Consider the following 54,858-nt stretch of genomic DNA (forward strand, 5'->3'; position numbering starts at 1 on the left):
CCCGGGGGGGGGGGGGGGGGGGTGTGGGGGGGGGGGGGGGGGCCCCCCCCGCGGGGGGGGGGGGCCGGGGGGGGGGGGGGGGGGGGGGGGGGGGGGGGGGGGCCCGGGGCGGGGGGGGGGGGGGGGGGGGGGGGGGGGGCCCCCGGCGGGGGGCCCCCCCCCGCCCCGACACCCTGTCGGCAATCGCGCACCCCCACCCGGCGTAGCGTTGCCCCTATGACTGCGTACGGATCCTTTCCCGGCGCGCGGCCGAGGCGGCTGCGCACGACCCCCGCGATGCGGCGCATGGTCGCCGAGACGCGGCTCCACCCCGCCGATCTGATCCTGCCCGCCTTCGTGCGGGAAGGGATCAGCGAGCCCGTGCCCATCTCCGCGATGCCCGGCGTCGTCCAGCACACCCGCGACACCCTGCGGAAGGCGGCCGTCGAGGCGCTTGAGGCCGGGGTGGCCGGGATCATGCTGTTCGGGGTGCCTGAAGACGCGAAGAAGGACGCCGCAGGGACCGCGGGGACGGATCCGGACGGGATTCTGCAGGTCGCGATCCGGGATGTTAAGGCCGAGGTCGGTGACGAGCTCGTGATCATGTCCGATCTCTGTCTGGACGAGTACACCGATCATGGACACTGCGGGGTGCTGGACGCCGAAGGGCGCGTCGACAATGACGCGACGCTCGAGCGGTACGCCGAGATGGCCCAGGTCCAGGCCGACGCCGGTGTCCATGTCGTGGGGCCCAGCGGGATGATGGACGGCCAGGTCGGCGTCGTCCGCGATGCGCTGGACCAGACGGGACACGAGGACGTGTCGATCCTCGCGTACACCGCCAAGTACTCCTCCGCCTTCTACGGGCCGTTCCGGGAGGCCGTCGGGTCCTCGCTGCGCGGTGACCGCAAGACGTATCAGCAGGACCCGGCCAACCTCCGGGAGTCCCTGCGGGAGTTGGCGCTGGACCTGGCCGAGGGCGCCGACATGGTGATGGTCAAGCCCGCGGGTCCGTATCTCGATGTGCTGGCGAAGGTCGCGGACGCCGTGGACGTGCCGGTCGCCGCGTACCAGATCAGCGGTGAGTACGCGATGGTCGAGGCCGCCGCAGAGAAGGGCTGGATCGACCGGGACAAGGCGATTCTGGAGAGCCTGCTCGGCATCAAGCGGGCCGGCGCGAGCATGATCCTGACCTACTGGGCGACCGAGGTCGCCCAGGGCTGCTAGCTCTCGAGAAGCAGTTCCCCGTGTGCTTCGACAACCTGCCGCTGACGTCCTCCTGTGCACGACGGCGGTGACGGGCGGCCCTGCGTGGGCGACCCGGACGGCGAGTTGGGGCGCGGCCTGTTGCCGGCGGACGCGCCGACCGACGCCTGGGGTGTCGGCCGGCGCGATCCGGGCAAGGTGGTGTGGTGCGCGTTCACCTGGCCTTGAGCCGGGGTGCCGGTTCAAGGCCGGGTGACGCTGCGGCCGATGCCTACGACGCGTCGAGCACTGTGCCGGTCAGTGCAGGGCCGTGCGGCTCGCCCTCGTCGTCGGTGGGCTGGAGGCCCACGTACTCCGTCGGCTCCGCCACCTGGTCGCGGACCGTGGGCACGGTCACCTCCGCGCTGGTCTTCCCGGCCGGTACCGACACCCACAGGTTGGCGTGCTCCAGCCGGGACAGGGGGACTTCACCGTTGGGGACCTCGCCGACCATGTCGAGCAGCCACTTCGGGTCGACGTCCTTGGTGGACAGCTCGGGGCGGCCCGGGAGGGGCACGAGTCGCAGCGTCCTCGTGATCTCCACATCGGCGGGCGCGGAGAGGGAGACCTGCCACTTCAGGGGCTGCCCCTCGGTCACCTTGTCGGCGACCGGCTTCACGCTGATCTCGGGCATCGGGTCGTCGTTCTCGGCGGTGACCCCGCCGGCGTGCGAGCCGACGACGGCCCCACGGACCGCCTTCACGAGCACGTCGTGGGACACGTCCCAGGAGTACCGCTTGTCGCCCTTCACCTTCACCGGTACGTCGATGTTGCTGCTGCCGGGCCGGACCGTCACCAGCCGGTCCTTCGCCTTGCCGGTGACCGGGTCCAGGACGTACAGCCGCACCGCGCCGCTGCCCTTGCCGGACATGCGCACGGGCACCCGGTACGTGCGTTCGCCCGAGTCGCCCTCCTTGACCTTCAGGCGGCCGATGTCGACACGGGTCAGCGGTGCTTCCCGCACGGCGGGGGTGCCGGGGCTCCAGGCCCAGGCGTCCATCAGCCACGCCCGTCCGGAGCGTGTGCGCGGGGTCAGCTCCAGGGAGGCGACCCGCCGCAGGTCGAGACCGGCGCGGGTGGCGGCGGTGAGCGGTACGCGCACCTCGCGCGCCCAGTAGGAGGAGGTGCGGTCGCTGCCCGGCAGCCCGTCCACCCGGACGCGACCGAGGTTCGCCCGCTTGCCGGAGGCGTCGGTGACGGACACATCCAGCTGCGTCTCCGTCGAGTTCGGCGGCACGAAGACACGCAGCGCGAGGCTCTTGGCGCCCTTGACGGAGAGCGGCTTCTCGGGGCGCACCTTCACCGCCGAGCCCGGCGCGGACCAGCGCAGCGCCACCGCCCGGCGGCCGGTCTCGCGTTCCGGCTGCCAGCGCGCGAAGTGCGGCGAGGAGCCCCCCGCCTTCGCGTCCAGGCAGGCGGTACGTGGGTCGGGGTCGATCGCGGAGCAGAGCCGTCCGCCGGTCACCTTCACGGAGCCGTCCGGCAGGAACCCGGCACCACGGTTCGCGCCGACCGCGTGGGTCAGCACCCGCGCGGGGTCGGCGGAGGGAGCCCGGCGGCCCGAGCCGTCGAGCAGCTCGCGCACCCGGTCGTCCCCGGCGACGAACAGCCGCGCGGCGGCGGCGATGTAGGTGGCGCCGGCACGGTGCTGCTGGTCGGCGGTCAGGCGGGTCGCGGTGCCCGGCGAGCACACCGGGTCCGGCTGCTCGGGGTCGTGCCAGAAGTCGTCGTCGGCGGGTGCCTGGGCCCGGCCCGGCGTCCACTCGCTGTTGAAGTAGTTGTGGTTGGCGCCGACCATGTAGACCGCGCTGTGCAGGGCCTTGCCCCGGCTGACGCCGCGGGTGCCGTCGGCGTACACCTGGCCCTGGAGGTCGGAGACGTCGCCGTCGCAGCCCGGCAGGATCGTCAGCGACGGCACGTCCGGCACCGGGTTCTGACCGAAGATCGTCGGTCCGATCAGCACGGTCCCGCGGATGTGCCAGCGCACCTTTCCGCGGTAGCCGTCCTGGCCGGGAGGGGGCGGGTAGAGGCTGTCCATGGCGGCTCGGTTGACGCCCTCGCCACCGCGCGAGTGGCCGACGAGCAGAACGCGGGACAGGTCGGCCTTCGGAGCCTTGCGTACGGCCGCCGGCGCCTTGGCCGGCTCGGCGGCCCAGTCGGCCCACCGCGCCAGGTGTGTCCGCACCAGTGAGGAACGCGCCTGCGCTCCGCCGTCCTCGGCGTCCCCGTCCTGGCCATTGATGCCGTTGGCGGAGATCGACACGGTCAGATAGCCCTGGGAGGCCAGCAGCTCCTGGTCGCGCAGATAGCCCCGGTGGCTCGGGATCGGCTTGGCACCCTTCGCGCAGGGCCAGTCGATGTTCGACTCCTCGCCGCCCGGGACGTAGCACGTGGCGTGCCGGCCGTGCAGGAACAGTGCGATCGGACGCTTGCCGGTGGCGCCCTTCGGCGCGACGACGACGCCGCGCATCTCGACGGGTGCCGAGAAGCCGGGCAGGCGGACGGGGTCGAGCGTGTACTCGCCGGTGACCGTACGGTACGTGCCCGGCTTGCCCGGATCGACGGAGCCCGCCGGGAGCCGGGCGGGCGGTTTGGCGGCGGGTGGCGCGGAACGCCGGTCGCGGGCGTCGGACGCCTCATCGGCCCGGTCCAGCCGCCGGCCCGCCGCCAACACCTGAAGGTCTGTCAGATCTGCTGTGCGTGCGTCGTCGAGGGCCAGCCGGAAGGTCCGGCCGTCCTTCGCCTGCTCGGGCACGCCGACCAGCTTGCCGTCGGCGTGGAACTCCACGCGCGCGTCGCCCGCCGGCACCGGCCTCGGGGAACGCCACTCCAGCGCGTTCTCGCCGTCGGTGTTCGTGATCCGCCAGCCGGGCGGTAAACCGCCATCGTCGTTCGCCGCCGTGGCGGTCCTGACATCAGGTGGCTGCGGCCGGGCCTGCGCCACTGCCGGCGACACCCCCGCCACCGTGAGCACCGCTATCGCGGTGGCCCATATCTTCCGGGCACGTATCAACGGTCCCCTCCTCAATCCCGTGGGTCGGGCGCCCGGTCCGCTCGGGTGCCTCTCGATCTCGGAGGACGGGGGGAAGATTCTTCGGGTTGCCTGTGGGTCCGCGTGAACATGGCGGCCGCGGGCCCGGGGGAACGCCCCGGGGCCGCGGCCCGTTCACGAGCCCATCAGGGCGGTCAGCAGTAGAGATTCCCGCCCGGGGCGACGCCCAGGATCTGGGTGAACTGCTGGTAGCTGTTGACGCGGCTCTGGACCTGCGCCGGGTTCTTGCCGTCGCACTCCAGCGAGCCGTTGATGGAGCGGATGGTCTGGCCGAAGCCCGCCTGGTTGACCATGGCGTTGTGGGGGGTCATCGTGCCCGGGCCGTTCTGGGTGTTCCAGTACCAGAGGCCGGTCTTCCAGGCCACCGCCGCGTCGTTCTGCACAAGCCAGGGGTTGTTGAGCAGATCGATGCCGAGCGCGTCGCCCGCGGCCTTGTAGTTGAAGTTCCAGCTGAGCTGGATCGGACCGCGGCCGTAGTACGCCGCCTGGCCGGCCGGGCAGCCGTAGGACTGGCTCCAGTCGCAGTAGTGCGGGTAGTTGGCCTGGTTCTGCTCGACGACGTAGACCAGTCCGCCGGTCTCGTGGCTGACGTTCGCGAGGAAGGCCGCGGCCTCCTGCTTCTTGACGGTGTCGCTGCCGGTGTTCGCGAAGCCCGGGTACGCGCTCAGCGCGGCCTTCAGCCCGCTGTAGGTGTAGAACGAATTCCGGCTCGGGAACATCTGGTTGAACTGCGCCTCGCTCACGACGAAGCCGGAGGGGGACGGGTCCCCGCCGCCGCTACAGGTGTACGGGTCCCAGAACCAGGTGCTGATGGTGGGGTCGTAGCCCGGGTTGTCGTGCTCGGCTATGTAGTACTTGCCGTCGGTGTATTTGACAACGTTGCCAGTGACGTACGACGTACCGGCGGACCAGTTCGGCGCGGAGGTGCAGGCGTCCGCGGTGGCGGCGGATGCGGCGGGCATGAAGACCGCCGCCAGTCCGCTTCCCGCCAGGATCGCGATCAGCAACGCCACGATGCGGTGTCTCAGCACTCGATCACTCCTTTGCGCGCAACGGCCTTGCCCGGAACGGGACTTGCGGTCCGGGCAGGCCGCGGTGGGGGGTTGTGTCGCACACTCAAGCGCGTTGACGTGATCGAGTCAAGGTATAGACCAATGTGAATCAGGGTCAGCCGAAAACTGTTCCTCCGGTCAGTCCCACCAGAAGGTCCAGTGCTGCTTGCCCAGCAGCGCCCGTTCCGCGTACTCGCGGATCGTGTCGTACCCCTGCCGGACGTTGTCCGGGCAGAACGCGTGGTGCTCGGCCGCGACCGCGAGAGCCTCCGTCATCGTGCGGGGCGGGGCCGCGACCGAGACGTCCAGGCGGTCGAAGTGGAGCGCCACAACGCGTATGCCGAAGCGGTCCTCCCAGGAGCGCAGGACGGTGGACAGCAGGCCGGTGTCCGCGTGGTTGCACGGGCCGAGCCAGCCCAGCGCGGCGGGAATGTCCGCGCTGCGGCGGACGGGAATCAGCCCCGCCCGGGCGGCCTTCAGCCGCCCGGCGTCCAGCAGTTCGGCGGCGACGCGAGCGGCCGTGGCGTCCGCTTCGGCCAGCGGCTCGCCCGCCGGGGCGAGACCCGGCCACTCGGGCGTGAAGGGGGCGATGGTGTCCGCGTCGCCCTGGTCCGCGTCCTCCGCCTGGACGGAGGACCAGAGCGATATCAGGACCTCTTCCAGGTCATGGTCGTCGGGGTGTGACACATGCTCGACATCGAGATCCTCGTCCCAGGTGAGGGAACGGCTCTCGTCGTTCACGAGCAGCACCGGGTGCATGCCGCACGCCTCCCGGGCGGGCAAGAGGCGTGCCCAACTGTCGTGCTGCGCCGGGTCGTTCGCGTACCAGAGGGACGGCTGGACGCGCATGGCACCGGACGGCAGATCCAGGCCGAGTGCGCTCGGGTTGATCACCATGCAACCGACCTTAGGGGCCGCCACTGACAATCGGCTCAGAGTATGGTGGCGGTGAAGACGGGGCCAGTTCGCCCTGGGTGAGTCCGGCGAACTCCCGGGACATCGCCAACTGCGCGCCTACGAGCTTCATCGCCGAGGCGTTCCTCCGCTGCCGCTTTCTGGGGTGCATACACGTCCAACTCCCCGCCCACGTACGCACGTCACGCCCTGCGGGCCCGTACGAATTTCTTGTACGGGTTCGCTGTCACTCCCTGAGCAGGTCGGCGATGCGGGACAGGCCGTCGGCCTCGTAGCCCTCGGTCATCGCGCGGTCCAGGATCGCCTGGAAGGGCTCGAAAAGATCAGTTCTGACGCCCTGGTCGCGGAAGGCGGCGAGGAAGTTCGGGAAGGCGGCGTGGTTCACGGCGAGGCTGGAGACGTCCGTGAGGTGCCGGCCCGAGTCGATCGATTTGGCCCACTGGGGCGCGCCGGCGAGCATCGCGCCGATCCAGGGGACCAGGAGCTCGGCGAACTCGGTGGCGGGGATGTCCTCCGTACGCACCAGGGCGTAGGCCTGCATCACGCCGAGGACCATGCCGTACATGCCGGTCAGCAGCGCCAGGTCGTAGAGCGCGGCGAGGCCGGGGTCGGTGCCGACGTACTTTGTGCCGCCGAGGGCGGACAGCGTCTCGCAGTGGGCGTCGAACGTACCCTGCGGGCCGCTGTAGAAGACGTACGCGTGCGGGCCCGCGATCATCTGCGGTACGGCCATGATGCCGCCGTCGAGGTACTCGGCCCCGTGCTTCGCCGCCCAGACCGCCAACTCCCGTGCCTGGGCCGGGGTTCCGTTGGTGACGTTGACCAGCGTCCTGCCCGAGACCTCCTCGGCGAGCGTGGCGAGGAGCTCCTGGACGTTGTCGTTGGTGAGCAGGCAGACAACGACCAGGGGGCTCGCGGCCACGGCTTCGGCCGGGGTACCGGCGGGGAGCGCGCCCTGGGCGACCAGCGGACCGGTCCTGGCGGCGGATCTGTTCCAGACGGTGACGGGGTGCCCGGCCTTCAGGAAAGCGGCGGCGAGGGCAGAGCCCATCGTTCCGAGGCCGAGAACGGATACGGCGGACTTGGGCGCGGACATGGAAGGGCTCCTCGGGAGGGACGTAAGGGATCTCCTCCGATCCTCATGCCGCGCCGGAATGCCCACAAGTACCGACTATTTGGTCAGCTACTGACCTGAAGGTGAGTACGAGGCCGCCAGGCCTGGGCACACTCGCATCCGGCTGGGCGGGGCCGAAGTCATCGACTAGTGGTGATCTGCGCTCCGGCGGCGCACTCTGGAAGAGGTACCGGAGGTGATCCGCCATGCAGACACTCGTCGGATGGCACGTAGAGATGGAATTCAGCGAGGAAGGCGACCGGACCAGGTCGGCCGCCATGGTGAGACTGGGCGACGGCACGGAAATACGCGGCCACGGTAATGCCCAGCGTCACCCGTCCGATTCGGAACAGCTGCGGGTCGGCGAGGAGATCGCCGGCGCACGAGCGCTCATGGACATGGCCTCGCAGCTGCTGCAGAAGGCCCACGTGGAGATCGACGAGGCCTCGGGCAGAAAGTCGCACGCACTGATGTGACGGGATGCGGTGCGGCCCCCGCCGGGGTTTCCGGCGGGGGACGCACGCGTGCGCCCTACGCGTATACGCGGCCTGGGCGCCTGGCACGCCCTACGCGCCTTAGTAGGTGAGTGCGTCCTCCATGCTGCGCTGCCAGTAGCTGACAGCGGTGGTGGAGTCGGCGTATGTGCCCGTCGGCAGAGCGAGTCCGACGGGGGTACCGGTCGAGCCCGAGCCGCCGCGCGGCGCGAAGTGGACGGTCAGACGCTTGGCCGTGTAGCCGTCCTTGCCGCTGCCGTCGGCGCTCGACAGCAGGATGGAGGCGTAGGCGGACTCACCGGGGGCGATGGTGGTGACCGCCTGCGGCCGGCTGTCCTCCATCACCTGCGTGACGGCCTGGGCGTCGTCGAAGCGGAGCAGCGGTGCATGGTAGGCGTTGCACGCCTTGGAGCCGGTGTTGGTCACGGTGAGCAGCAGGTGGTTGATGGGGCGGGTCACCTTGCTGACGGTGACCTTGGTGTTCGCGCCGCTGCAGGCGTCGGTGACGGGGCCGGGGTCACTGATGCCCTTCCCCTTGTCCTTGCTCTTGTCCCTGCCCTTGTCCTTGCCGTCGCCGGCCGCCGAGCCGCCGCTGCTGCCGCCGTTGCCCTTGTCGCTGCCCGCGGGGGTGGATGTGGGGTCGGCATCGGGCTTGCTCCGGTCGGCGGTGGGACTCACGGACGCACCCGGGTTCTTTGCGTCGTCGTCGGACTGGCACGCCGTCAGCGAGAGGGCGGCCAGCAGAGCGGTGGCGGCGACGGCGGTGGTGCGGAAGCGGGCGTTGCGCATGGTGTTCGGTTCTCCCCGTGTGGTTCGTCTGTGGTTCGTCCGTGGATCAGAAGTGGCAGATGAGGGCCGTGACGACCGCAGTCGCTGTGATCAGTACAAGCACGGCCATGACATCGACGAGGCTGTTGCGGATGCGGGTTCGCATGGGCTGCTTCCGGCTGCTTCCCGGTGGGCTGTGCGGTGCGACCACAGACTGCGCGGCGGCTGATTCCGGCCGCAACAGCCCCTGAACCATTGGGGATGCTGGAACGCTTGCGCGTACGGTGACCTGGGGGGATATCCCGTCCCTGGAACGGCGTTCCGGGACAGCCGGCAGGGCTTACGAGGGGGAACACAGCACGTGGCGAGGCTGGAGGCCGAGGAGTTCGCGGCCCTGCTCAGGGAACTCAAGGACCGCTCGGGACGCAGCTACGGAGTCCTCGCGGGCAAGCTGCATGTGAGTACGTCCACGCTCCACCGGTACTGCAACGGCGATGCCGTCCCAACCGAGTACGCCCCCGTGGAGCGGCTCGCCCGGCTGTGCGCGGCGACGCCGGACGAGCTCGTGGAGCTGCATCGGCGATGGATCCTGGCGGACGGCGCGCGGCGGCGCGCGCGGGCCGAGGGCGCGGTGGTGCCGTACCCCGTGCCGGAGGTGCGTGAGCCGGACGCGGTGCCCGAGGCTGAGCCGGACCCCGTGCCGGAGGCTGAGGCAGCCGAGCCTCGCGCCCGCCACCCCAAGAGGCTGCGGATCGCGCTCGCCGCAGGCGCCGTTGTCGCCCTCGCCGTGCCGGCCGCCTTCGTCGCGAGCCACGCGGCCACGCAGGACCAGGACGGCAAGGGGCAGTCCCACGCCGTCGCCGGGGCCAGCGCCCCGCCCGGCACCGCCGCGCCCCGGTCCGCGTCACCCAGCGCCTCGCCGAGCGGCAGCCCCGCCCCCAGCACCTCGCCCAGCGGGAGCCCGGCGGCGACACGGTCGAAGGGCGTGGCCTCCACGGCTCCGGCTCAGGCCGGCGGCGTACCGCTGCGGGTGGGCGTCAGCTCGTACAACTGGGATGAGCCCTGCGGTCAGTACTACCTACTCGACCAGGCTCCCGACGCGGTCCCACCGCCGCCCGCGCCGCAGGACAACCGGAGCTGGGCCCGTGCGCTGGGCGGGGTGGACGGCGGCCACATGCTGCTTCAGCTGACCGCGACGGGCAAGACAGCGGACTCGGTGGTGCTGAACGCCGTGCATGTACGGGTCGTTGCGCGCAGCGCACCCCTCGACTGGAAGGCGTACTCGATGTCCTACGGCTGCGGTGGCGGCATCACCCCGCAGACCTTCGACATCGACCTGGATGCAGGGCAGCCGTTGGTGAAGCCCGTGGCGGGGCAGGACGGCGACACCGTCGTGCCCGCCAAGGACTTCCCGTACAAGGTCGCGTCCAACGATCCGCAGGTGCTCAACCTCGACCTCCACACCGAGGGACACGATGTCAGCTGGTACCTGGAGCTCGACTGGAGCAGCGGGGACCGGCGGGGGACGGTACGTGTCGACGACGACGGGAAGCCGTTCCGTACGAGCGCGATCAAGGGGCGGACCGAGTACGGGTACTGGCCGGACAAGAGCGCGTGGGTCGCGCAGCCCGCGCCCTGAGGGTCTCTGTCGTAGGAGACCCTCAGGGGACTGACGGTCAGAGGCGCTCGGGGGTGCGGATGCCGAGGAGCGCCATGCCCTGGTGGAGCGTGCGGGCAGTGATGTCGCACAGGAACAGACGGTTCTCGACCTGGGCCGGGGTCTCGGCCTTCAGGACCGGGCACTCGGCGTAGAACGTCGTGTAGAGGGACGCGAGCTGGTACAGGTACGCGGCCAGTTTGTGCGGCTCGTACGTCGACGCGACCTCCGCAAGCGTCTCGCCGAACTGGTCGATGTGCAGGCCCAATGCGCGCTCCGCCGGGGCCAGTTCGAGCTCCGGGTGCGCGGCCGGCTGGGCCTCGCCCCGCAGCCGCAGGATCGACTGGATACGGGCGTACGCGTACTGCAGGTACACCGACGTGTCGCCGTTCAGCGACACCATCTGGTCCAGGTCGAACTTGTAGTCCCGGGCGGCGGAGGTCGACAGGTCGGCGTACTTCACTGCGCCGATGCCGATCTGCGCCCCGTTCTCGATGATCTCCTCTTCGGTGAGGGCGATCTTCTCGTTGTTCTTCTCCCGTACGACCGCCGTCGCCCGCTCCACCGCCTCGTCCAGCAGGTCCACCAGCCGTACCGTCTCGCCCTCACGGGTCTTGAACGGCTTGCCGTCCTTGCCGAGCACCGTGCCGAACGCCAGCTGGACGGCCTTGACCTCGTCGTTCAGCCAGCCCGCCCGGCGCGCGGTCTCGAAGACCATCTTGAAGTGCAGGGACTGCCGGGCGTCCACGACGTAGATGAGCGTATTCGCCTTGAGGTTCTGCACCCGGTCGCGGATGGCGGAGAGGTCGGTGGCCGCGTAGCCGTAACCGCCGTTGCTCTTCCTGACGATGAGCGGGGTCGGGTTCCCGTCCGGTCCCTTCACGTCGTCGAAGAACACGCACAGCGCACCCTCCGAGCGGACCGCCACGCCCGACTCCTCCAGGAGTCGGCAGGTCTCGTCGAGCATGTCGTTGTAGCCGGACTCGCCGACGATGTCGGGGTCGCGGATCTCCATGTCGAGCTTGTTGAAGACCGAGTAGAAGTAGATCTTCGACTCGTCGACGAACCGCTGCCAGTGGGCACGCGTCTCGGGGTCCCCGGCCTGCAGGTCCACCACCCGGTTACGGGCGCGGTCCTTGAACGCCTCGTCGGAGTCGAAGAGCGCGCGCGAAGCCTTGTAGATGCGGTTCAGGGAGGACATCGCCTCCTCGCCGGTGACCTCCTCGGCGCCCTCGTGGTCCAGCTCGTGCGGGTGCTCGATCAGGTACTGGATGAGCATGCCGTACTGGGTGCCCCAGTCGCCGATGTGGTGGCGCCTGATCACCTTCTCGCCCGCGAACTCCAGGATCTGGACCATCGCGTCGCCGATCACCGCGGAGCGCAGGTGGCCGACGTGCATCTCCTTGGCCACGTTCGGCTGGGCGTAGTCGATGACCGTGGTGCCCGGGTTCTGCGCGTACGGAACGCCGAGCCGGTCGTCGGTGGCGCGCGCGGCGAGGGTCTTCACGATCGCCTCGTCGGTGAGCGTGATGTTGAGGAAGCCGGGGCCCGAGACCTCGATCTCCTCGATCAGGTCACCGGAGGGCAGGCCCGCGACGACCTTGGCCGCCAGCTCGCGCGGGTTGCCCTTCAGCTTCTTGGCGAGCGCCAGGATGCCGTTGGCCTGGAAGTCGGCCCGGTCGCTACGTCGCAGCAGGGGATCGGCGGAACCGGCCTCCGGCAGAGCTGCCGAGAGGGCGTCCGCGAGGCGCTGCTGCACGGTCGAAGCGAGGGAAGGGACCGAGGCCATGAGCTTCCGTTCTTGTCGAGTCTCGTCGAGAGGTCTATTTCGGTTGTCAAGTGTCCCACGGGGCGGCAGCCTCTCTCTCCCGAGTTTCTGTCCGGTTTCCGTCCGGGACGAGCAACCTCCGAGTGGGGCGTTCCGTCTGGGACAATGGCGTACGACGCCTGTCGAGAACCCCAAGAGAACCCCAAGCATTCAAGGACGTGCCGATCGTGGCTCAGAGCAGCACCGAGACCGACTGGGTCTCCCGTTTCGCGGACGAGGTCATCGCCGAGTCGGAGCGACGTGCGCCTGGCAAACCGGTCGTCGTCGCGTCCGGTCTGTCGCCGTCCGGCCCGATTCACCTGGGCAATCTCCGTGAGGTGATGACCCCGCACCTGGTCGCGGACGAGATCCGGCGGCGCGGGTACGAGGTCCGGCATCTGATCTCCTGGGACGACTACGACCGGTACCGCAAGGTGCCGGCCGGGGTCCCCGGCGTGGACGACTCGTGGGGCGAGCACATCGGCAAGCCGCTCACCTCGGTGCCCGCGCCGGCCGGGTCGGCGTATTCGAACTGGGCCGAGCACTTCAAGGCCGCGATGGTCGAGGCGTTGGCCGAGCTGGGTGTCGAGTACGACGGCATCAGCCAGACCGAGCAGTACACCTCCGGCGTCTACCGCGAGCAGGTCCTGCACGCGATGAAGAACCGGGGCAAGATCGACGCGATCCTCGACCAGTACCGGACCAAGAAGGCTCCCGCGAAGAAGTCGCAGAAGCCGGTGGACGAGGCGGAGCTGGAGGCGGCGGAGGGTTCCGGCGCGGCCGCCGAGGACGACGGCAGCGGCGGTGTCGGCGGCTACTTCCCGTACAAGCCGTACTGCGGCCAGTGCGAGAAGGACCTGACCACCGTCACTTCGTACGACGACGAGACGACCGAGCTCGTGTACACCTGCACGGCCTGCGGCTTCGGCGAGACCGTGCGGCTGAGCGAGTTCAACCGCGGCAAGCTGGTCTGGAAGGTCGACTGGCCGATGCGCTGGGCGTACGAGGGCGTGATCTTCGAGCCGAGCGGTGTCGACCACTCCTCGCCGGGATCCTCGTTCGTCGTCGGCGGGCAGATCGTGCGCGAGATCTTCGACGGCGTCCAGCCGATCGGTCCGATGTACGCGTTCGTGGGAATCTCCGGGATGGCGAAGATGTCGTCGTCCCGGGGCGGTGTGCCGACGCCGGCCGATGCGCTGAAGATCATGGAGGCGCCGCTGCTGCGCTGGCTGTACGCGCGCCGCAAGCCGAACCAGTCCTTCAAGATCGCCTTCGACCAGGAGATCCAGCGGCTGTACGACGAGTGGGACAAGCTGGAGGCCAAGGTCGCGGACGGGACCGCGCTGCCGGCGGACGCCGCGGCGCACTCGCGGGCCGCGCGGACGGCCGCGGGTGAGCTGCCGCGTACGCCGCGCCCCCTGCCGTACCGGACGCTCGCCTCTGTCGTCGACATCACGGCGGGGCACGACGAGCAGACGATCCGGATCCTGAGCGACCTGGACCCGGCGAACCCGCTGTCCTCGCTGGACGAGGCCCGGCCGCGGCTGGACCGCGCCGAGAACTGGATCACCACCCAGGTCCCGGCCGACCAGCGCACCCTGGTCCGCGAGGAGCCGGACACGGAGCTGCTCGGCTCGCTGGACGACCAGGGGCGCGAGTCGCTGCGGCTGCTCCTGGAGGGGCTGGACACGCACTGGTCGCTGGACGGTCTGACGACGCTGGTCTACGGCGTGCCGAAGGTGCTGGCGGGCCTGGAGCCCGACGCCAAGCCCACGCCGGAGCTGAAGGCCGCGCAGCGGTCCTTCTTCGCGCTGCTCTACCACCTGCTGGTCGGCAAGGACACCGGGCCGCGACTGCCGACGCTGCTGCTGGCGGTGGGGGCGGAGCGGGTGCGCAAGCTGCTCGGCGCGTAGCTGCTGCCGTGGCTGCCGCTGTGGCTGCCGCTGTACGGAGGGCCCTCGTCCGGGGATCGGACGAGGGCCCTCCGGCGTTGCCGCGAGCTTTGGTTACGCGATGTGTTCCGCGTCCGCGTCCAGTTCCGTCTGGTAGCGGTAGCGGAAGTCCCGCAGATAGCCCCTGAGCGAGCTCTCGCTCAGCGGGCCGCCGGTGCGGCCGGTGATGCCGTAGAGGTCCATCAGGTAGAGGCCGAACTGCCGGGCGTTCGGGAAGTCGCCGTGCTCACTGACGTACTTGCGGAAGGCGTTGAAGTACGCCTCCTCGCGTGTGAGGTCGTCGGGCAGACCGGACACCGGAAGTTCCTCGGCCTCCTCCGGGTCGGCGTACGCCTCGGCCGGCGGCTCCTGCCCGGCGGCCGGGCCGGGCTCGGCGTACTGGGCCTGGGTCCGGTCGTCCGTGCGCTGGCCGGGGACGACGCCGCCGAGGGGGCGGGTGCGGCCGGGGCCTGCCGGGACGCGCACCGGGGTGGGCTCCAGTCCCTCGACGTACGTCGGGTTGAACGCACTCTCGTACGCGTCCTGCGGCACCTGCGGAGCCGCGAACCAGGGGCTCTCGTGGTTCTCCTGCGGGTACTGCTGCTCCGCGTACTGCTGGTCTCCCTGGCCCTGGCCCTGGACCTGACCCTGGCCACCCGGGATCTGGCCCTGGCCGTCGTACTGCTCGTACTGCTCGTACTCCTCGTGCTCCTGGGGCCACTCCTGCCCGCCGGGCTCCTGGCCCTGGGCCTGCGCCCGCGGCAGCTGGGGCTGGGGCTGCGGTGCCGGTGCCGGTGCCGGCGGGAGCAGCGCCGGCTCGATGCCCGCCGCGGCCAGCCCAGCGGGAGCCGTCTCCGCCAGGGGTACGCCGTACTTCGCGAGGCGCAGCGGCATCAGCGACTCCACCGGTGCCTTGCGGCGCCACGCCCGTCCGAAGCGGGCCTGAAGGCGGGCCTGGTAGATCAGCCGGTCCTGCTCGAGCTTGATGACCTGCTCGTAACTGCGCAGCTCCCACAGCTTCATCCGGCGCCACAGTTTGAATGTGGGTATCGGGGACAGCAGCCAGCGGGTGAGACGTACACCCTCCATGTGCTTGTCGGCCGTGATGTCCGCGATCCGGCCCACCGCGTGCCGCGCCGCCTCGACCGAGACGACGAACAGGACCGGAATCACCGCGTGCATGCCGACGCCGAGCGGGTCGGGCCAGGACGCCGCGCCGTTGAAGGCGATGGTGGCGACGGTGAGCAGCCAGGCCGTCTGACGCAGCAGCGGGAAGGGGATGCGCAGCCAGGTCAGCAGCAGATCCAGGGCGAGGAGGACGCAGATACCCGCGTCGATGCCGATCGGGAAGACGAGAGAGAAGTTGCCGAAGCCCTTCCTCACGGCGAGCTCGCGTACGGCGGCGTACGACCCCGCGAAGCCGATCGCGGCGATGATCACCGCGCCTGCGACGACGAGCCCGATGAGTATGCGGTGCGTGCGTGTCAGCTGCATCGCGGCCACCCGCGATCCCCTCCCGTTTTCGAATCCAGCGGGCACAGCCTGGCACATGCTTGCGGAGCCCGTCCCTCCGGGGAGCGACGGGCCCTGTCAACCGGCCCGGTGCGGAACCTGCCCGGTGCGGAACCTACTTGGCGGTACCTACTTGTTGGCGGCGGTGACCGAGGCCACAGCCTCCTTCGCAGCCGTCACGGCGTCCTTCATCAGGTCGGAGGCGGACGGGCTCTTTGCGCCCGCGTAGCCGGTGCCGTTGTAGGTGAGCGTGATCACGACATTGCCGGTGCGCGCCACGATCGTCGCGTAGGTGAAGTCCTCGCCGGTCTTCTTCAGCTCGTAGCCGACGGCCGTCGCCGCTTCGCCGACGCCGGTCGCGGGCGAGCTCCGCACGCTCTTGGCGCCCTCCGCGGACTTCGCCTTGGAGATCTCCTTGGCGTAGCTGTCCTCGGCGCGCTTCTCGCCGCTGACACCGAGGGACGACTCGGATGCGTACCGGAGGAAGGAGACATCGAGCCAGCGGTACTGCGAGCCCTTGACGCCGTTGTCCTCCAGACCGTTCCAGGAGCAGCTGCCGCGGTTGGCGGTGTCCGTGGAGTTGCCGGCGGTGCCCGACTTGACCTTGGTCTCCGGCACCAGCCGCTCGATCGTCTTCGCGGAGATCGTCTTGCAGGGCTCGGGAAGCTTGGAGTACTTCGCGGGTGCGACGGTCGCAGGCTTCTGCTTCTGCGCATCCGGGGAGGAGGCGGAGGAGGACGAGTCCTTCTTGCTGTCGCTGGCGGAGTCCGACGAGCAGCCGGCGACGACAAGCATCACCGGGACGGCTGCGCAGGCGAGTATGCGGGTGAGTCGCGGGGCTGAACGGTGCATGGTTCCTTCAGTCGATTGTCGTACGGTCCGGTTGTCGTGCGGTCCGGTCGGCGAGGACACGGTACGCGGACATGGCCCGTCCACGGGCGTGTCTCCGGATACGTACGTGCGTCTGCGGACCCGCTCAGTCGGTGAACTGCTCGACGAGTCCGCGGGCCAGACCCTGTGCCTTTTCCTGCAGTTCCTTGCTGTCCGGAACCCCTGTCGTCACGGCCGGCTGCTCGGCGTACACGATGGTCACGATGACGTTCGATGTGCGGAAGACCACGCTCACGGTGCGGCGCTGGGCGGTGGAAACGGCCCCGGCCCCGGTGAGGACGTCGTCGAGGAAGGCGGCGTCGCCGAGGTTCTCGAGCACGCGCGGCTCAAGTCCGTCGGCGGTGCCGGTGCCCGATGGCGTTCCTGTGCCCGCCGGTGTGGATGGTGTCGCCGGCGGAGTCGCGGGTGCCCTGGACGGCGTAGGTGCCGTAGGTGCCGCCGGTGTCGTGGACTTTGTGGGGGACGCGGTGGGGGCCGTGGACTCCTGCCCTTTCTCGTCACGGGGGTCGACGGCGACCGGCAGCGAGGCCCCGGCCTGCTTCTCCGCGAAGACCTCCTGCGCCCGGTCCTCGTCGCTCACCGCCCCGTCGTAGGAGACGACTCGCTCGAAGTCGACCGTGAGGTGGTGGGAGGCGTACGGGGCGTCGGCCTTCCAGCTGCAGCCGACGCGGCGGTCGGTGTCGTAGGTGACGGCGGCCGTACCGCGGTACACGTTCTGCTGCTGTTCCTCGGGCAGCTCGGCGGCACCGGGCAGCAGGTCCTTGAGGGTGGAGCGCTCGACGGAGCGGCAGGGCTCGCGGAGGGTGCGGTACTTGCCCGGGGGTGCGGCGGAGGACTTGGCCCCGCCCGCCTTGGAGTCGGTGGCGGAGCCGTCGGTGCCGGTGCCGGCGGTGCAGCCGGCGACGAGCGCAACGAGGAGCGCCGCCAGGCCGGGTACGTACGCCTTTCGTTGCACGGTCCCAGGCTCCCTTCGGGAAGAAAAACGGTTGCCGCCCGATGGCGGCCGCTGGACACAATGTCTATCGCACACGCTGCCGTGGATGCCGGTCCGTTGAGTCTTTTGCGGTCCTTGGTGCCGGATTTTGCGTTTTAGACTTTTACGGGGGAATCGAGGGGTTATGTCGTATGTAGAGGTACCGGGCGCGAATGTCCCGATCCGGATGTGGACCGACCCGTCGAAGGTCGAGGGCGGCGCGATGCAGCAGCTGCAGAACGTTGCAACCCTGCCCTGGATCAAGGGTCTGGCCGTGATGCCGGACGTCCACTACGGCAAGGGCGCGACGGTCGGCTCGGTGATCGCGATGCACGGGGCGGTCTGCCCGGCGGCAGTCGGAGTCGATATCGGCTGCGGTATGTCGGCCGTGAAGACATCGCTCACCGCGAACGACCTGCCGGGTGACCTTTCCCGGCTCCGCGCCAAGATCGAGCAGGCGATTCCGGTCGGCCGGGGGATGCACGACGACCCGGTGGATCCGGGCCGGATACACGGTTTCCCGACGGGCGGATGGGACGACTTCTGGAGCCGGTTCGATGGGGTGGCCGATGCGGTCAAGTTCCGTCAGGCTCGTGCGACGAAGCAGATGGGAACGCTGGGATCCGGGAACCATTTTGTCGAGTTCTGTCTCGACGAATCGGGTTCCGTCTGGCTGATGCTGCACTCCGGATCCCGGAACATCGGCAAGGAACTGGCCGACTTCCATATCGGCGAGGCGCAGAAGCTGCCGCACAACCAGGGTCTGGTAGACCGCGACCTGGCGGTTTTCATCTCGGACACCCCGCAGATGGCGGCGTACCGGAATGACCTCTTCTGGGCGCAGGAGTACGCGAAGTACAACCGCGCGATCATGATGGGGCTCTTCCAGGAAGTGGTCCGCAAGGAGTTCAAGAAGGCGAAGGTGACCTTCGAGCCGGTGATCTCCTGCCAGCAGGAGGATGCCGAAGGTCAGATGAGGACCGTCGAGTACCGCCCTGGTGTGATCAGCTGCCATCACAACTATGTCAGTGAAGAGCGGTATGAGGGCATGGATCTGCTGGTTACCCGGAAGGGTGCGATCAGTGCGGGCTCGGGGGAGTGGGGGATCATCCCGGGCTCGATGGGCACCGGCTCGTACATCGTCCGCGGCCTCGGAAACCCGAAGTCGTTCAACTCGGCGTCGCATGGGGCCGGCCGGAAGATGAGCCGGAACGCGGCGAAGCGGCGGTTCTCGACGAAGGACCTGGAGGAGCAGACGCGGGGTGTGGAGTGCCGTAAGGACTCCGGCGTCGTGGATGAGATCCCGGGTGCGTACAAGCCGATCGAGAAGGTGATGGAGCAGCAGCGGGACCTGGTGCAGGTCGTCGCGAAGCTCAAGCAGGTCATTTGTGTGAAGGGCTGAGGAACAGCACACCACCTGATCGACAAGCCCCAGACTGATAGCAGTCCGGGCCTTCCGCTCGTTGGGGTGTCTGTAAGCCGCCACCTGACCATGCAGGACATCAAGGCCGCCCCGGCTCCGGACCTGGTCGGGCGGGACTTCACCGCCGCACGGCCCGGCACGAAGCTGGTCGGGGACATCACGCATCTGGCGACGGTCGAGGGCTGGTGGTTCCTGGCCACGGTGATCGACCTGGCGACCCGCGAAGTCATCGGGTACGCGATGGCCGAGCACCACCGCGCCGAGCTGGTCACCGACGCCCTGCGCATGGCCGCCGGCCGGGGCGCGCTCCAGGCCGGCTGCATCATGCACACCGCCGCGGCAGCGAGTATACGAGCGGTGAATTCCGTGCTCTGGTAAGGGAGTTGGATCTGAGGCAGAGCATGGGAAGAACTGTCATATGCTACGATAACGCCGCAGCGGAGAGCTTCTTCGGACTGCTGAAAGCGGAGATCGGCACCACCCTCTGGGAGAGCCGCGACGCGGCCCGCGCAGACGTCTTCCGCTTCATCGAGGTCGAGTACAACCGCACCACGTTCCGCAGACACCCCGAGTTCGGGTACCTCACCCCCCTCGAAACCCGGACCAGGCTGCAGCACGACTTCACCCCCCCCGCAGCGTAAGAACACGCTGTCCAAGATCAGGGGGGAACTTCACGGCCTGTGATCGGGTGGGCCCCTGCTGAGGGCGCGTGAGTGTCGAGACCATCGCCTGGTCGAGACGGAAAGTGAGTCGACGCCAGCATGACAGCCGAAGTGAGAGGGGAACCCGTCGGCGGATTTCCCGGCCGGGCGCGAGAAGTCGCGATCCTGCGCGCGGTGCTGGCGGGCGAAGGTGGCACCGGGTGCGTCGCGGTCACCGGTGAACCGGGGATCGGCAAGAGCCGGCTGCTGACGGAGCTGGGGAAGCTCGCGAACACAGCAGGATGGACGGTCCGCAGCGCACGCGCGGCGGAGTTCGAGTCCCACATCCCGTTCGGTGTGTTCGTCAACGCGCTCGACGACCAGCTCGCCGAGCTGGGCCCGGAGCGTCTCGCCGCCCTCGGGCAACAGCAGCTCGCACTTCTCGCGTCCGTGTTCCCGGCGATTCCCGCCGCCGGCCCCGCCGACCTGGTCGACGCGGAGCGGTACCGGCTGCACCGGGCGGTTCGGGCGTTGCTGGAGCTGGTCGCCGAGCCGTCCGGGCTGGTGCTCGTCTTCGACGATCTGCACTGGGCGGACGAGGGTTCGGTCGAGCTGCTCGACCACCTGTTGCGCCACCCGCCCCAGGCGCGGCTGGTCTTGGCATTGGCGGGCAGGCCCCGGCAGACGTCGCTGCGGCTGTGGCACGCGCTCTCCCGCGCCGCGACCGACGGAGGGGCCGAGCTGCTGGAACTCGCACCACTGAGCCAAGCCGATGCCGGCCACCTCATGCCGGAAGGTCTGGGCCGTTCCCGGCGGGAAGAGCTTTACCAGGCCAGTGGCGGAAACCCGTTCTACCTGGAAGCCCTGGTGCGGGCGGGTGAGCGGGGTATCGCCGTCGGTGATACGGCGCTCCACCCCGACGGTGCGATCCCGGTGGCGGTCCACGCGGTGCTCGCCGCCGAGTTGGCCGCGCTGACCCCGCAAGAGCGCGTCGTCGCGCACGCCGCCGCGGTCGTGGGTGACGACTTCGAGGCTGATTCGCTCGCCGAAACGGCGGCAATGGACGCCGGGTCCGTGCTCGCCGCGCTCGATCGGCTCGCCGAGCGCGACTTGGTGCGGCTGGACGGCGCGACCGGCCGGTTCCGGTACCGGCATCCGCTGGTGCGCAGCGTCGCCTACCAGGACGCCGGTCCGGGCTGGCGGCTTCAGGCACACGGCCGGGCCGCGTCGGCACTCCGGAGCCGGGGCGCGCCGCCGGCCGAGTTCGCCCGGCACGTGGAGCGATCCGCCGTCCGCGGTGACCTCGAGGCGGTCGCGGCGCTCACCGAGGCGGCCGAGGCGACGATGCACACCACGCCGGCGACCGCCGGGCACTTCCTGCGGGCGGCCATCCGGTTGTTCCCCGACTCGGAGTCGGCCACGCCGCAGCGCCTGATCCTGCTCGGCCGGCTGGCACACGCACTCGGTGCCACGGGCGACCTGCGGCAGGCCAGGGAAACCATGCACGAGGTGCTGCGGCTCCTGCCTGCCGAACTCACCCAGATCCGGGCACAGACAGCGCGGGCCTGTGCGACGGTGGAGCAGATTCTCGGGCGCTACACCGAGGCCAGGGCGATGCTACACAGCGAGTGGAGACGCGTCGAAGGTGTTGACGCCCACTCGGCGGCCTTCCTGCTCGTCGCGCTCGTTGCCGGTGAAAGTGTCGAGCGCGAGCACGGACAGGACCGCGTGGCCGAGGCGATCGCCGCCGCGCGGGAAGTCGGGGATCCGATGCTGCTGGCGACGGCGTTGTCGGCTGCAACGCTCATCGACCGGCGGGCGGACCGGCTGGACGAGGCGGCCGCACTCCTGGACGCGCTGCCCGACAGCGACCTGGTCCGCGACATCGATGCGGCGTTCTGGCTGAGCTGGTCGGAAGTCTCCGCCGACCGGCTCATGGCGGCGAGCCGGCACATGAGCCGTGGCCTGCAACTGGCTCGCGCGAGCAGGCAGTCCCACAAGATCGCGCTGCTGACCGCGATCCGCGGCATGGTGCATGCCTACCTCGGCGAGCTGGCGGCGGCGACGACCTGCTTCGACGACAGCCTGGAGTCGGCGGAACTGACCGGCAGTGAGGAGCTGCGCGTCATGGCGTTGACCTTCGGGTGCTGGATCACCACCTGGCGCGGCGACCTGGCCGAGGCCATCCGCCTGGGTAAGGAGGCCATCATCGTCGACGACCAGGCGACGGCCATGAGTTCCTGGCGCAGTGGCCAGGCCGAGGCAATGCTGGCGCAGGCGATGTTGCACTCGGGTGATCCGCACGCTTGCATCGAGCTGCTGCTCACCAGTGGCGGTGGGACCGAGCTGCCCGCGGTGGGCCTGCGCACCAGGCCATTGGTGTACCTGATGCTCACGGAGGCGGAGGTCGCAGCCGGCCGGGTTGCCGCGGCCGTGGCATGGGCCGACCGAGCGGAGGACGCGGCCGGCCAGCTCGAGCTTCCGCTGCGCACCGCCATGGCACAGCAGGCCCGCGCGATCGCCACGCTGCCAACGGATCCGGCGGCAGCCGCACCGCTCGCTGTCGCCGCTGCCGGCACGTTCGGCCGGATCGGAGCGGCCGTGGAGGCCGGGCGGGCGCACTTGCTCGCCGCGACGGCGTTCGGCGGCAGCGGGGCGATCGACCAGGCCCGTGCGCACCTCGTGTCCGCCCGTGCGTTGTTCACCCGGTGTGACGCACAACTGTTCCTGCCTCAGGTCGCGCGCGAGGAGCGGCGCCTGAACGCGCGCGGCCCCCGGCCCGAAAGCGGCGCCGAGCGGTTCGACTTGACCGCCCGTGAGGTCGAGATCGTCAACCTGGTCTCGGACGGCCTGACCAACCGGGACATCGGCCTCCGGCTGCATCTGAGTCCCAAGACCGTCGAAGTCCACCTGGGCCGGGCCTACGCGAAGGTCGGCGTCTCCGGTCGTGCTGCTCTGGCCGGCGTGTGGGCCGCCGTGGCGCGTGATTGAGGACGCCACGGCAGCCAACAACTCAGTTGCCGAGGCCGCGTACGTACAGGTTGAACTTCCGGCTGGTGCCGTCACCGCCCAGGTTCGTCGCGCTGGTTGTGAAAGCGACGTGGTGGCCGTCGGCCGAAATCGAGGGGCTGTAGCTGTACCCATCGCTCTGCGAGCCGTCATTGGCGACGCTGACCCTGGTCGTGGTGGCGGTCACCCGGTCTCGCACGTACACGTCCCAGCTTGAGTTGGTGTCGCCGGTGACCAGCTTGTCCTCGCCGGACACGAACGCGATGTAGCGGCCGTCGGCGGAGAGCGTCGTCCGCTCCTGGCCGGGGGTCTTGCTGTCGCTCAGGCCATTGGGGCCAAGGTTCACCTGCGTCGTCGTCCGGGTAACCCGGTCGTACAGGAAGATGTCGGTGTCGATCGGACCGCCGGTGTCGCCCGCCACCAGATTCGACGCCGTGGATTCGAACGCGACGAAGCGGCCGTCGGCCGAGATGGTCGCCGTGCGACTGGCGGAATTGCCTTCGTTGCCGTCGGGACCGACGCTGATCCGGTCGGTGTACCCGGTCAGCCGATCGTGCACGAACACGTCGTCCGCGTGGTTGTTGTCGGGGAACAGGGACAGTGTCTTCGCCCCGGAGGAGAAAGCGACGTAGCGCCCGTCTGCCGAAATCGACGGCAGTTGGCTGATGTCGTCGCCCTGGCGACCGTTCGAATCGACGCTGACCCTGGTGGTCTCACCGGTCTGCCGGTCCCGCACGAAGACGTCGTGGATGTCGTTGGTGTCGCCGAACACCAGGTTCGACGCGGGAGAGTCGAACGCGACGAACCGGCCGTCGGCGGAGATCGACGGATGGGAACCCTCACTGTCGCTCTGCTCGTCGTGGCTTCCGACGCTGACCCTGGTCGTCTCACCGGACTGCAGGTCGTGCACGAAAATGTCGCGGTAGCGGTTGGTGTCACCGGCCACCAGGTTCGTCGCGAAGGACTCGAACGCGACGTAGCGGCCGTCGGCGGAGATCGACGGATTCCGGCTCACGTTGTTGGCCTGGTTGCCCGCGGAGTCGACGCTGACCCTGGTGATGACGCCGGTCTGCCGGTCGCGCACGAACACGTCGTCCGCTCGGTTGGTATCGCCGGGCACCAGGTCCCTTGCCAGCGAAGCGAAAGCCACGTAGCGGCCGTCGGCGGAGATCGACGGCCCGCTGGCGGAGTTGCTGATCGGTGCCGTGCCTGCCGGCTTCGGTTCGGCATCCGTGGCATGCGCGACGCCGCCCGATAGCAGCGCCGCGACGATTCCCGACGCGAGCACTGCGCGCCCTGCGTTGCGGATTACGGAGAGACGTCTCATGGGTGTCCTTCTGTTCGGTTCGCCGCCACGGCAGCCAATTGCCTTGATCAGCGTTCCGTGTCGGACCGGCCGAAGCATGAGGGAACCCCCTACACCTCCGGCGTCGCGTTCTGCGGGGCGCGCGGCCGCCGCGAACTCGCCTGGAGGAGCTGGTCAGTTGTAGGCACCACAACTATGTGGCGGAGGAGCGGTACGAGGGCATGGACCTGCTGGTCACCCGTAAGGGCGCTATCCGCGCCGGTAGCGGGGACTTCGGAATCATTCCGGGGTCGATGGGCACCGGTTCGTACATCGTGAAGGGGCTCGGGAACGCCAAGTCCTTCAACTCGGCTTCGCACGGGGCGGGTCGGAAGATGAGCCGTAGCGCGGCGAAGCGGCGGTTCTCGACGCGGGACCTGGAGGAGCAGACGCGGGGTGTGGAGTGCCGTAAGGACTCCGGCGTCGTGGATGAGATCCCGGGTGCGTACAAGCCGATCGAGAAGGTGATGGAGCAGCAGCGGGACCTGGTGCAGGTCGTCGCGAAGCTCAAGCAGGTCATCTGCGTCAAGGGCTGAGGTACAGCACGCCACCTGATCGAAGGGCCCCGGACTCACAGGAGTTCGGGGCTCCTTGCTGTCAGCTCGGTGTCAGACCCTGCTGGCAAAGTGGCGAGTATGGTCTGACCCGTTGCTTTCCTGCCCTCTGTGGAGTCGCTTTCGGCGGCATCTCGACATGTTTGATGTCTGCGGGCCGCCCGCGTCTCGCACGGCACCGCGTTCTCCCTCGCGGACCCACCGGCTGGGGTTATCTCGGTCGGCGCTTCGGGGGAACAGGACCAGGGATGACGTCCTTGCCCAGGTGTTCCTTGATCAAGTATTTGAGTTCTGGTCCTTCGATGAGCTGCAGACGGCCGTGCTGCCGGGCGAAGTCGTGGCTTGCCCTTCCGAACCAGGAGGTGGTGATCAGCACTCCCTTTGCGGCTCGTTTGTGCTCCACGACGCCAGCGAGTGCTTGGACTGACTCGACGCCGACCAGCTTGCTGTATCGCTTGGCTTGGATGATGCACTCGCCGTTGAAGACTGGGTCCTTGCTGACCGCTACAGCGTCAACGCCCTCGTCCTTGGATGCCTGTGTGTTCCACGCCTCCATGCCGATCGCCTCGAACAGTTGCCGGATCAGATGCTCGAACTCTGTGGGCGTCAGTTTCACCAGCACTGGTCTGCTGTCGAGGCCGGCTACGACATCCATGCTGTCCATCAAGCGATATTTCGACAGGTCGAACTCGATGATGGGTTTGATGGGTTCTAGGTCATAGGGATTGGGAGACACCAGTGCGTTGAGGCCCTTGAGACATGCCGCTGGGTCCACCTGGCTGAGTCGGAGTGTCCCGAATTGATCCCTGCTGGCGCTGAGAGTGACCAGGCAGGGAGAGACCTCTTGGCCCGTGGCGCGATCGATAGTGTTCACGTGCCCGTTGAGAGTGACACCGCTGATGATCCGGTCCGGATCGCTGGTCAGTACTTCGTGGACGGTCCGCAGAGCGACTTGAGCCAGGACAGATGAGTAGAGCTCCTTGCGCTCCTTCTCCGCACGCGGCACCACAGTTGTTTCATCCCGGGTCTTTACGTACTTGTAGCCGCGCGCCGCAGGAACGATCGCCTCTGGGGGCAGCTGGATCTCGACAAGCACGTCCCCGGTGGCGGGGCGGAAGGCGATCCGATGCCTATGGGGGAAGCCCTCCGGATAGGACGAGGCGTCCAGCACGGCCCCAAGGTGGCCCTCGACCGCCGCTGGATCTCCGCTTCGGTAGGCCTCTCGGTCCTCGTCCAACTGGTCGTTGAAGGCCTTCATTTCAGCGAGGGCTCGCTGCTCCGCCTGGCGGTGGTCCGCTCGCTTTCGTTCGAGTGTCGCCCGTCGCTTCTCTTCGGCTCTTTGGTGCCGCTCCTCTGCCTCACCAAAGCGTGCGCGTGCTGCGGCCACCTCGGCTTCATAACGCTTTCTGCCGAGTCCCAGGACGGCGGAGAGGCCGCCTGGCTCTGGGGGTGCGAACTCTTCCCAGCGGGGAGCGGGTTCGGGACGAGACCAGGCCCGCTCATCCAAGGCTCCAGGCACGTGCGTTCTACGCCGACGCTCAAACGAGGTGGGAGGATCGCTTACCAGGGCGTCACGTAGTAACTTCCCCAGTTGCTCAACCTCGTGCTCGACGCCGATGGTGCGGGCGCGCGCCAGCTCTGCCTGCTGCTGCTCGTGCGCCGCCTTCCGCTCCCGTTCGCGTTTCTTGCTGGCAGCCTCCGCTGCCTTGCGGGCTCTCTCCGCCTGGCGTGCCTGCTGTTCCTGAGTGCGTCGTAGTGCTTGCTGCTGCCGTTCGTACTCACTGCCTCGACCACCGCCACTGCGCGCCACCCGTCGCCCTCCAGCTCTCCCGCAGCTACGAGACGTGCATTCCCTGCGATCGTCCCGGAATCACGCATGCCGCGAGCCTGCTTGGGCACTACTGCTGCTGCGCATGTCGGTGGAGAGGCTCACTTGGCGGTCTCCGCTTCGATCTCGGTGATGAGTCCCTCGACGAGCTTCTTGATCTCGTCGCGGATCGGGCGGACGGCCTCGACGCCCTGGCCGGCCGGGTCTTCCAGCGTCCAGTCGAGGTAGCGCTTGCCGGGGAAGACGGGGCAGGTGTCGCCGCAGCCCATGGTGATGCAGACGTCCGACGCCTTGACCGCGTCGATGGTGAGGATTTTGGGGGTCTCGGCGGTGATGTCGATGCCGACCTCGCGCATCGCCTCGATCGCGGCCGGGTTGACCTGGTCGGCAGGGGCGGAGCCGGCGGAGCGGACCTCGATCCGGTCTCCGGCCAGGTGGCCGAGCCAGCCGGCGGCCATCTGGGAACGGCCGGCGTTGTGGACACAGACGAACAGCACAGACGGCTTCTCGGACATCAGGAGGTCTCTCTTGTCTCGCGACGAATCAGGCACACGTGACATCGGCACCCGATGGCGTCAGTCGCCACTGATGTGAAAATATCAGTCCATGATGACGTCAGTCGACACTGACCTGATCCGGGTGCTGGCCGACCCGCTCAGGCTCCAGATCGTGACCCTTCTCGCCCAGGAGACGCTCTGCACCACCCACCTCGTAGAGGAGACGGGTGCCAGGCAGACGAACCTCTCCAACCACCTGAAGGTGCTCCGCGAGGCCGGGGTCGTGGAGACGGAGCCCTGCGGACGGTTCACCTACTACCGCCTGCGCCCGGATGTCATCGATGCGCTCGCCGGTCAGTTCGCCGGCCTCGCCCGGACCGCGCGTGCCACCGCCGAAGCGAACCTCAAGCGGTCCTGCCCCTAGTTTCCGTGCTCTGCCTCGCCTGCCCCGGGAGAACCTGCCTTGACTGCTATCGAGCCCGTCGGCACCGCCGCCGCAGCGGAGTCTGTCGTGGCTGCCGACGCGCCTCAGCCCGCACCCGGCGCTACGCCGCCCCGCACCCCGCTGTTCGCCCGTGCCGCCGCCGAGCTCGTCGGCACCGCAGCCCTCGTTGCGATCGTCGTCGGCTCCGGCATCCAGGCCACCAACCTGACGAGGGACGTGGGCCTTCAGCTCCTTGCCAATTCCACGGCCACCGTCTTCGGCCTCGGAGTGCTGATCGCGCTGCTCGGTCCGGTCTCCGGGGCGCACTTCAACCCGGCGGTGACGCTGGCAGAGTGGTGGACGGCCCGCCGCGGCGGAGCTGGCGTCAATGCCCGCGAGCTGGCGGTGTACGTGCCGTCGCAGATCGTGGGCGCGATCGTGGGCGCCGTCCTGGCGGACGCGATGTTCGGCGAGCCGCTGGTGAAGTGGTCCACACGCGACCGATCGGCCGGGAACCTGCTGCTCGGCGAAGTCGTCGCGACCGCCGGCCTGATCCTGTTGATCTTCGGCCTGGCCCGCACCGACCGTCTACGCTCCGCCCCCGTCGCGGTTGCCTCCTACATTGGCGCGGCGTACTGGTTCACCTCCTCCACGTCCTTCGCGAATCCGGCTGTGACGATCGGCCGGGCGTTCACCGACACGTTCGCGGGCATCGCCCCGGCCTCCGTTCCGGCGTTCGTCGCCGTGCAGCTCGTCGGTGCGGTGGTGGGGCTGGCCCTGGTGGCGGTCGTCTTCATGCGCGGCAAGCCGGACGCGGGTACGCCTGCGGCATGACGCGGCTTGCAGATGTGGTGGTGATCGGTGGCGGCGCGAGGGCGGCGATCGGGTCGGCTCGCGCCGACAGCGTCAGCACGGCCGGTCGCCTGGCTGCGCTCAAGGAGTACCGCTGCGCTGCTGCCCGCTCGACTGCACGGGCTGACAGCGGGTCGCTGGGTGGTCAGGTGCGCAGGTCGAGCATGGCGGACATGGCCGCGACCACGGACGGGGCCACCTGGTAGTAGACCCACGTCCCGCGTCGCTCGGATGTCAGGAGCCCCGCCTCGCGCAGCTTCTTCAGGTGATGCGAGACCGTCGGCTGCGAGACGCCGACGTCGGAGATGTCGCACACGCATGCCTCCCCGCCCGGGTATGAGGCGATACGCGAGAACAGGCGCAGTCGCACCGGGTCGGACAGCGCCTTGAACATGGCGGCCATCTTCTCCGCGTCGTCCGGGGAGAGCTCCCCGGCGGTGATCGGCGGGCAGCACGGCACCGCGGCCTCGGCATCCAGGAGCGGCAGCTCCACCATCTCAGACTTCGACATGCGTCTATGTTGACACTCGTCGATGCAAGTGGCAAGCTCCAGACATCGACAGATATCGATACAAGGGGTTGTCATGGCAGGACTGATCCGTACCGCGCTCACCACCGCACGGGCCCGCCGCGAGGCCCGTCACCTGGCCGGCATCAGCTTCCGCGACGGCCGCGGGCAGGTCTGCGACACCACCTGCCGGGCCACCGCTCACCGCCAGCGCACCCAGCTGACCGTCCTCTCCGCCCGCTGATTCCTCGCACCCACTTCTGGAGACTGACCACCATGACCGAGCAGCAGCTCCCCGTCGTCGTCATCGGAGCCGGACCCGCCGGTCTGGCAGCCGCCGCCCACCTCCTCGAGCAGGGCCTCGAACCTCTGGTCCTGGAAGCAGGCGAAGCAGCCGGGTCCGCGGTGCGCGAGTGGTCCCACGTGCGCCTGTTCTCCACCTGGGGCGAGGTCACCGACCACGCCGCGGAGAAGCTGCTGGCCCCCGCCGGCTGGGTCAAGCCCGACGCCGCCACCTACCCGACCGGCGGGGACTGGGCCGAGCAGTACCTCCAGCCGCTCGCCGACGTCCTGGGCGAGCGCGTGCGCCTGGGCGCCACCGTCACCGGGGTCTCCCGCGTCGGCCGCGACCGTATCGTCGACGCCGACCGGGACAAGCAGCCGTTCGTCGTGCACGTCAGCACGGCCGACGGCAGCGAGGAGAGAATCTTCGCTCGCGCCGTGATCGATGCTTCCGGGACGTGGACCACCCCCAGCCCGGCCGGTGGCAGTGGCCTTCCTGCCCTCGGCGAGAAGGCGGCAGCCGATCGCATCACCTACCGCGTCCCCGACCTCAAGGACCCTGCGGTCCGTGGCCGTTACGCAGGAAAGCGCACCGCCGTCATCGGCTCCGGCGCCTCCGCGTTCACCGCCCTCGCCTACCTGGCCGACCTCGCCCAGTCCGCCGACGGCACCGGCACGCACGGCGTGTGGATCCTTCGCCGAGGCATCTCCGGCTCCACCTTCGGTGGCGGCGAAGCGGACCAACTGCCCGCCCGTGGCGCCCTCGGCCTCGCGGCGAAGGCCGCCGTCGACAATGGCTACGCGGATGCCGTCACCGGCTTCCGCACCGACACGATCGAGCGCAACGGCGACGGCCGACTGATCCTCGTCGGCGAGGACGGACAGCGTCTGGACCCGGTGGACGAGGTCATCGTCCTCACCGGCTTCCGCCCCGACCTCACCTTCCTCGACGAACTCCGCCTCGGCCTCGACGAGCGCCTCCAGGCCCCCGTCGACCTCGCCCCGCTAATCGACCCCAACCAGCACTCCTGCGGCACCGTCTACCCGCACGGCCACCGCGAGCTCTCCCACCCCGAGCAGGGCATCTACCTGGTCGGCATGAAGTCCTACGGCCGCGCCCCGACGTTCCTGGCCATGACCGGCTACGAGCAGGTCCGCTCCGTCGCAGCCGCCGTCGCCGGCGACGCCGAAGCAGCCGACCGGGTCGAACTCACCCTCCCCGAAACCGGAGTGTGTGGCGGCGCCGGACTCTTCGACGAGCCCGACAGCACCAAGGCGGATGCCGACGGCGGAGGCTGCTGCGCCACCCCCACCACCCTCCAGATCGGCATCGGAGCACCGGCCGCATCCGGCGGCTGCTGACGGCCGGTCCACCCAAATCAGCAGGAGGCTCACCATGTCCCGCGTTCAACTCGCCCTGCGTGTGCCCGACCTTGAGGCGTCCGTCGCCTTCTACACCAAGCTGTTCGGCACCGCACCGGCCAAGCGCCGTGACGGCTACGCCAACTTCGCCATCGTCGAACCCCCGCTCAAGCTCGTCCTCATCGAGGGCAGCCCGGGCGAGGCCACCCGTATGGACCACCTCGGCGTCGAAGTCGACTCCTCCGAGGCGGTCAACGCCGCCACCGCCCGGCTCGGCGCATCAGGCCTCGAAACCGACGTGGAGCAGGACACCACCTGCTGCTACGCCCTCCAGGACAAAGTCTGGGTCCACGGACCCGGCCAAGAACCCTGGGAGGTCTACGTCGTCAAAGCCGACGCCGACAGCCTGACCAAGCAGCAGGGCAGCACCTGCTGCACTGAAAACGCAGCCATCGACCCTGAGGCACCCGAGCCGGTCGCGTCCGGCGGCTGTTGCTGAACATGACCGACCTCCACACCAGCGAGGCCGCGACCGGAACAGGGGACCGGTCGCGGCCCCGCGCCGTGCTGCCCGCCCTGTGCGCCACACAAATCACCAGCTGGGGCATCGTCTACTACGCATTCCCCGTGCTGCTACCGCGCCTGACACGCGACACTGGCTGGTCCGTGACCGCAGCCACCGCCGCGTTCTCCGCCGCACTGCTGGTCTCGGCTCTCGCCGGAATCCCCGTGGGCCGGATCCTGGACCGACGCGGCCCCCGCGCCGTGATGACCACCGGGTCATTGCTGGCAGTCGTCTCGGTCCTGGCCATCGCCGCAGCCCCGAACCTGTATGTCTTCACCGCAGCCTGGCTGTTGGCCGGTCTCGCTATGGCGTCCACGTTCTACCAACCGGCCTTCGCCGCAGTGACCCGCTGGTGGGGAGAGGACCGCGTCCGCGCCCTGACCATCGTCACGCTGGCCGGCGGCCTCGCCAGCACCGTCTTCGCACCGCTCACAGCCGTCCTGGCTGATCACCTCAGCTGGCGCACGACCTACCTCGTACTGGCGGCGATCCTCGCCCTGGTCACGATCCCCGCCCACGCGCTCGCGTTGCGTGCGCCTTGGCCACCGGCGCCACCCCCACGGCTGACGTCCAGCAGGACGCCGATCGCCCGGAGTGGCCCCTTCCTGCTTCTCGCCACCGCCTTCACCCTGTCCGGGTTCGCGATGTACGCCGTCGTCTTCGGCCTGGTACCCCTGCTCACCGAACGCGGCGCCCATCCCACAACAGCGGCATGGACCCTGGGACTTGGCGGGGCAGGCCAGACACTGGGGCGAACCCTCTACGCCGCCCTGGCCCGCCGCACCCGTGTCACCTCGCGCACAGCAATCCTGATCGCCGCGGGCGGAGCCACCACGGCCGCGCTCGCCATGATCTCCGGCCCGATCCCGCTCCTGATCGTGCTCGCGATCTTCGCCGGGGTCGTACGAGGCAACCTCACCCTGCTCCAGGCCACTGCCGTAGCAGACCGCTGGGGGACCGCAGACTACGGCCGACTCTCCGCGCTACTCATCGCGCCAGCAACCGTGGCAGCGTCCCTCGCCCCCTGGGCCGGTGCCGCAATGGCCGGCGTGCTGGGCGGCTACGACGGCCTGTTCCTCGTCCTCGCAATGGGTTCCGCACTGGCGGCCGTCCTCGCCCTCTGTTCAGGCCGTCTCGCTCGAAGCCGCTGAAATGGTTCCCCCCGCGGCGCTCCTCTCTTCGGACGCGCGGGGTGCGGCTGCGGCAACGTCTTTAACGCGACGCGCGAGTACGCGGCCGCGAACTCGTCCTACTGAGCAGGTCAGTTGTAGTCAGCAGGAGGATGCCGAAGGCCAGATGAGGACCGTCGAGTACCGCCCTGGTGTGATCAGCTTCCAGCAGGGAGTTATCGGGTCGGTTAAGGGTTGTCCCGCAACTAATCTTTGGCATAAGGGTCGTTGGTCGGGATTGGATCCTGGGTCCCACCGGTGGGCTACGCCGCCGGGGCTGTGTCGTCCTCGCGGGCTGTCCGGTTTGATCAGCTGATGTCCAAGGTGGCCGAGGGCCTGGCGGGGTCGCGGGCGTGAGCGGCTCGGGGTGGGTGCGGTTCCGGTCCTCACTCGGGAGGAATCGTCTCCGTAGGTGCTGCCCCGGGTCGGCAGGCTGTCGTCGGGAAACGCAGCGAGGGCCGTGGCCGCGGTGGTCCGGAACGGCGAGCAACCCCTTGGAGGCATCGACATCGGTTCACCCCCTGCGACCGCACGACACGGCAGCGGCCCGCAGAGGCCATCCTCCCGACAACATGCGGATCCACCTGGGGAAATGAGCAACAGAGTCCCCCTGCTATGGTGCGCCGATGTCATCGATCAAGCAGTTCCAAGTCACCTTCGACTGCGCAGAACCTGAGCGCGTCGCTCGTTTCTGGTGCGAGGTGTTGGGGTATGTCGTACCGCCGCCACCGGAGGGGTTTGCTACTTGGGACGATTTCAGTCGCTCGCTGCCGCCTGAGCGCCAGGGTTCAGGGTTTGTCTGCATGGATCCCTCAGGTGTGGGCCCGCGAATGTACTTCCAGCGCGTCCCCGAAGGCAAGGTCGTCAAGAATCGGCTGCATCTTGACGTGCGGGTCGGCACCGGGCTCGTGGGTGAAGAGCGCCTGGCCGCACTTGAGGCCGAGTGCGCACGACTGGTCCCGCTCGGCGCGGTACGCGGGCGACTACTGCTTGCCGATGACGACAATGAGTCGTGCCTCGGGATGCAGGACATCGAGGGCAACGAGTTCTGTCTCGACTGAGCATCCACCGAGCCGGCGAGGTGGGGAGCAGTCTTCCTTGGGCCTCTCTTACAGATGGTCTCGTGTGGGGCGGGAGTTATCCCGTGAGGGCGAGGTTGTGCAGTCGGGCGATGCCGAGCATCGCGGAGGGAACGCGCACCATCGATGTCGCGACGTCCCCGGGTTCGTCTATCTGATCTCCGGTGATCCGGCGCAGATAGTCACCGACTACCGGAGGCTGCGACGGATCGAGGAGACCCAGCTCTAGCCGTGCGCAGCACCGACAACACGCCGTCCTCCGCTCAGCCCGGGGCGCCGACGAGCTCAGGCAGAGCCTGCTGAGCCGGTCCGGGAAGAAGCCTCGATCCGGTAGAGGAGGCTCTGCTTTCCGCTCCCGTCGGGCCGTGAGCCCGCTCGCACGCCACCGATCTTCTCCACAGCACGCTGGGAACGCACGTTGTCGGGCCCGACAAGGAAAATGACGCTGCTGACGAACCGGAAGGCATGGTCCAACATGAGCCTTTTCAGCTCACGGTTGTAGACGCCGCCCCAGTGTGACCGGGCCAGGAACGTCCAGCCGATTTCGACCTCGTCCCGCTCCTCGTCGTATCCGTGGTATCGCGAGGACCCGATGAGACGGCGGTCTCCTTGGTCGATGACGGCCAACGCCCCTCGGGATTCCAGGGCGTTGCGAAAGAAGCCGCTGAACGCCTCTTCCTGGTACCGCTCCGGGTCGGGATGCTGCTCCCAGACGAGCGGGTCCGCCGCGACGGCATAGAGGTCTCCGTAGTCTTCCTCGCGGAGTGGCCTGAGTTCGAGCAATTCGCCCTTGAGATAGGGCTGAACGTCAAATGGCATTGAGAACTCGCAATGCAAATCGTGCAGTCGATGTCAGCGGGGTACTGGTATTGCCAGTGAAGTGCATCCCGCAGCAGGAGTGAAGACTACCCGGGGCAGGCGCTGTGGTGGGCGAGATCGCAAGGTGGCTGCGAACTCGCCTCGGTGAGCAGGTCAGTTGCAGTCACCACAACTATGTGGCGGAGGAGCGGTACGAGGGCATGGACCTGCTGGTCACCCGTAAGGGCGCTATCCGCGCCGGTAGCGGGGACTTCGGAATCATTCCGGGGTCGATGGGCACCGGTTCGTACATCGTGAAGGGGCTCGGGAACGCCAAGTCCTTCAACTCGGCTTCGCATGGGGCGGGTCGGAAGATGAGCCGGAATGCCGCGAAGCGGCGGTTCTCGACGCGGGACCTGGAGGAGCAGACGCGGGGTGTGGAGTGCCGTAAGGACTCCGGCGTCGTGGATGAGATCCCGGGTGCGTACAAGCCGATCGAGAAGGTGATGGAGCAGCAGCGGGATCTGGTCGAGGTGGCCGCGAAGCTGAAGCAGGTCATCTGCGTCAAGGGCTGAAGGCGCCTACCGTCGAGGGGTCGTGGACTCCGCACATTGTGCGACGTCTGCGGCCCCTCCTCGCTGAACCGACTGTCCAGCAGGGAGTTTTCGCGTGGGTACCGATATCAATGGGTTCGTCGAGTGCCGAGCGTGGCACCTCCATGAGGAAGAGGAAGACGCAGTCTGGCGCGCCGCCATCGACCTGTTCTTCCTCAACATCACCCGGAACTACGACGCGTTCGGCTGCCTGTTCGGGATGCGCAACTACGCCAACTTCCGGCCCCTGGCTGCCGAACGCGGTCTGCCGGCCGACGCGTCGGAGACTGTCCGTAGCGAGCTGGACGCACTTGCCCAGTGGCCGGATCAGGCGTACGGCACCACCTGGATCACCTGGGCGGAGCTCAAGGCGGTTGACTGGGATGAGCAGGCGGAACTGCCGGACAGCCGCATCCACCAGTACCGGCAGACCTCTGACGGGCTCACGCTCGTAGGGAAAGCGTCCTGGGACGCGAGGTTCGCCCAGGCGCTCCAACTGCCGCAGCGACCGTCCGACCCGCCGCAGAGCTGGCCCGACGGAACGGAATGGCTCATCGGCGACACGCTCTACAGGTCCGAGACGCTCCGTCGGCGGGACGCGGTCCGCGAGGACGGTGAGTGGAAGCCGGTCTGGACCGTGATGGAAACGCTCGCTTCGCGGCACGGCGACGACAATGTTCGACTCGTCGTCTGGTTCGACAACTGAGTCGACCTGCCGAGGACAACGCATGGCCTCCGGTGTCTGGGTGAGATCCCGGGTGCGTACAAGCCGATCGGGAGGTCATCGACCAGCAGCGGGACCTGGTGCAGGTCGTTGCCAAGCTCAAGAAGGTCATCTGCGTCAAGGGCTGACCTTCAGCAGACCACGTGACCGACAGGCCTCGGACTGACGGCAGTCCGGGGCCTGTTCTTTCAAATGATCTCGCCCGAAATCTGGACGCGTTCGCGAGCACTGGCCGCCTCTACCTCACCTTCCTTGTGCTCGCCCTTGGAGGCGAGGAGTTCGGCCTGGACCTCTCTCCGACGGGTTTCCGCACCACGGTGCCAAGACATGGTGTCGTCGCCCGCGACGCGAGACGGGCATCGAGTCGGCTCAGCTCGCGAAGGGGCCACGCCGCAGGGGGCAGGCAGCCAAGAGAGTGAATCTTCGACGCTGAAACATCCCTGCTTCCGCACGCATGCCTAATATGACCGATCTGTCCGGCTGGGGCATGGCGCACATTGAGTGTGCGCAGTCGCCATCTGCGCGCATTCCTCCTTGTAGCAGCCGACCCGAGAAGAGACCATGAACGTAGGTACGTGGGCATTGGCAGTCCTCATGGTGATAACCGGCGGATATGCCGTCACGCGTCACGCGATCGCGGCAGTGACCGCACTCGAAAAGGATGTGATCGCGGCGATCAACTCGCTGCGCAACATCAAAGACGCCGCACGCGGGACGGCCGGCACCGAACCGACCGGACGCCCACCAGCCGCGGGCCCTACGGTCGGGCAGGTAGCGGCCCAGGAGCTGAACACGGCCCCTCCAGCGGATCCTCCGGAGGAGCGTCCACCGGCTACCGGGGCACGTGACGTGTCGCTTAGAGCCGAGGTCCCGGCCCAGGCTTCCGCCGCCGCATCGAAGCCGCTCGCCGGCATCCAGCACGAACCGCCCTCGGCTTCCACGGTCGAGGATGATCATGCATGGGACGTCTTCATCTCGTACGCCAGTGAAGACAAGGAAGCGGTCGCTCGCCCTCTGGCCGAAGCGCTCAGGAGCCGAGGCGTGGAAGTCTGGCTGGACGAACTGGTGCTTCGGATCGGCGACAGCTTGCGCCGAAAGATCGACTACGGGTTGGCGCGCAGCACCTTCGGCGTTGTCGTTCTTTCGAAGCCGTTCTTCGCCAAGGGATGGGCTCAGTACGAACTGGACGGCATCGTCACTCAGTCAGTCGCCGGAAGCCAGCGCCTGCTGCCCATTTGGCACGAGATCAGCAAGGAGGAGGTAGCAAGGAAGTCGCCGTCGTTGGTCGACAAAATCGCCCGCGACACGAGCACGCACAGCATCGAGGAGATCGCGGAGGAAATCGCCGCGCTGATTGACTCGATCGGAACTGGCTGACGTTCTCTCGCGCACCGGCCCTCAGGCGGACTCCCTGAGGGCCGGTGTCCAGACAATTGGTGATCGTTTCTCCGGCGAACTGGTCACCCGGGTTGGTGAGGGCCTGGTGACGGCGGCCAACTGGCAAGCGGGTGGTGCGGGCTCGGGGCCGTGGGGGATCATCCCGGGCTCGATGGGCACCTGCTCGTACATCGTGCTCATCGCCTTACTCGCCAGCCACCGGCTGACGCGCACCATCGATGCTCGGCAGCGGCAGGTCGAGGAGACCCAGCTCTAAGCCATGCGCAGCACAGACAGCACGCCGTCCCCTCGACCCAGTCCCACCCAATGAAGGCGCCATGCATCTGTAGGCTTCGGCCAGCCGTCGACATGTGCGCATCGCGCCCCTGCCACACGCTGTAAGCATGACCAACGATGCTCAAGAGGCGTTCCGCCCCGCCGCTATCGTCGTCCTCGGCGTCGTGCCGGGCGACCCGCCCTATCGCCTGGTGGAGATCAACGGGGAGGTGGCCGGGACCGCCTACAACATGCTCGATGTGATCAGGCTGGCGCAGCAGGCGGGGCTGCCCCATCTCGACCTTGACGATCCCGCCGTCGTGAGATGGGTCGGCGGAGGAAAGTACAAGTGGGTCCCGTGAGCGGGCGGTTTTTCGGCGAGTGGGTCCGTCGGAGTCCGACCGAGATCGCCCCCGCGCGAGGACGGCAAGCCATTCGCCGAGGCGCTGGTGGCCCGGCTGGCTGCGCACTCGAAGACCGAGATCCTTGGGTTCCAGGAGCGGTTCGATAGTTGGCCAGTCCGAGCACTCTCGTTGGCGACCATCCGCTGTCGGCGTCGCTCGCGCCGCCCTCGACATCGCCACTGTCGCCGTCAAGCCCCGCCCCGGCACCCGCCCTCCCGTCCACCGAGCCGGCCGCGCCGCCCCAATCCGGGGCCGCGCGGCGTTTCATGTCCGCCGTGGCCGTGGCCGCGGGCAAAGGGGAGCCGATCGCTGTATTCGACGTACCCGTGATCAGCGAAACCCATCCGCTCCGCTAGCATGTTCGAGCTCGCAACGATCACGTTGAAATATCACAAATCGGCTGAAAAATTGATATCTACGGTAACGCGAAGGCTTTCGCGAATAGGCGGCAGCCTTCGGTTGGCTGCATGGCGTCAACCACGCGTCATGCTGTGGGTCGCGGTGAGTGTGGTGGGCCTCGGATTCCTCATTGCACTGGAGATCGCCGCGCGTCGGTACGGCGAGCCGGGGCCGATCACCGACCAGGCGCGAGAGGTGATATTCGCCCCCAAATCGGGGACGGTGTTGTACGTCAGTATGGCGTTGATGATGGTGGTGCTCACCTGGCGGCAGCGGTTCATCGCGGCCGGCGCCGCGATCGGCATCGACGTCGTCTTCTGGCTCGTGCGGTGGGCTGTCGACGCCGAGATGATGTACGGCAACGGCGCGTTGTGGGTGACTTTGGCCTGTGCCGTCATCGCCGTCACGCGCCGCACCGGCCGGGACCGCGTCCTGCTGCTGAAAGGCGTCGGACTGGCCCTGCTGCTGGTCGCCGGCCGCAAGACCGGCTACACCTGGCTGCTGATCACGTCGAAGACCCGCCCGACGGTGCTCGACCAGTACGTGGCAACCGCCGATCACGCGTTGGGCAACCCGTCGTGGCTGGTGGGCCGGATAGTCGCGGCCACCGGCACGGTCGGCGCCAACGTTCTCAACTGGGTCTACGTTCAGCTCGCGGTGGCCGCGGTCGTCGTCGCGCTGTACCAGATGCGCCACGTCGCGGTTGAGCGCCGCTTCCCGGGCCATCATCTGGTGCGCACCTTTCTGGTCATCGGCCTGCTCGGGCCGGGCATCTACATGATCTACCCGGTGGTCGGACCGATCTTCGCCTACGGTGCCGACGGGGGGCACTGGGCGGTGGCCAACCTGTGGCCGGACACGCCGCCGCCGGTCAGTACCCCGCACCCGATGCCCTTCGACGAGATCACCCCGCGCAATTGCATGCCCAGTCTGCACACGGCGTGGGCTGCCGCGATCTTCATTCATTCCCTCAAGGGCCCGCGGGCTCTGCGATTCCTGGGCGCGTTCTGGATGATCGCCACGCTCGGCGCAACGCTGGGCTTCGGCTACCACTACGGCGCGGACATCGTCGCCGGTGTGGTGTTCACGCTCACGATCGAGACGGCGCTGCGCTCGCTCGACCGCGGCTGGGACCGGCCGGGAATCCAGCTGGTCGTCTACGGCGCCGCGGTCTTCGCTGCGCTCTTGGCGTCGTATCGCTATCTGTCGATGGAGATGGCCGAACATCCGTGGGTGTTCGGGCCGCTGCTCATTCTGGCGATGAGCTCAGTGGTCTACGGCTACATACGGACCACCAAGCTGTGGGAACGGAAGCCCGCGTCGGCGCATCTGCCGGAACCGCGACGCGAACCGCAGCCCGAACTGGTTTGAGTCATGTTGCTGCGGGTCGTGGGCTGAGCGCCTCCCGGGTGGGGCCGGCAATGTGGTTGGTTCTGACCGCGCTTTTCGCATGGAGTTCTGGAGGCTGAGCGGGCCCCCGCGCCTCGGTCGTCGTACGTCGGCCTCCGCTGCCCAGTGATCACCAGTTGTGGTCACTTTGCGTAGGAGGCAGCCCGGCCTCCGCTGCGAGATGCTGATTGCACAGACAGCCGTGCTGGGTTCGGTGGCGAAGGAGGCCCTTACGGCATGCACCCCGACTACGCCGAGGCACTACTCCACACGCTGTTCACCCAGCCCCCGATCGGCCTGCACGTACTGGACCCCGATCTGCGGATCGTGCGGTTCAACGCCGGGGCGCCGGGCGCACAGGGCTTCAGCGAGAGTGAGGTCGTGGGCCATAGCTTTCGGGACCTCGGGCTTGGCGTGGACGACGTCGAACGCATGCTCCGCGGGGTGCTGGCCACCGGGGAATCGGTCAGCAACTTCCAGTACGAGGGCCGTCTGCCCCGTGGTCCCGATGGAGTGCGGGTGCTGGCCGTCTCGGCATTCCGCCTCCAGAGCGCCGACGGCCGCACCCTGGGGGTCGCCGCCACGGTGGTCGACATCACCGAGCAGCATCGCGCCCAGCGACGGCTGGAACTGCTGTACCGCGCCGGTGAACGGATCGGGACCACCCTGGACGTGTTCCGTACGGCGCAGGAGCTCGCCGGCGTCGCTGTGCCCGGCCTGGCCGACGTGGTGGCGGTCGACGTTCTCGATTCCGTGCTGCACGGCGATGCCCCCGCTCCGGGGCCCTTGCTCAACCAGGTCACCCTGCGACGGGCGGGCTTCCAGGCGGCGGCTCCGGAGGCGGTCCGGAGCTCGTACGAGGTTGGGGATGTCAGGTTGATGCGGTACGGCACCCCGTACGCCCAGTCCCTGACAGACCTGCGGCCCCGTCTCATTCGCGGACTGGGAAAGGACGAAGGTTGGCCGACCAGCGACCCGGTTCAGGCTCAGATGCTGCGGGAGGCGGGTGCGCACTCGTTCATGGCCGTGCCGCTGGCGGCGCGTGGAGTGGTCCTCGGGATGGCGGCCTTCTTCCGCACGAAGCGTTCACCGCCCTTCGAGGAAGCCGACGTGAGCGTCGCCGCTGACCTGGTGGCCCGTGCTGCTGTATGCATCGACAACGCCCGCCGCTACACGCGCGAGCACACCCTCGCCCGACTCACTCAACGGTCATTGGTGCCCACCCGGCTGCCCACGCACTCGGCCGTGGAGACCGCGTACACCTATTTGCCGGTGGCCTCCGGCGGCGCCTGGTACGACGTCATTCCGCTGTCCGGCGCGCGGGTCGCGCTCGTGGCGGGCGATGTGTGCGGGCAGGGCATGGGGGCCGTGACCACCATGGGGCGGCTGCGCACGGCAGTCACCGCATTCGCCGCCATGGACCTGCCGCCCGACGAGCTTCTCGAACGTCTCCACAGCCTGACCGATGAACTCTCACGCGACTACCCGCCTGCGCAGGACGATCACTGGTCAGAGCTGACGGCGACCTGCCTCTACATCGTCTACGACCCCTCCGACGGCAGCTGCGTCCTGTCCCGGGCCGGACACCCGCCGCCCGTCCTCGCCCTGCCCGATGGCACGGTGCGGATCGTTGAGACCCCGACCGGCCCCGTCCTGGGGCGGGGAGCCTCCTCGTACACCAGTACGAGCGTGGATGTGCCCGAGGGAAGCATCCTCGCCCTCCACAACACCGGGCTCCTCCAGGGCACCACAGAAAGCCGGCTCCCCCTCTACCGGAAGGCCCTGGGTAGAACCACGGGAACCCTGCAGGACACGTGCGACGCTCTGGCTGCCTCACTGCTTCCCGAGGCCCCCGACGACGACGCCCTGCTGCTACTCGCACGTACCCGCGCACTTGGCGCGGACAAGCTGGCCTCCTGGACGCTGCCCAACGCCCCGGAGAGCGCCGCCGAGGCCCGCCGTCTGGTCAGCGGACGGCTCGCGGAATGGGACCTCACCGACCTCGACTTCAGCACCGGGCTCATCGCCAGCGAACTGGTGACCAATGCCGTCCGCTACTCCGACGGGCCGATCGGGCTCCGCCTGATCCGCGACGCCGTTCTGACCTGTGAGGTCGTGGACTTCAGCAACGCCTCCCCACATCTGCGACACGCCGAGGACGACGACGAAGGCGGCCGCGGTCTGTACCTGGTCGCCCAGCTCACCCAGAACTGGGGCACCCGACGCACGGCGAGAGGCAAGACCATCTGGACGGAGCAGACGCTCCACTGACGCGAGCACACCGGGGGTGAGTAGTTGGAGGCGCGGTGGGCGTGGGGCAGCCCTCAGTGCTCGCGGTGCACCTTGGAGTTGGAGGCCTGGGCGCGGGGGCGGACCACCAACAAGTCGATGTTGACGTGGGAGGGGCGGGTGACGGCCCAGGTGATGGTCTCTGCGACATCGTCGGCGGTGAGGGGCTCGGCCACGCCCGCGTAGACCTTCGCTGCCTTCTCCTCGTCACCGCGGAAGCGGGTTGTGGCGAACTCCTCGGTCTTGACCATGCCCGGGGCGATCTCGATCACGCGGACCGGGGTGCCGACGATCTCCAGGCGGAGGGTCTCGGCCAGGACGCGGGCGCCGTTCTTGGCGGCGACATAGCCGGCGCCGCCCTCATAGGTGGCGTGGCCCGCGGTGGAGGAGAGGATCACGACGGTGCCGTCGCCGCTCGTGGTGAGCGCCGGGAGCAGGGCCTGGGTGGTGTGGAGCGTGCCGATGACATTGACCTCGTACATCGTGCGCCAGTCGGCGGGATCGCCGGTGGCGACGGGGTCGGCGCCGAGTGCACCGCCGGCGTTGTTGACGAGGACGTCGCAGCGGTCGAGGGAGGCGGCGAAGGTGTCGACGGCCTGGCGGTCGGTGATATCGAGGGCGTACGCGGTGGCCTGGTAGCCCGCGCCGGTGAGATCGGCGGCGAGTGCCTCGACGCGGTCCTTGCGGCGGGCGGTGAGGACGACGTGGTAGCCGACGGCAGCCAGTTGCCGTGCTGTGGCGGCTCCGATGCCGCTGCTGGCTCCAGTGATGACGGCGACGGGGGTCCCAGCGGCGGTCATGTCGTACTCCTCGCGCGTGTGATCTATTACGGCCAGGATAGGCGGCCTCGTGCGGGTCGCGGAGTCAGCGGCCGCGGGGGGCGTACATGATCACGGCCATGCCCGCCAGGCAGACCATGGCTCCGATCACGTCCCAGCGGTCGGGGCGATAGCCGTCGGCGACCATGCCCCAGGCGATCGAGCCCGCCACGAACACTCCGCCGTACGCGGCGAGGATGCGCCCGAACTCGCCGCCCGGCTGGAGGGTGGCGACGAAGCCGTAGGCACCGAGGGCGATGACTCCTGCGCCGATCCAGATCCAGCCCCGGTGCTCCCTGAGCCCTTGCCAGACGAGCCAGGCTCCGCCGATCTCGAAGAGGGCGGCGACGAGGAAGAGAGCGGCGGAACGGGCAACGAGCATGGATACAGGCTGTCATGCAGGAGGCCGGAGACTCGCCGGAGCTGATGAATAATCAGGTCAATGGGGATTAATCGGTATCTTCTGACTATGTGTGCGATGCGCAAGGCGCTGTGGGCGGTGTCCGCCGCGGCGGTGATGGTGGTCGGTTCGGGGGCGAGCGCGGCCGCGGGTGACCGGGTGATCGCGCCGGAGTCGGATGTGGCGCACCACGGCCATGTCTCGCTGACGGACGGGTGGTTGGCGGTCTGGCTGCTGAGCGAGAGTCACGGTCCCTCCAGCCTCACGAACGCGACCGTGCGGCTGTCCTTCTCGGTGCCTCTGGCCGGAGTGCAGGAACTGCCGGCCGGGTGTCTGTGGGCCGAAGACCGGGTGGTGTTCTGTGCCACGGGCTCGCTGCCGGCGGGCGGGGTCGGACGGCAGCTCGCGCTAGATCTGAGGACGGTGGGCACACCGGACGAGGTGGTCGTGACCGTCGGTACGCAATGGAACGGCGGCGCGACCGACCGGAACCCGCAGAACAACGAGCACCGGGTGCTGGTGCCGGCGACCGGGGACCGGTACGTCTTCTGAGCGGGTGCCTTCCCGGCGGGCTGCTCAGCGGCCGGCTGCCCAGGCGATATAGCCGTCGGGGCGGATCAGGAGCGCGGTGCGGCGGTCCGTCGTCCAGTGCGCCCGTATGACGCGGCCGGGGGCGGCCGGGGCCGCGGGTGTCTCGCCTGCCGGGCCGACCAGCACGAACTCGCCCTTGCGTAGCAGTTCGTAGAGCCGGCCCTCAGTGAGATCCAGGTCCGGTGCGCGCCTGCCCGTGAGGCGGTGGGCGCCGCGCGTCGCGCCGTACGAGATGCCGATCCCGGAGATCATGCCCATCGCCCTGTCGGCGGCGGGACGGACCGCGTTCAGGAACCGGGAGGCGAGGGAGCGGGCCGCGCGCTGAAGCGGGGTGTGGGCCATGGCGAGGCGGACGATCGCGCCACTGCTGCGCAGCACCATCGCGCCGACGCGGTGCCGCTCGGTCTGGTAGCTGTCGAGCAGGGCCTGGGGGTCGGGGGCGTCGCCGTGGAGCACCGAGGCGAGCTTCCAGGAGAGGTTCGCCGCGTCCTGGAGGCCGGTGTTCATGCCCTGGCCGCCGGCCGGGGAGTGGACGTGCGCCGCGTCGCCGGCGAGGAAGACGCGACCGGTCCGGTAGGCGGGCACCTGGCGCTCGTCGCTGTGGAATCGGGAGATCCAACGGGGGTCGTGCATGCCGTGGTCGGTGCCGAGGGCGAGGCGGGTGATCTCGCGCACCTCCTCGAGGTCGACGGGCTCGCTGTCGGGGACCTGGCGCTTGCGGTTCCAGCCCATGACCCGGTACCAGCCGTCGCCGAAGGGGGCGATGAAGGCGAAGGCGTCTCCCGTGCCGTTGACGGTGAGCAGGTCTTCGGGCTCCTCGGTGAGCTTCACGTCCGCAAGGACGATGGATCGGATCACGGAGACGCCCGGGAATGGCAGGCCCAGGGACTTGCGCACGGCGCTGCGCACTCCGTCGGTGCCGACCAAATAGCGGGCCCGGAGGGTGGTCCGCACACCTTCGGCGTCCTGGATTTCGGCGGTGACCGAGCCCGCGTCCGAGCCCGAGCCCGCGTCGGCGGATTGGTGCAGGCCGAGCAGTTCCGTCCCGTACCGGAAGTCGACGCCGGTGGACAGCGCCCGGCGCTCCAGCAGATGCTCCACCTCGTACTGCGGGGTGATCAGCAGATAGGGGAAGCGGGACGGCAGCCGGGACAGGTCCAGCGAAAGCCGGCCGAACAGCCGCAGGCCGGTGATCGGGGTGCCCTTCTTGACCAGCTCGTCGGCCAGGCCCCGGGCGTCGAGGAGCTCAAGCGTGCGGGCGTGCACCCCGAAGGCGCGCGTCATATTGCTGGTCTCGTGCGGACGGCGCTCTATGACCGTGACCGAGATGCCCGCTGCGGCGAGGTCGCCCGCGAGCAGCATCCCGGTGGGGCCCGCGCCCACGACGAGGACGTCGGTGATGTCGCCCGCCGCATCGGCTGCGCGGGATGTTCCGTTGGTGCTGGGCTTGCCGGTCATGGCTCTGCCTCCTGAATGCCAACGCTCGTTGGTCAACGCTTGTTGGCAAATGTAGAGCCGGCGGCTCTGGCGTGTCAACACCTGTTGGCCTACAGTTGTTGGCATGATGACGGAAGCCCCCAGCGGTCCACGCCGCTCCGATGCCACCAAGGCCGCGATCCTCGAAGCCGCCCGCGAGCGCTTCGCGGCCGACGGGTATGAGCGCGCCACCATCCGTGCCATCGCGCGCGACGCCGGCATCGACCCGTCGATGGTCATGCGCTACTACGGAAACAAGGAGGGGCTGTTCGCCGCCGCCTCCGAATTCGACCTGCGACTACCGGAGTTGGGTGCTCTGCCCCGCAAGCACATAGGCGCGGTACTCGTCTCCCACTTCCTCGACCGGTGGGAGCAGGACGAGGTGCTGACCGCTCTGCTGCGGGCCAGCGTCACCAATGCGGCGGCAGCCGAGCGCGCGCACCAGATCTTCAAGGGGCAACTCGGGCCCGTCGCCGTCGGCGTCTGCCCGGACCCCGCCGAGGCTCCCCGCCGGGCCGCACTTGTCGCCTCGCAGATCCTCGGCATGGCGCTTGCGCGCTATGTGCTCCACTTCCCGCCCGCCGTCGAGATGACTCGTGAGGAGGTGGTGAGCTGGCTGGCCCCGACCGTGCAGCGCTATCTGACGGACGAGCGACCGTAGCGGGTGCCGTTGAGCCAGGGTCGGGGGCTTGGGCCGTCGAGCCTTCGCCGAGTTGTGCAGAGTTGCGCTGAAGCTGCGCCGTACAATCTCTGCATGACGCAGAAGAGTACGGACGGCCGCAGCGGGCTGATGAGAGAGCTGTCCACCGCGTCGCGCCGCTATATGGCCTCGTACGCCCTTTTCAACCAGGCGCTCGCCGATCATCTGCAGCTGCACCCCACCGATCTGCAGTGCCTCAATCTGCTCAGCCTGGAGCCGGAGCCCGTCACCACCGGCCGGGTCGCCGAGCTGACCGGGCTCACCACCGGGTCCGCGACGCGGCTCGTCGACCGGTTGGAGAGGGCCGGATATGTCACGCGTGAGCGCGACACCGCGGACCGGCGACGGGTACTCGTGACCCTCGTGCCCGAGCGGGTGGCGGAGTTCGGTGCGGTGTGGCAGAAGCTGAACGGCGCCTGGTTCGCGATGTTCGATGCGTACAGCGACGACGAGATCGCCCTGCTCACGGCTCATATGCGACGGACTGTGGAGCTCAGCGCCGCGCAGGTCGAGCGGCTGCGCGGCGGGCAACTCTGAACTACGGCACCACCACTACGGCACCACCGCATTTTTCAGGTGCGGCACCACGGCCCCACGGCGCTGACGCACTACGCGGCAGCGCCGCCGAATTCGCGCAACGCGTCCTCGACGATCGCTTCCAGCCGTGCGTGGTGCGCGCCCCGCCAGTAGACGCGCTCGCACGCCGTGCACTGCGCGAAGACGTCGTACGAGCGCTGTGTGCAACGCTCAAGATGTTCCTGGACCGAGTCCTTGTCGGTGTCGGTCAGCCGGCCGTTGCATGCCGTGCAGCGGGTCCATGGCGCGAGCACCGGCGCGAACCGCTCCAGTACGTCCCGGAGTTGGTCCTCGGGCCGGTCGCTGTAGACGTACGCCCCCGCCCAGAGCTCCCGCCGCCGCAGCAGCCCGCGGTCCCGGGAGAGCAGTACCCGCCGCTCCTTCGCCGAGAGCGCGGCCAGGGAGGGGTCGCCGATGTCCTCGTTCTCGTACGCCGCATCGACGCCGAGGAGTCGCAGCCGCCGCGCCAGGGTGCCGAGGTGGACGTCGAGCAGAAAGCGCAGCGGCGCACCGGGCACCTGCTGCGGCCGCTCGACGGAGCGGACCTCGACGTTCTCGCCCGCGCGCGGGATGTGGGACACGGTGACCTGGCGGCCGTCGACGAGCAGCCGGCCCGCCTCGGTGAGCGGGACGCCGAGTGACTCGACGACATGGCCGAGTGTCGAGGAGCCGTCGGTGACCAGGGTCGTACGGCCCGCGCGGCGCTCCGACGGGACGAAGAGACGCAGCTCAGGGGCGACGCTGAGGGTGATTTCCGGTCCGTTCACGCGGCAAGCATGTCATCGGGCGGCGCGCGTCAGCCAGGGCTTTCCGGTCCGGCGGGCTCCGGCGGGATTCGCGGGGTCCGGCGGGTTCCTGCGGATCCCGCGGGCTCCGGCGGGCCCGGTGGGGTGGAGCTGCGGCCGACCGGTCCGGCCGGGGCCGGTGCGGCTCGGTCGGATCCGGTCAGGCGCGGAAGGAATCCGCGTTCTCCTTCGCCCACTCGGCGAAGGTGCGGGCCGGGTGCCCGGTCAGCGCCTCGACGTTGCTGGTGAGAGGAGTGGGTGAACCGTCCGTCGAGGCCCAGTAGTCGAGCAGCCCGTCCGCGAAGGTGCCGGGCATGTAGTCGGTCATGGACTCCTTCCAGGCCTCGCGTGTCACGGTGTTGAAGGGGATGGTGCGGCCCGCGGCGTGCTCGAGGATCGCGATCTGCTCGGTGAAGGTGAGGGACTCGGGACCGGTCAGGTGGTACGTCGCGCCCCGCAGCAGCGGCCGTGTGAGGACCGCGAGCGCGGCTTCGGCGATGTCCCGCTCATGGATCGGATCGCCGTAACTGCCCGGGTACGGAAGGTCGATCGCGCCCGTGGACCGCAGTGCCCACAGCCACGGGCGCGCGTTGCTCGCGAAAGCGCCGGGCTGCAGGACGGTCGTTTCGAGGGGTGAGGCCGCCAGCGCCTGCTCGACCGCGAGATGGGACGCGGCGATCGGGTTGTCGGCGGCGCCGGGGTCGAGGACCGAGCTGGAGGAGAGCAGCACGATGTGCTCGACCCCTGCCGCCGCGGCTTCTTCGAGGAAGGTGCCGATCTGCGCCGGCTCGGCGTAGAGGAAGACGGAGGTGACCGATTCGAGGGCGGCCGGGAAGGTCGCGGGGTCGTCGAGGGCGCATTTCACGGCCTTGACGCCCGCGGGCAGGCTGAGCTTCTCGGGGCTGCCGGAGGCGGCGCGGACGTCGACTCCCGCATCGTGCAGGAGCGTTATGAGGGTGGAGCCGACCTGGCCGCGGCTTCCGGTGACGAGGATGGGCATGGAGGGATTCCTTCGTAACTCGGAGAGGGGCAGCCGCAAACGGAAATATTCTACGTTGCGCAGAAGCTGCGTGACGCAGATAAATATCCGCGAAAAGGGCCCTCTCGTCAAGCGGGCACCGCCCTCCTAATCCATCAGGCTGATGCGCCAGTCGTTGGACCGCAGGATCTGGCCGGGCGGGTACTCGAAGTCGCACTCGCCCACCAGTTCGAAGCCCGCCTTCCTGCACACCGCGTTGGAGGGGCCGTTGGCCACGGACGGGAAGGCATGCAGATGACGGTGCTTCTGCTCCGCCCGCGCCATCGCGACGACCGCCACCGTGCCCGCCGTCGCGATGCCCCGCCCCTGGAACCGGGGCAGGACACTCCACCCCGTCTCGTACACCTGCCCCCCGTCCCACGTCTGCTCCCAGAAGCCGACCGTGCCGACGACCTCCTCGCTCCCCTCCAGCACAATGCGGAACATCCGGCCCTTGCCCGTCCGGTCCGCGCTCAGATCCACATACCGCTGGTGCCGCTTGATCAGCTGTTCTTCCGTCTCAGGGCCCCCCAGGTGATCCATCAGCTCCGGTGCGTTCGCAGCGCGGAGCAGGTCGAAGTCGTCCTCGGACCATGGCTCGATCCGTACCCTCGATGCTTTGATCTCCATGCCACGCACTGTAGGACGAGGGTCGGACAACCGGGGGTCGGAAGATGAGCTTCACCGGTGTATGGGCGGTCGGCGCCGTTCCCGACGCCGAAGTCGCCGCCCTGCCCGGACGGTTCGCCCATCTGACGGGAGACCTCGCGGGGGAGTGGACCACACCTCCCGGCTACGCCGAGGATCTGACCTGGTGGCTCGGCGGCGGCGACCGCGAGCCCTACTTCACGCCCGAACCCACCCCCGCCGCCCTCCGCTTCGCCGCCTTCGCGCGCAGCGGCGGCCCGAGCTCCCCGGCTGTCGCCGCCATGAAAGAGGCCGGCATGAACCTGCTGCGCGATACGGAAGGGAGCGCCACGTTTGTTGCCTCGGCGCGCAAGGGCGACCCGGCCGGAGCTCTCTGCTACGGGCTCGGGGCGGAGGCCACGGCCCGACTGCCGGGCTGGTTCGGCGACTTTCTGCTGACCGCCGCCGAGGTACGCGCCGTCCTCCCGCACGCCGAGTCCGCACTCGCCGTCACCGGGCCCCGCCGCACCGAGGTCCTTGCCCGCATCGACGCCTGGATGTCGGCCATGAGCGACGCCCCGGAATTCGACGCGCGCACGCTGCTGGACGGGCCGTTGCGGGTGCTGCGGTACGCGGCGGCCAATGGCTCGGGCGCGGTCGGCGTCACCGAGAGCTACTGAGAGTTGCCAAGGGGTGGGCGCGCGTACGCGGTCGGCGGGACGCCCACCGTCGCCGTGAAGTCCCGTACGAGATGCGCCTGATCGCTGTACCCGAGCTCAGCGGCCAGCGCTGCCCAGTCAAGGCCGCCTCCCGAACGTTCGCCGTCGCCCGGGCCCTCACCCATCGGGCCCTCACCCATCGGGCCTTCACCCGCCGGGCCCTCGCCCGACTCGGCGCGCTCCAGCGCCTCGTGGATGCGATAGCGCAGGATGACCCACTTGGGACCGACCCCGACGTACGCGGCGAACAGCCGCTGCAGCGAGCGCGCCGACACCCCTTCCGCGGCTGCCAGCTCGGCGACCCGCCGGATCGAGCGGTCCGTACGCACCAGGTCGACCAGCGCCATCGCGCGCAGCGCCTGCGGGTCGGCGTCCGGCTCGAGCCCCAGCAGGAAGGCGTCCAGCGCGTCGACCCGCGCGTCCTCCGCCTGGGCCTGAGCCCCCGCCTGAGGTCCCGCCTGAAGCCCCGCCCCCGCCTGGCCCTGCGCCCCCGGCCGCCCGTCCTCCGCCGCCTCCGGTCCGAGGATCCCGAGGACGGTTGCCTGGTCCGCGCCCGGCAGAACGTCCGCGATCGGCAGCCGCTGTCCCGTCCAGTCGGACACCGGCCGGTCCGGCGCGAACGGCCGGAAGCCGCCGGGGCGGAACTGCACCCCGCACACCCGCCCCCGCCCCTCCAGTTTCTGCGTGAAGAGCCGCAGGCCGATGCCCGCGACCTCGCCCCAGCCGGCCTCGTCGCCGTACCGCTGGAAGACGACGTTCACGGACGGATGGGGCACCACATGGGAGGCGTACGGCTCCGTCAGGTCCCAGTCGATGAGCCAGTAGTGCTCGAGATACGGACGCAGTGCCGGGGCGGGCTCGCGGCGGCGGAAACGTACGCGCGCGAAGAGCTCTTGGGCTTCGACGATGCCCCGGGTGTCGCGTCGCGGACCTGCCATGCCGGGATCCTATGTCGCCTTTGTTCAATACGCAGGGCATCGGCCGCGCCTACCGTCGAACCATGACGAACAGCATCAGTGACCTGCTCGAATCGGCCGTAGAACGTGCCGTACCGGTGGTACGCGGCATCGCCGACGACCGGCTGGCCGACCCGACCCCCTGCACCGAGTACGACGTACGCGACCTGATCGATCACCTCCTCCAGGTGGTGATCAACTTCCAGGCCCTGGCGGCGCGGAAGGATGCCGACTTCGCCTCCGCGCGGCACTACACCCACGGTGACTGGCGAGGCCGGTTCGCCGACGAGGCCGCCGCGCTCGTCGCGGCGTGGGCGGTTCCCGGCGCCGAGGAGGGCACGACGGGGACCATGGGCCTGCCGGCCAGGACCGTGGGGCAGATGGTGCTGGGCGATCTGACCGTGCACGCCTGGGACCTGGCCCGCGCCACCGGGCAGGAGTTCACGCCGGACCCGGTTGTGGTCGGTGAACTCGGGCCCTCGCTCGCGGAGATGGCGCCGATGGCGCGCAAGGGAGGCGTGTTCGGCGAGCCGTTCCCGCTGGCGGAGGGGGAGCGGGCATCGGAGTTCGACCGGGTGCTGGCCCTGACCGGCCGGGACCCGCACTGGCAGCCGTAACAGCAGGAACCGGTGCTACCGCCTCGTCGGCGGACTCCCGTCCCGGCCGCCCGGCTGCTTGCCCCGGCGACGGGCCTGGCGGGTCAGGCGGCCCCGGTTCTCCCGCTGGTAGCGCCGCTCCAGGCGGGCCTGGTGGTCGCGGCGGTCGCGGTACTCCCGGTACTCCATGTCGCCCCGGCCTCCGGAACGGCTGCCGCCGCGACCGTAACGGACATGGCCGAAGACCAGCACAGCCGCGGCCACCCACAGGACGGGCTCCATGAACCCGAAGCCGATCAGGGCCACGACGGCGAGCACCAATACAGGGTTCACGGTGGACCTCCGCGCGTGGACAGGAAGTTCACGCTGCCGGGGTCTCGGGCGGCCGCGGTGTTCAACCTAGCCCTGCCCGCGCGCCCGGAGAAGACACCCGACGAGCATTCCGGCAGGCACTCCCTGGACGAGCGTGAGCAGCAGAAACAGCGGCGAGGTCACGCGCGGGACGCTGTGTGTCGCCCGGAATCGTGTGGCTGTCCGGCGGGGCGGACGGCGTCGCCGTACGGCAGGCGCTCCCGGTGTCACATAGCGAGCGGCTGTGTCGTCCTAGAGGTATGAGGATCGCAGTTGCTGGAGGAACGGGAACACTGGGCCGACGCGTGGCCGCTGAGCTGCATTCGCGAGGCCACGACGTACGGGTGCTCAGCCGGAGCTCCCCGGAGTACCGCGTCGACCTGACGACCGGGGAGGGGCTGGCCGAGGCACTTGTGGGTTGCGATGCCGTGGTCGACGCGAGCAACAGCCAGTCGTCGGCGAAGCAGGCGGCGCAGACGCTCGTCGAGGGCTCGCGACGGCTGCTGGCCGCGGAAGAGGCCGCGGGCGTGGGCCACCACGTCTGTGTGTCGATCGTCGGCTGCGACCAGCTGCCGATGGGCTACTTCAAGGTCAAGGCCGACCAGGAGGCAGTCGTGGAGCAGGGGCCGGTGCCGTGGACCGTTGTACGCGCCACGCAGTTCCATGAACTGATGGACATGGCGTTCACGGCGGGCGCACGGTGGCGGGTGCTGCCGGTGCCGCGGGGGCGGCTGCAGACAGTGGCGTGTGCCGAGGTGGCCCGGGCGGTCGCGGACGTCGCCGAGGCGGCGCCGCGGCACGGACGCTTCGAGGTGGCCGGACCGGAGACCACCGACGTGCGGGCGCTGGCCCGGCGCTGGCGCGCGCTCACCGGCCGGCGGGCGCTGCTGCTGCCGTTGCCCCTGCCGGGGAGGACGGGACGGGCGCTGCGCGCGGGTGTGGCTACGTCGGAGCGGCCGGATGTACGGGGGACGGTGCTGTTCGACGACTGGCTGCGGGACAAGACGGCGGACGGCCCGGCCGCGGACCGCCGGAAAGCGGACCGCCGGAAAGCGTGCCGGCGGTGACGGGGCCGGAAGAGGCCCCGCATCCGCGTTGCGTACGGGACGCGGCCGCCGCCACGTCGGCCGGAGAGGTTCCCGCTGCCTCCTCCGACGGGCCCGGCACCCCTGCCGACGTGCCCGCCGCCGACGTGCCCGCCGCCGGGTCGGCCGCCGCCGGGTCGGCCGACCGGCCCGCCACCCCGACCCCCTCCGACCAGGCCGCCCTCGCCGATGCCTTCCAGGAGGAGCGGCCTCGCTTGTTGCGCGTCGCCTATACGACCACCGGGTCGGTGGCCGAGGCCGAGGACTGCGTCCAAGAGGCATGGCTGCGGCTGCGCGGGCTCGACGACCCGGGCGCGATCCGGGATCTGCGGGCCTGGCTGACGACCACCGTCGGGCGGCTGGCGCTCGACGCGCTCGGCAGCGCCCGCGTGCGGCGGGAGCGTTACGTCGGGACCTGGCTGCCCGAACCGCTCGTTGAAGCCGTGGTCGAGGACGATCCCGCCGAGCGGGTCACGCTGGACGAGTCCGTGAGCATGGCGCTGCTCGTCGTTCTGGAGCAGCTGTCCCCGGCCCAGCGCACCGCGTTCCTGCTGCACGACGTGTTCGGGGTCTCCTTCGACGAGGTCGCCGGTGTCGTCGGCCGCTCACCCGCGGCCGTACGGCAACTCGCCGCCCGCGCCCGCCGGGACGTCGAGAGCGGGCGGCCCCGCTTCCCGCCCACCGCTTCTCAGCAGCGCGACCTGGTCAACGCCTTCGCGGCCGCCTGCCAGGAGGGCGACCTGGAGGGGCTGGTCGCGCTGCTCGACCCCGACGCCCAGCTGCGTGGCGACGGCGGCGGCAAGGTCACCGCGCTGCGCCATATCGAGCAGGGCGCCGAGAAGGTGGCGCGCGTGCTGCTCGCCTTTACCCGGCGCCCGCCCCGCGAGCTGCACCTGGCCCGGGTCAACGGCGCGCCGGGCCTTGTCGTGCATGACGCGGACGGACTGCTGTCGGTGGTCGCGTTCACCGTCGACACCGACCGGATCACCGCGGTCGATATCGTACGCAATCCCGACAAGCTCACCGCCGTACGGGACTCGGACGACGGCTAGACTCGCCGCCCATCATCCCGAGGGGAGCCTGTGGACGTGCCGGATGTGTCTCGACCGCGTGTGGGTGTGGCCGTACTGACGAGGGGCACGCGGCCCGCCGAACTGCGAGCCCTGCTCGACTCGGTGGCCCGGCAGGACTGCCCCGCGACACGCGTGGTGGTCGTCTGCAACGGCTCGCCGGTCTCCGAACTGCCCGAGCTCCCGGACCGCGCGACCGCCGTCGAACTGCCGGAGAACCTCGGCGTGTCCGGCGGCCGCAATGCCGCCATGGTCCGACTGCGGGAGTTCGGGGATGTGGACGTCCTGGTCGACCTCGACGACGACGGACTGCTGATCGCGGCGGACGTCTTCCGCCGGATCGGCGATCTGTACGCCGCCGATCCGGAGTTGGGCATCGTCAGTTTCCGTATCGCCGACGAGACCGGCTTCACCCAGCGGCGGCACGTGCCCCGGCTGCGCTCCGGCGATCCGATGCGCGGCGGCCCGGTAACCACGTTCCTCGGCGGCGGCCACGCCCTGTCGATGGCGATGCTCGACCGGATCGGCGGCTGGCCGGACGACTTCTTCCTCACGCACGAGGAGACCGACCTGGCCTGGCGTGCTCTGGACAGCGGCTGGAAGATCGTTTACGCGCCGGAGCTGGTGCTGCAGCATCCGCGTACGTCTCCGGCCCGGCACGCGGAGTACTACCGCATGACCGCCCGCAACCGGGTCTGGCTCGCGAAACGCCATCTTCCGGCCCCGCTCGCGCCGGTCTACCTGGGAACCTGGACCGCGCTCACGCTGCTCCGTACGCGGTCGGCGCCCGGCCTGCGCGCCTGGTTCGGCGGTTTCGCGGAGGGAGTCCGTACGCCGTGCGGGAAGCGGCGGCCGATGCGCTGGAGCACCGTGTGGCGGATGGCCCGCCTGGGACGCCCGCCGGTCATCTAGCCCGCAGCCGAAGCCGCAGCGCAGTCGCCACGGCCGAAGCCGCAGCGCAGTCGCCACGGCCGAAGCCGCAGAGACGGCCGCAGCCGAAAGCTCCTGACGGCTCAGGGCCACACCAAGCAGTACGGCTGGTGCCCCGCCTCGTGGAGCCGCACCGAGAAATCCTGCCACTCGTGCAGCAGTTGGTAGACATTGAAAGCGTCGCGCGGCCCGCCCCGGTCCGGGACCGTCGACCAGATGAAGGCTGCCGCGCCCACGGACTCCTCGCCGATGCCGCGCAGCGGGTCGACCACCGTCATCGGAAGCTTGACCACCGCATAGTCGGGGTGGAGGACCACCAGCTCCAGCGGCGGCACCTTGTTCAGCGGCATGCCCTGGATACCCGTGAGCACCATGGCGGCTATGGTCTCCGGCTTGATCTTGGCGAACATTCCGCCCATGCCGAGCTCGTCGCCGCCCAGCTCCTCAGGGCGCATCGAAATCGGCACCCGAGCGGCAGTGGCCCCATCAGGTGCGCCGAAGTATTTGTAGGTCACCCCCACTCGGCCGCTCCTGCTTCCCATGGGTTCATCCGCGCCGGCATCGCCTCGCCGGTGCTTTCCCCGCCGGGCAGGCTCAGGACCCAGGTCGTCGGTCCCCTCGCCCAGTCCGCCACCGCGATGCATATCTCCACCCGACCACTCGCAGCCCCCGCCGCGCAACCCGATCATCGTGACAGTGACCTCCCCCACGAAAGTGCTGTGAAACACCGGTCCGCAAGAACTTCGGGGCCTCTGACACCATGGATTCCGTGAGCTTTCCCTATGTCGCCCCAGTTTCGCAGACGCGAGAGGGATGACGCCCTTTTGTAATACGAGGAGATCGCCCCATCCGCTCAACGGTGGCCGAGATCATCTGTCCCGGCCCCTCGACCGCCCGCATCGCAGATCAGGACCAAAGTGTCGTATTCATACGAAGCCCCAGTTTCGCAGGCGCTTTTCGACCGCGCGTCACTCGTGACGCCC

General features: G+C 69.3%; 56 protein-coding genes and 3 pseudogenes (1 of these 59 only partly in view). 35 read left to right on the top strand and 24 right to left on the bottom strand.

Annotated elements, in window-relative coordinates:
• The first annotated feature begins 216 nt into the window (after nt 1–216).
• On the top strand, nt 217–1,206 hold the full coding sequence (gene hemB, locus ACFYXH_RS00005) for a porphobilinogen synthase (RefSeq protein ID WP_389559240.1): 990 nt from the start codon (nt 217–219) through the stop codon (nt 1,204–1,206).
• A 54-nt stretch (nt 1,207–1,260) separates the two neighbouring features.
• Nucleotides 1,261–1,413: a hypothetical protein gene (locus ACFYXH_RS00010; RefSeq protein WP_389559242.1), complete on the top strand. Its 153-nt coding sequence runs from the start codon at nt 1,261–1,263 to the stop codon at nt 1,411–1,413.
• Between the two features lie 43 nt (nt 1,414–1,456).
• Here the strand turns inward: ACFYXH_RS00010 and ACFYXH_RS00015 are convergent, their stop codons facing one another.
• From ACFYXH_RS00015 to ACFYXH_RS00030, 4 genes are all read right to left on the bottom strand, one after another.
• The gene (locus ACFYXH_RS00015) at nt 1,457–4,237 is read right to left on the bottom strand and encodes an alpha/beta hydrolase family protein (protein ID WP_389559244.1); all 2,781 of its coding nucleotides are present in this window, start codon (nt 4,235–4,237) and stop codon (nt 1,457–1,459) included.
• A 173-nt stretch (nt 4,238–4,410) separates the two neighbouring features.
• Nucleotides 4,411–5,307, bottom strand: a complete 897-nt coding sequence (locus ACFYXH_RS00020; RefSeq protein ID WP_389559246.1) for a glycoside hydrolase family 19 protein — start codon at nt 5,305–5,307, stop codon at nt 4,411–4,413.
• Nucleotides 5,308–5,466: 159 nt separating this feature from the next.
• Nucleotides 5,467–6,225 (bottom strand): DUF4253 domain-containing protein, encoded by a 759-nt coding sequence (locus ACFYXH_RS00025; RefSeq protein WP_389559248.1) that lies wholly within the window; start codon nt 6,223–6,225, stop codon nt 5,467–5,469.
• A gap of 244 nt (nt 6,226–6,469) precedes the next feature.
• Complete coding sequence (locus ACFYXH_RS00030) at nt 6,470–7,339, bottom strand: NAD(P)-dependent oxidoreductase (RefSeq protein WP_389559250.1); 870 nt, start codon at nt 7,337–7,339, stop codon at nt 6,470–6,472.
• A gap of 224 nt (nt 7,340–7,563) precedes the next feature.
• Between ACFYXH_RS00030 and ACFYXH_RS00035 the strand changes: the two genes are divergently transcribed.
• On the top strand, nt 7,564–7,833 hold the full coding sequence (locus tag ACFYXH_RS00035; protein WP_389559251.1) for a DUF1876 domain-containing protein: 270 nt from the start codon (nt 7,564–7,566) through the stop codon (nt 7,831–7,833).
• 99 nt (nt 7,834–7,932) lie between these two features.
• Here the strand turns inward: ACFYXH_RS00035 and ACFYXH_RS00040 are convergent, their stop codons facing one another.
• Nucleotides 7,933–8,640 carry a DUF4232 domain-containing protein gene (locus ACFYXH_RS00040; protein ID WP_389559253.1) on the bottom strand — a complete coding sequence of 236 codons (708 nt, stop codon included), beginning with the start codon at nt 8,638–8,640 and terminating at the stop codon, nt 7,933–7,935.
• A gap of 340 nt (nt 8,641–8,980) precedes the next feature.
• Here ACFYXH_RS00040 and ACFYXH_RS00045 point away from each other — a divergent pair, with 340 nt between their 5' ends.
• Complete coding sequence (locus ACFYXH_RS00045; protein ID WP_389559255.1) at nt 8,981–10,258, top strand: helix-turn-helix domain-containing protein; 1,278 nt, start codon at nt 8,981–8,983, stop codon at nt 10,256–10,258.
• 37 nt (nt 10,259–10,295) lie between these two features.
• Here ACFYXH_RS00045 and argS read toward each other — a convergent pair whose 3' ends face one another.
• On the bottom strand, nt 10,296–12,065 hold the full coding sequence (gene argS / locus ACFYXH_RS00050; protein ID WP_389559257.1) for an arginine--tRNA ligase: 1,770 nt from the start codon (nt 12,063–12,065) through the stop codon (nt 10,296–10,298).
• A gap of 197 nt (nt 12,066–12,262) precedes the next feature.
• Here argS and lysS point away from each other — a divergent pair, with 197 nt between their 5' ends.
• Complete coding sequence (gene lysS / locus ACFYXH_RS00055; protein ID WP_389559259.1) at nt 12,263–13,996, top strand: lysine--tRNA ligase; 1,734 nt, start codon at nt 12,263–12,265, stop codon at nt 13,994–13,996.
• A gap of 93 nt (nt 13,997–14,089) precedes the next feature.
• On the opposite strand, the gene ACFYXH_RS00060 is transcribed toward lysS, so the two are convergent.
• The 3 genes from ACFYXH_RS00060 to ACFYXH_RS00070 form a co-directional block, all read right to left on the bottom strand.
• A complete protein-coding gene (locus ACFYXH_RS00060) occupies nt 14,090–15,517 on the bottom strand; it encodes a DUF2637 domain-containing protein (RefSeq protein WP_389559261.1) in 1,428 nt (475 codons plus the stop codon).
• Nucleotides 15,518–15,655: 138 nt separating this feature from the next.
• Nucleotides 15,656–16,378, bottom strand: coding sequence for a DUF3558 family protein (locus tag ACFYXH_RS00065; protein WP_389559263.1), 723 nt, complete (start codon nt 16,376–16,378; stop codon nt 15,656–15,658).
• Between the two features lie 124 nt (nt 16,379–16,502).
• Nucleotides 16,503–17,372 (bottom strand): DUF3558 domain-containing protein, encoded by an 870-nt coding sequence (locus tag ACFYXH_RS00070; RefSeq protein WP_389559265.1) that lies wholly within the window; start codon nt 17,370–17,372, stop codon nt 16,503–16,505.
• Between the two features lie 163 nt (nt 17,373–17,535).
• Here ACFYXH_RS00070 and ACFYXH_RS00075 point away from each other — a divergent pair, with 163 nt between their 5' ends.
• The 4 genes from ACFYXH_RS00075 (at nt 17,536) to ACFYXH_RS00090 (ending at nt 22,445) form a co-directional block, all read left to right on the top strand.
• On the top strand, nt 17,536–18,792 hold the full coding sequence (locus ACFYXH_RS00075; protein ID WP_389559267.1) for an RtcB family protein: 1,257 nt from the start codon (nt 17,536–17,538) through the stop codon (nt 18,790–18,792).
• Nucleotides 18,793–18,858: 66 nt separating this feature from the next.
• Nucleotides 18,859–19,191 (top strand): DDE-type integrase/transposase/recombinase, encoded by a 333-nt coding sequence (locus tag ACFYXH_RS00080; protein WP_389559269.1) that lies wholly within the window; start codon nt 18,859–18,861, stop codon nt 19,189–19,191.
• Between the two features lie 23 nt (nt 19,192–19,214).
• On the top strand, nt 19,215–19,454 hold the full coding sequence (locus ACFYXH_RS00085; RefSeq protein ID WP_389559271.1) for an integrase core domain-containing protein: 240 nt from the start codon (nt 19,215–19,217) through the stop codon (nt 19,452–19,454).
• A 120-nt stretch (nt 19,455–19,574) separates the two neighbouring features.
• Nucleotides 19,575–22,445, top strand: coding sequence for an ATP-binding protein (locus ACFYXH_RS00090; protein ID WP_389559273.1), 2,871 nt, complete (start codon nt 19,575–19,577; stop codon nt 22,443–22,445).
• A gap of 22 nt (nt 22,446–22,467) precedes the next feature.
• On the opposite strand, the gene ACFYXH_RS00095 is transcribed toward ACFYXH_RS00090, so the two are convergent.
• Nucleotides 22,468–23,790, bottom strand: coding sequence for a hypothetical protein (locus ACFYXH_RS00095; protein ID WP_389559275.1), 1,323 nt, complete (start codon nt 23,788–23,790; stop codon nt 22,468–22,470).
• A gap of 137 nt (nt 23,791–23,927) precedes the next feature.
• On the opposite strand from ACFYXH_RS00095, the pseudogene ACFYXH_RS00100 reads away from it, so the two are divergent.
• A pseudogene (locus ACFYXH_RS00100) lies at nt 23,928–24,344 on the top strand (RtcB family protein); the annotation flags it as partial.
• 229 nt (nt 24,345–24,573) lie between these two features.
• Here ACFYXH_RS00100 and ACFYXH_RS00105 read toward each other — a convergent pair.
• Both ACFYXH_RS00105 and ACFYXH_RS00110 read right to left on the bottom strand, forming a co-directional pair.
• Nucleotides 24,574–26,172, bottom strand: coding sequence for a restriction endonuclease (locus ACFYXH_RS00105; RefSeq protein ID WP_389559277.1), 1,599 nt, complete (start codon nt 26,170–26,172; stop codon nt 24,574–24,576).
• Nucleotides 26,173–26,291: 119 nt separating this feature from the next.
• A complete protein-coding gene (locus ACFYXH_RS00110; protein ID WP_389559279.1) occupies nt 26,292–26,705 on the bottom strand; it encodes an arsenate reductase ArsC in 414 nt (137 codons plus the stop codon).
• A 91-nt stretch (nt 26,706–26,796) separates the two neighbouring features.
• Here ACFYXH_RS00110 and ACFYXH_RS00115 point away from each other — a divergent pair, with 91 nt between their 5' ends.
• A complete protein-coding gene (locus ACFYXH_RS00115; protein ID WP_389559281.1) occupies nt 26,797–27,111 on the top strand; it encodes an ArsR/SmtB family transcription factor in 315 nt (104 codons plus the stop codon).
• A 39-nt stretch (nt 27,112–27,150) separates the two neighbouring features.
• The gene (locus ACFYXH_RS00120) at nt 27,151–27,945 is read left to right on the top strand and encodes an aquaporin (RefSeq protein WP_389559283.1); all 795 of its coding nucleotides are present in this window, start codon (nt 27,151–27,153) and stop codon (nt 27,943–27,945) included.
• Nucleotides 27,946–28,108: 163 nt separating this feature from the next.
• Here ACFYXH_RS00120 and ACFYXH_RS00125 read toward each other — a convergent pair whose 3' ends face one another.
• A complete protein-coding gene (locus ACFYXH_RS00125) occupies nt 28,109–28,474 on the bottom strand; it encodes an ArsR/SmtB family transcription factor (RefSeq protein WP_389559285.1) in 366 nt (121 codons plus the stop codon).
• A 73-nt stretch (nt 28,475–28,547) separates the two neighbouring features.
• Here ACFYXH_RS00125 and ACFYXH_RS00130 point away from each other — a divergent pair, with 73 nt between their 5' ends.
• The 6 genes from ACFYXH_RS00130 (at nt 28,548) to ACFYXH_RS00155 (ending at nt 33,157) form a co-directional block, all read left to right on the top strand.
• Nucleotides 28,548–28,715: a hypothetical protein gene (locus ACFYXH_RS00130; RefSeq protein ID WP_389559287.1), complete on the top strand. Its 168-nt coding sequence runs from the start codon at nt 28,548–28,550 to the stop codon at nt 28,713–28,715.
• 32 nt (nt 28,716–28,747) lie between these two features.
• On the top strand, nt 28,748–30,115 hold the full coding sequence (locus tag ACFYXH_RS00135) for an NAD(P)-binding domain-containing protein (protein ID WP_389559289.1): 1,368 nt from the start codon (nt 28,748–28,750) through the stop codon (nt 30,113–30,115).
• 34 nt (nt 30,116–30,149) lie between these two features.
• Nucleotides 30,150–30,614, top strand: coding sequence for an ArsI/CadI family heavy metal resistance metalloenzyme (locus tag ACFYXH_RS00140; protein WP_389559291.1), 465 nt, complete (start codon nt 30,150–30,152; stop codon nt 30,612–30,614).
• A 2-nt stretch (nt 30,615–30,616) separates the two neighbouring features.
• Entirely contained in the window at nt 30,617–31,831 is a 1,215-nt protein-coding gene (locus ACFYXH_RS00145) for an MFS transporter (RefSeq protein ID WP_389559293.1), read from the top strand.
• 644 nt (nt 31,832–32,475) lie between these two features.
• Nucleotides 32,476–32,910, top strand: coding sequence for a VOC family protein (locus ACFYXH_RS00150; RefSeq protein WP_389559295.1), 435 nt, complete (start codon nt 32,476–32,478; stop codon nt 32,908–32,910).
• A 64-nt stretch (nt 32,911–32,974) separates the two neighbouring features.
• On the top strand, nt 32,975–33,157 hold the full coding sequence (locus ACFYXH_RS00155) for a hypothetical protein (RefSeq protein ID WP_389559297.1): 183 nt from the start codon (nt 32,975–32,977) through the stop codon (nt 33,155–33,157).
• 56 nt (nt 33,158–33,213) lie between these two features.
• Here ACFYXH_RS00155 and ACFYXH_RS00160 read toward each other — a convergent pair whose 3' ends face one another.
• A complete protein-coding gene (locus ACFYXH_RS00160; RefSeq protein ID WP_389559299.1) occupies nt 33,214–33,747 on the bottom strand; it encodes a GNAT family N-acetyltransferase in 534 nt (177 codons plus the stop codon).
• Nucleotides 33,748–33,899: 152 nt separating this feature from the next.
• Here ACFYXH_RS00160 and ACFYXH_RS00165 point away from each other — a divergent pair.
• The 3 genes and pseudogenes from ACFYXH_RS00165 to ACFYXH_RS00175 form a co-directional block, all read left to right on the top strand.
• A pseudogene (locus ACFYXH_RS00165) lies at nt 33,900–34,301 on the top strand (RtcB family protein); the annotation flags it as partial.
• A gap of 94 nt (nt 34,302–34,395) precedes the next feature.
• Entirely contained in the window at nt 34,396–35,025 is a 630-nt protein-coding gene (locus ACFYXH_RS00170; protein WP_389559301.1) for a hypothetical protein, read from the top strand.
• A 3-nt stretch (nt 35,026–35,028) separates the two neighbouring features.
• A pseudogene (locus ACFYXH_RS00175) lies at nt 35,029–35,171 on the top strand (RtcB family protein); the annotation flags it as partial.
• Nucleotides 35,172–35,231: 60 nt separating this feature from the next.
• Here ACFYXH_RS00175 and ACFYXH_RS00180 read toward each other — a convergent pair.
• On the bottom strand, nt 35,232–35,372 hold the full coding sequence (locus ACFYXH_RS00180) for a hypothetical protein (RefSeq protein ID WP_389559303.1): 141 nt from the start codon (nt 35,370–35,372) through the stop codon (nt 35,232–35,234).
• 232 nt (nt 35,373–35,604) lie between these two features.
• Between ACFYXH_RS00180 and ACFYXH_RS00185 the strand changes: the two genes are divergently transcribed.
• From ACFYXH_RS00185 to ACFYXH_RS00205, 5 genes are all read left to right on the top strand, one after another.
• Nucleotides 35,605–36,420 carry a TIR domain-containing protein gene (locus ACFYXH_RS00185; protein WP_389559305.1) on the top strand — a complete coding sequence of 272 codons (816 nt, stop codon included), beginning with the start codon at nt 35,605–35,607 and terminating at the stop codon, nt 36,418–36,420.
• A gap of 106 nt (nt 36,421–36,526) precedes the next feature.
• Entirely contained in the window at nt 36,527–36,697 is a 171-nt protein-coding gene (locus tag ACFYXH_RS00190) for a hypothetical protein (protein WP_389559306.1), read from the top strand.
• A 127-nt stretch (nt 36,698–36,824) separates the two neighbouring features.
• Complete coding sequence (locus ACFYXH_RS00195; protein WP_389559308.1) at nt 36,825–37,058, top strand: hypothetical protein; 234 nt, start codon at nt 36,825–36,827, stop codon at nt 37,056–37,058.
• Nucleotides 37,059–37,586: 528 nt separating this feature from the next.
• Nucleotides 37,587–38,870 carry a phosphatase PAP2 family protein gene (locus ACFYXH_RS00200; RefSeq protein ID WP_389560595.1) on the top strand — a complete coding sequence of 428 codons (1,284 nt, stop codon included), beginning with the start codon at nt 37,587–37,589 and terminating at the stop codon, nt 38,868–38,870.
• A 255-nt stretch (nt 38,871–39,125) separates the two neighbouring features.
• On the top strand, nt 39,126–41,159 hold the full coding sequence (locus ACFYXH_RS00205) for a SpoIIE family protein phosphatase (RefSeq protein ID WP_389559310.1): 2,034 nt from the start codon (nt 39,126–39,128) through the stop codon (nt 41,157–41,159).
• A 53-nt stretch (nt 41,160–41,212) separates the two neighbouring features.
• Here ACFYXH_RS00205 and ACFYXH_RS00210 read toward each other — a convergent pair whose 3' ends face one another.
• Together ACFYXH_RS00210 and ACFYXH_RS00215 are read right to left on the bottom strand one after the other, a co-directional pair.
• Entirely contained in the window at nt 41,213–41,977 is a 765-nt protein-coding gene (locus ACFYXH_RS00210; protein ID WP_389559312.1) for an SDR family NAD(P)-dependent oxidoreductase, read from the bottom strand.
• Nucleotides 41,978–42,041: 64 nt separating this feature from the next.
• Entirely contained in the window at nt 42,042–42,377 is a 336-nt protein-coding gene (locus ACFYXH_RS00215; RefSeq protein WP_389559314.1) for a YnfA family protein, read from the bottom strand.
• A 96-nt stretch (nt 42,378–42,473) separates the two neighbouring features.
• Between ACFYXH_RS00215 and ACFYXH_RS00220 the strand changes: the two genes are divergently transcribed.
• Nucleotides 42,474–42,947 (top strand): hypothetical protein, encoded by a 474-nt coding sequence (locus tag ACFYXH_RS00220; protein ID WP_389559316.1) that lies wholly within the window; start codon nt 42,474–42,476, stop codon nt 42,945–42,947.
• A 24-nt stretch (nt 42,948–42,971) separates the two neighbouring features.
• Here ACFYXH_RS00220 and ACFYXH_RS00225 read toward each other — a convergent pair whose 3' ends face one another.
• Complete coding sequence (locus ACFYXH_RS00225; protein WP_389559318.1) at nt 42,972–44,444, bottom strand: FAD-dependent monooxygenase; 1,473 nt, start codon at nt 44,442–44,444, stop codon at nt 42,972–42,974.
• 106 nt (nt 44,445–44,550) lie between these two features.
• On the opposite strand from ACFYXH_RS00225, the gene ACFYXH_RS00230 reads away from it, so the two are divergent.
• Complete coding sequence (locus ACFYXH_RS00230; protein ID WP_389560596.1) at nt 44,551–45,123, top strand: TetR family transcriptional regulator; 573 nt, start codon at nt 44,551–44,553, stop codon at nt 45,121–45,123.
• Nucleotides 45,124–45,216: 93 nt separating this feature from the next.
• Nucleotides 45,217–45,699: a MarR family winged helix-turn-helix transcriptional regulator gene (locus tag ACFYXH_RS00235; RefSeq protein WP_385306023.1), complete on the top strand. Its 483-nt coding sequence runs from the start codon at nt 45,217–45,219 to the stop codon at nt 45,697–45,699.
• Nucleotides 45,700–45,770: 71 nt separating this feature from the next.
• Here the strand turns inward: ACFYXH_RS00235 and ACFYXH_RS00240 are convergent, their stop codons facing one another.
• The 3 genes from ACFYXH_RS00240 to ACFYXH_RS00250 form a co-directional block, all read right to left on the bottom strand.
• The gene (locus ACFYXH_RS00240; RefSeq protein ID WP_389559320.1) at nt 45,771–46,505 is read right to left on the bottom strand and encodes a Mut7-C RNAse domain-containing protein; all 735 of its coding nucleotides are present in this window, start codon (nt 46,503–46,505) and stop codon (nt 45,771–45,773) included.
• Between the two features lie 178 nt (nt 46,506–46,683).
• Nucleotides 46,684–47,523, bottom strand: a complete 840-nt coding sequence (locus ACFYXH_RS00245) for an NAD(P)H-binding protein (RefSeq protein ID WP_389559321.1) — start codon at nt 47,521–47,523, stop codon at nt 46,684–46,686.
• 126 nt (nt 47,524–47,649) lie between these two features.
• Nucleotides 47,650–48,171 (bottom strand): GNAT family N-acetyltransferase, encoded by a 522-nt coding sequence (locus tag ACFYXH_RS00250; protein WP_389559323.1) that lies wholly within the window; start codon nt 48,169–48,171, stop codon nt 47,650–47,652.
• Nucleotides 48,172–48,215: 44 nt separating this feature from the next.
• On the opposite strand from ACFYXH_RS00250, the gene ACFYXH_RS00255 reads away from it, so the two are divergent.
• A complete protein-coding gene (locus ACFYXH_RS00255; protein WP_389559325.1) occupies nt 48,216–48,848 on the top strand; it encodes a hypothetical protein in 633 nt (210 codons plus the stop codon).
• Here the strand turns inward: ACFYXH_RS00255 and ACFYXH_RS00260 are convergent.
• Nucleotides 48,842–49,825 (bottom strand): DUF6597 domain-containing transcriptional factor, encoded by a 984-nt coding sequence (locus ACFYXH_RS00260; protein WP_389559327.1) that lies wholly within the window; start codon nt 49,823–49,825, stop codon nt 48,842–48,844. The two genes, ACFYXH_RS00255 and ACFYXH_RS00260, sit on opposite strands and share 7 nt — an antisense overlap.
• Nucleotides 49,826–49,887: 62 nt before the next feature.
• Here ACFYXH_RS00260 and ACFYXH_RS00265 point away from each other — a divergent pair, with 62 nt between their 5' ends.
• Nucleotides 49,888–50,460: a TIGR03086 family metal-binding protein gene (locus ACFYXH_RS00265; protein WP_389559329.1), complete on the top strand. Its 573-nt coding sequence runs from the start codon at nt 49,888–49,890 to the stop codon at nt 50,458–50,460.
• 15 nt (nt 50,461–50,475) lie between these two features.
• Here ACFYXH_RS00265 and ACFYXH_RS00270 read toward each other — a convergent pair whose 3' ends face one another.
• Nucleotides 50,476–50,772, bottom strand: a complete 297-nt coding sequence (locus ACFYXH_RS00270) for a hypothetical protein (RefSeq protein WP_389559330.1) — start codon at nt 50,770–50,772, stop codon at nt 50,476–50,478.
• 278 nt (nt 50,773–51,050) lie between these two features.
• On the opposite strand from ACFYXH_RS00270, the gene ACFYXH_RS00275 reads away from it, so the two are divergent.
• The 3 genes from ACFYXH_RS00275 to ACFYXH_RS00285 all read left to right on the top strand — a co-directional run bounded on the left by ACFYXH_RS00275 (nt 51,051) and on the right by ACFYXH_RS00285 (nt 53,857).
• On the top strand, nt 51,051–51,857 hold the full coding sequence (locus tag ACFYXH_RS00275; protein ID WP_389559332.1) for an SDR family oxidoreductase: 807 nt from the start codon (nt 51,051–51,053) through the stop codon (nt 51,855–51,857).
• Nucleotides 51,858–51,967: 110 nt separating this feature from the next.
• Nucleotides 51,968–52,927, top strand: a complete 960-nt coding sequence (gene sigJ, locus ACFYXH_RS00280) for an RNA polymerase sigma factor SigJ (RefSeq protein ID WP_389560597.1) — start codon at nt 51,968–51,970, stop codon at nt 52,925–52,927.
• A 45-nt stretch (nt 52,928–52,972) separates the two neighbouring features.
• Entirely contained in the window at nt 52,973–53,857 is an 885-nt protein-coding gene (locus ACFYXH_RS00285) for a glycosyltransferase family 2 protein (RefSeq protein WP_389559333.1), read from the top strand.
• A 101-nt stretch (nt 53,858–53,958) separates the two neighbouring features.
• Here the strand turns inward: ACFYXH_RS00285 and ACFYXH_RS00290 are convergent, their stop codons facing one another.
• The gene (locus ACFYXH_RS00290) at nt 53,959–54,519 is read right to left on the bottom strand and encodes a hypothetical protein (protein WP_362678782.1); all 561 of its coding nucleotides are present in this window, start codon (nt 54,517–54,519) and stop codon (nt 53,959–53,961) included.
• A 273-nt stretch (nt 54,520–54,792) separates the two neighbouring features.
• On the opposite strand from ACFYXH_RS00290, the gene hemL reads away from it, so the two are divergent.
• Nucleotides 54,793–54,858, top strand: the beginning of a protein-coding gene (hemL, locus tag ACFYXH_RS00295; RefSeq protein WP_389559334.1) for a glutamate-1-semialdehyde 2,1-aminomutase. It continues 1,251 nt past the right edge of the window; 66 of the gene's 1,317 nt are visible here — the first part of the coding sequence; it begins with the start codon at nt 54,793–54,795; its stop codon lies beyond the right edge, outside the window.

It is taken from the genome of Streptomyces sp. NPDC002730 (genome assembly GCF_042888805.1).
GTDB lineage: Bacteria > Actinomycetota > Actinomycetes > Streptomycetales > Streptomycetaceae > Streptomyces.

What these genes read in the sequence shown, in the direction of transcription:
- ACFYXH_RS00065 (WP_389559263.1), bottom strand. Translation starts at nt 16,378, where the DNA reads ATGCACCGTTCAGCCCCGCGACTCACCCGCATACTCGCCTGCGCAGCC.
- ACFYXH_RS00235 (WP_385306023.1), top strand. Translation starts at nt 45,217, where the DNA reads ATGACGCAGAAGAGTACGGACGGCCGCAGCGGGCTGATGAGAGAGCTG.
- ACFYXH_RS00245 (WP_389559321.1), bottom strand. Translation starts at nt 47,523, where the DNA reads ATGCCCATCCTCGTCACCGGAAGCCGCGGCCAGGTCGGCTCCACCCTC.
- ACFYXH_RS00110 (WP_389559279.1), bottom strand. Translation starts at nt 26,705, where the DNA reads ATGTCCGAGAAGCCGTCTGTGCTGTTCGTCTGTGTCCACAACGCCGGC.
- ACFYXH_RS00225 (WP_389559318.1), bottom strand. Translation starts at nt 44,444, where the DNA reads ATGACCGGCAAGCCCAGCACCAACGGAACATCCCGCGCAGCCGATGCG.
- ACFYXH_RS00250 (WP_389559323.1), bottom strand. Translation starts at nt 48,171, where the DNA reads ATGGAGATCAAAGCATCGAGGGTACGGATCGAGCCATGGTCCGAGGAC.
- ACFYXH_RS00205 (WP_389559310.1), top strand. Translation starts at nt 39,126, where the DNA reads ATGCACCCCGACTACGCCGAGGCACTACTCCACACGCTGTTCACCCAG.
- ACFYXH_RS00115 (WP_389559281.1), top strand. Translation starts at nt 26,797, where the DNA reads ATGATGACGTCAGTCGACACTGACCTGATCCGGGTGCTGGCCGACCCG.
- ACFYXH_RS00135 (WP_389559289.1), top strand. Translation starts at nt 28,748, where the DNA reads ATGACCGAGCAGCAGCTCCCCGTCGTCGTCATCGGAGCCGGACCCGCC.
- ACFYXH_RS00090 (WP_389559273.1), top strand. Translation starts at nt 19,575, where the DNA reads ATGACAGCCGAAGTGAGAGGGGAACCCGTCGGCGGATTTCCCGGCCGG.
- ACFYXH_RS00150 (WP_389559295.1), top strand. Translation starts at nt 32,476, where the DNA reads ATGTCATCGATCAAGCAGTTCCAAGTCACCTTCGACTGCGCAGAACCT.
- argS (WP_389559257.1), bottom strand. Translation starts at nt 12,065, where the DNA reads ATGGCCTCGGTCCCTTCCCTCGCTTCGACCGTGCAGCAGCGCCTCGCG.
- ACFYXH_RS00160 (WP_389559299.1), bottom strand. Translation starts at nt 33,747, where the DNA reads ATGCCATTTGACGTTCAGCCCTATCTCAAGGGCGAATTGCTCGAACTC.
- ACFYXH_RS00185 (WP_389559305.1), top strand. Translation starts at nt 35,605, where the DNA reads ATGAACGTAGGTACGTGGGCATTGGCAGTCCTCATGGTGATAACCGGC.
- ACFYXH_RS00275 (WP_389559332.1), top strand. Translation starts at nt 51,051, where the DNA reads ATGAGGATCGCAGTTGCTGGAGGAACGGGAACACTGGGCCGACGCGTG.
- ACFYXH_RS00210 (WP_389559312.1), bottom strand. Translation starts at nt 41,977, where the DNA reads ATGACCGCCGCTGGGACCCCCGTCGCCGTCATCACTGGAGCCAGCAGC.
- ACFYXH_RS00075 (WP_389559267.1), top strand. Translation starts at nt 17,536, where the DNA reads ATGTCGTATGTAGAGGTACCGGGCGCGAATGTCCCGATCCGGATGTGG.
- ACFYXH_RS00180 (WP_389559303.1), bottom strand. Translation starts at nt 35,372, where the DNA reads ATGTCTTGGCACCGTGGTGCGGAAACCCGTCGGAGAGAGGTCCAGGCC.
- ACFYXH_RS00095 (WP_389559275.1), bottom strand. Translation starts at nt 23,790, where the DNA reads ATGAGACGTCTCTCCGTAATCCGCAACGCAGGGCGCGCAGTGCTCGCG.
- ACFYXH_RS00085 (WP_389559271.1), top strand. Translation starts at nt 19,215, where the DNA reads ATGGGAAGAACTGTCATATGCTACGATAACGCCGCAGCGGAGAGCTTC.
- ACFYXH_RS00195 (WP_389559308.1), top strand. Translation starts at nt 36,825, where the DNA reads ATGACCAACGATGCTCAAGAGGCGTTCCGCCCCGCCGCTATCGTCGTC.
- ACFYXH_RS00040 (WP_389559253.1), bottom strand. Translation starts at nt 8,640, where the DNA reads ATGCGCAACGCCCGCTTCCGCACCACCGCCGTCGCCGCCACCGCTCTG.
- ACFYXH_RS00125 (WP_389559285.1), bottom strand. Translation starts at nt 28,474, where the DNA reads ATGTCGAAGTCTGAGATGGTGGAGCTGCCGCTCCTGGATGCCGAGGCC.
- ACFYXH_RS00035 (WP_389559251.1), top strand. Translation starts at nt 7,564, where the DNA reads ATGCAGACACTCGTCGGATGGCACGTAGAGATGGAATTCAGCGAGGAA.
- ACFYXH_RS00290 (WP_362678782.1), bottom strand. Translation starts at nt 54,519, where the DNA reads ATGCATCGCGGTGGCGGACTGGGCGAGGGGACCGACGACCTGGGTCCT.
- ACFYXH_RS00220 (WP_389559316.1), top strand. Translation starts at nt 42,474, where the DNA reads ATGCGCAAGGCGCTGTGGGCGGTGTCCGCCGCGGCGGTGATGGTGGTC.
- ACFYXH_RS00130 (WP_389559287.1), top strand. Translation starts at nt 28,548, where the DNA reads ATGGCAGGACTGATCCGTACCGCGCTCACCACCGCACGGGCCCGCCGC.
- ACFYXH_RS00215 (WP_389559314.1), bottom strand. Translation starts at nt 42,377, where the DNA reads ATGCTCGTTGCCCGTTCCGCCGCTCTCTTCCTCGTCGCCGCCCTCTTC.
- hemB (WP_389559240.1), top strand. Translation starts at nt 217, where the DNA reads ATGACTGCGTACGGATCCTTTCCCGGCGCGCGGCCGAGGCGGCTGCGC.
- ACFYXH_RS00265 (WP_389559329.1), top strand. Translation starts at nt 49,888, where the DNA reads ATGACGAACAGCATCAGTGACCTGCTCGAATCGGCCGTAGAACGTGCC.
- ACFYXH_RS00140 (WP_389559291.1), top strand. Translation starts at nt 30,150, where the DNA reads ATGTCCCGCGTTCAACTCGCCCTGCGTGTGCCCGACCTTGAGGCGTCC.
- ACFYXH_RS00255 (WP_389559325.1), top strand. Translation starts at nt 48,216, where the DNA reads ATGAGCTTCACCGGTGTATGGGCGGTCGGCGCCGTTCCCGACGCCGAA.
- ACFYXH_RS00200 (WP_389560595.1), top strand. Translation starts at nt 37,587, where the DNA reads ATGCTGTGGGTCGCGGTGAGTGTGGTGGGCCTCGGATTCCTCATTGCA.
- ACFYXH_RS00145 (WP_389559293.1), top strand. Translation starts at nt 30,617, where the DNA reads ATGACCGACCTCCACACCAGCGAGGCCGCGACCGGAACAGGGGACCGG.
- ACFYXH_RS00230 (WP_389560596.1), top strand. Translation starts at nt 44,551, where the DNA reads ATGACGGAAGCCCCCAGCGGTCCACGCCGCTCCGATGCCACCAAGGCC.
- ACFYXH_RS00260 (WP_389559327.1), bottom strand. Translation starts at nt 49,825, where the DNA reads ATGGCAGGTCCGCGACGCGACACCCGGGGCATCGTCGAAGCCCAAGAG.
- ACFYXH_RS00030 (WP_389559250.1), bottom strand. Translation starts at nt 7,339, where the DNA reads ATGTCCGCGCCCAAGTCCGCCGTATCCGTTCTCGGCCTCGGAACGATG.
- ACFYXH_RS00025 (WP_389559248.1), bottom strand. Translation starts at nt 6,225, where the DNA reads ATGGTGATCAACCCGAGCGCACTCGGCCTGGATCTGCCGTCCGGTGCC.